Source organism: Micromonospora sp. NPDC005979, assembly GCF_040614415.1.
In the GTDB taxonomy this organism is placed as follows: Bacteria; Actinomycetota; Actinomycetes; order Mycobacteriales; family Micromonosporaceae; genus Micromonospora.
On record NZ_JBEXUR010000028.1, the window covers coordinates 1 to 54450 of the forward strand.

A 54450-nucleotide genomic window follows, 5' to 3' on the forward strand; every position below is an offset into this window, starting at 1 on the left:
CCGCTGCCTCAAGCGCTACATCGCCCGACAGCTCTACCGCATCATCACCACCCACCACCGCACCGCCACTTGACAACCCCACTCACAGATCGGCGGGACGGGGCGAGGGCGGGGTGGGGCGAGGGCGGGTGGGTTACGGGTGGGTTTGGGGGTGGGTGGGGCGGGGCCAGTGGGGGCGGTCGGCGTCGCGGAGGGCCGCCGTGCGTAGGGCGGCGAGTTGGCGTTCCACCTCGACGAACTGCTCCGCCGGTAGCGGGCCGCGGTGCAGTGCCGCCGCGTTCTCCTCGACCTGGGCGACCGTACGGCAACCCGGGATCGGGATGGCCCGCCCGCTGCGGGCCCAGATCCAGCCCAGCGCGCCCTGGGCGAGGGTACGACCGTCGGCGGTCAGCGCGGCACGGACCGCGCCGACCCGGCGCAGCCACTCCGGCGCCGGCCGGCCACCGCGGAACCACTCCAGCCAGCCCGGCGTCAACCCGCGTACGTCGTCGCGGGGCAGCGTGGACGCGGCCGTGTACTTGCCGGTGAGCAGTCCCATCCCGAGGGGTCCCTGGTCGATGCTGGCCAGGTCGTACTTGTCGCAGACGGCAAGCACCTCGGGGGCGTCGCGCAGCACCGACAGGGCGTGCTGCACGGCGGCGGCGCCCGGGGCGGCCGGCCCGAGCGCGGCGGCCCGGTCGGCGCGGTCGGTGCTCCACCCGTACGCCCGGATCAGGCCCTCGGCGACGAGGTCCTCGCAGACGGCGAACAGGGCCTCCGCCCGGTGCACGGGCAGGTCGGCCAGGTGGAGCTGGTAGAGGTCGATCCGGTCGGTGCCCAACCGGCGCAGCGAGGCGGTGACGGCCCGCCGCAGGTACGCCGGTGACGCGTCCTCGCCGGTGGCCTGCCGGGTCGCCTCGTCGAATGTGTAGCCCCACTTGGTGGCGATCACGGCGTCGTCCCGGTGGCCGGCGAGCGCCCGGCCCAACACCCGCTCGCCGTGCCCCGCGCCGTACGTGTCGGCGGTGTCGAAGAGAGTCACGCCCAGCTCGAGCGCGCGGCGTACGGCCCGCACCGACTCGTCGTCGTCGACCGCGCCCCAACCCAGCGGCTGACTGCCCTCCGCCCAGGGGCCGGCGATCGCCCAGCACCCCATGCCGAGGGCGCTGACCTCGATGCCGCTGCGCCCCAACATCCGTGTCGTGACTGCCATCGGCCGATCGTGCCACCTCCACCGGGCCGGGGCGTAGCAACCACCGACCTGGAAACGCGGTACCCGCGTGGCGAGGGCGTACGGCATGATCGTCGCCATGCGACGGCTGGGCGTGGACATCGGCGGGGTGCTCATCGAGCCGGCCGACGACGACGCCGACACCTCCTTCTTCGGCGCGCACTACCTGCGTACGCCCGTGGTCGACGGCGCGTTCGACGCGCTCGCGGCGCTCGGGCCGGCGTTCGACGAGGTGCACCTGGTCTCCAAGTGCGGCGAGTCCACCGAGCGGCGGACCCTCCAGTGGTTGGCGCACCACGACTTCACGGCCCACACCGGGATCCCGGTCGAGCGGATGCACTTCTGCCGGACCCGTCCGGACAAGGCGCCGATCGCCCGGCGGCTCGGCCTGACCCACTTCGTGGACGACAAGCTGGAGGTGCTGGGCTACCTCGACTCGGTGCCGCACCGGTTCCTGTTCCGACCCCGCCCGGCGCAGGTCGCCGCGTACGCCGCGCTGCTGCCGCTCGTACACCGGGTCCAGAGCTGGCCGGAGCTGGTGCCGCTGCTGCGCGCCGACTAGCCGGACCGGCGCGGGCGGCGCGGTCAGGACGGCCAGGCGCGGGCGAACAGGTCGCGGGTGTCGTGCAGCAGCTGCGGCAGCACCTTGGTGCGGCCGATCACCGGCATGAAGTTCGCGTCGCCGCCCCAGCGCGGCACCACGTGCTGGTGCAGGTGGGCGGCGATGCCGGCGCCGGCGACGCCGCCCTGGTTCATGCCCAGGTTGAAGCCGTGCGCGTTGCTCACCTTGCGGATCACCCGCATGGCGGTCTGCGTGTGGGACGCCAGCTCGACGGTCTCCGCCTCGTCGAGGTCGGTGTAGTCGGCGACGTGCCGGTACGGGCAGACCAGCAGGTGCCCCGGGTTGTACGGGTAGAGGTTGAGCACGACGAAGACGCGCTCGCCGCGGGCCACCACGAGGCTCTCCTCGGCGGGCAGCCCGGGGGCGAGACAGAACGGGCAGCCGGTCGGCTTCTCGTAGCCTTCGGCGGGGCGGTCCTCACCCGAGATGTAGGTCATCCGGTGCGGCGTCCAGAGCCGTTCCAGGCCGTCCGCCATGCCGCCGCTGTCCGTGTGTCGTTCCGCCCCTGTCACGAGCCGATCCTACGGAGCCGGGCCGGCGGGCCGCGACACCCGTGACCGGAAACTCGCTGCTGCAACTTCTTGACGGAGTCGAGACTCAGCCGTGAAACTTCCATTCATTTATTTCATTAGATCGATGGATGGAGAGCTTCATGATCCGTCAGCTCGGCAGGATCCTCGCGGCACTCGCGCTGGCCGCCGTCACCACGGTGACCGGGGTCACCCTCACCTCCAGCGCCGCGCACGCCGACGGCTGCTACACCTGGGGTCGCACACTGTCCCAGGGGATGTCCGGCGAGGACGTCCGGCAACTGCAGATCCGCGTCGCCGGATACCCCGGTTACGCCGCCGTGCTCACCATCGACGGCGCGTTCGGCCCGGCCACCCGGTCGGCGGTGATCCGCTTCCAGCAGGCGTACGGGCTGGGCGCGGACGGGATCGCCGGCCCGCAGACCTTCAACCGGCTCTACGCGCTCCAGGACGACGACTGCACACCCGCCAACTTCAGCTATGCCGAGCTGAACAACTGCAACAGCACCTGGTCCGGCGGCGCGGTCTCGGCGAGCACCGCCCGCGCCAACGCGCTCGTCTCCATGTGGAAGCTCCAGGCGCTGCGGCACGCCCTCGGCGACGTACCCATCGCGATCAGCAGCAGCTTCCGCAGCTACGCCTGCAACAGCGCGGTCGGCGGGGCGTCGAACAGCCGGCACCTGTACGGCGACGCGGTCGACCTGGTCGGCTCACCATCGTTCTGCCGGCTTGCCCAGCAGGCCCGCTACCACGGCTTCGGCCAGATCCTCGGCCCCGGCTACCCGGACCACAACGACCACACCCACGTGGCGGCGGTCGGCGGTTGGTCAGCGCCGAACTGCGGCATCTGACCCGATCGTTCGGGCCGCCGCCCGGGGCGATGATCGCGCTCGAACATGGATGTAGTGGCCTCCTGGCGCGGGAGGCCACTACATCCTGGATCGAGCACGATCATGACGCGCAGCGCGCGACGAGCGGGCGCTACTGCGCAGCGGCGGACGGGCCGATGTTGGTACGGGAGGTGACCACGTCCAGGATGTGGTTCACCGCCTCGGCGGTCGGCACGCCGTTGCGCTGCGAGCCGTCGCGGTAGCGGAAGGAGACCGTGCCGGCGGCCACGTCGTCGTCACCGGCGATCACCATGAACGGGATCTTCTGCTGCTGCGCCGTGCGGATCTTCTTCTGCATCCGGTCGTCACCCGCGTCCACCTGCGCCCGGATGCCCTCGGCGCGCAGCGCCGCGACGAAGCCGTGCAGGTAGTCGGTGTGGTCCTCGCGGATCGGGATGCCGACCACCTGCACCGGGGCGAGCCAGGCCGGGAACGCGCCCGCATAGTGCTCGGTGAGCACCCCGAAGAACCGCTCGATCGACCCGAACAGCGCCCGGTGGATCATGACGGGACGCTGCCGGGTGCCGTCGGCGGCCTGGTACTCCAGCCCGAAGCGCTCCGGCTGGTTGAAGTCGACCTGGAGGGTGGACAACTGCCAGGTCCGGCCGATCGCGTCGCGCGCCTGCACGGAGATCTTCGGCCCGTAGAACGCCGCGCCACCCGGGTCGGGCACCAGGTCGAGGCCAGAGGTCTCGGCAGCGGTGCGCAGCGCCTCGGTGGCCTCCGCCCAGTCTTCGTCCGCGCCGATGAACTTGGGCGAGTCGTCGCGGGTCGACAGCTCCAGGTAGAAGTCGTCCAGGCCGTAGTCCCGCAGCAGGTCGAGCACGAAGCTGAGCAGCGTGGTCAGCTCGCCGGCCATCTGCTCGCGGGTGCAGTAGATGTGCGAGTCGTCCTGGGTCAGGCCCCGGACCCGGGTCAGGCCGTGCACGACGCCGGACTTCTCGTACCGGTAGACCGTGCCGAACTCGAACATCCGCAGCGGTAGCTCCCGGTACGACCGCCCGCGCGCCCTGAAGATCAGGTTGTGCATCGGGCAGTTCATCGCCTTGAGGTAGTAGTCCGCGCCCTCCAGCTGCATGGGCGGAAACATCGTGTCCGCGTAGTACGGCAGGTGACCGGAGGTGTGGAACAGCTGCGCCTTGGTGATGTGCGGGGTGTTGACGAACTCGTACCCCGCCTCCTCGTGCCGCCGCCGCGAGTACTGCTCCATCTCCCGACGGATGATGCCGCCCTTGGGGTGGAAGACCGCCAGGCCCGAGCCGATCTCGTCGGGGAAGCTGAACAGGTCCAGGTCCGCGCCGAGCTTGCGGTGGTCGCGCCGGGCGGCCTCCTCCAACAGCTTCAGGTACGCCTTCAGCTCGTCCCGGGTCGGCCACGCGGTGCCGTACACCCGCTGGAGCTGGGGGTTCTTCTCCGACCCGCGCCAGTACGCGGCGGCCGAGCGCATCAGCTTGAACGCGCCGATCAGGCGGGTGGTCGGCAGGTGCGGGCCCCGACACAGGTCCGACCAGCAGACCTTGTCCTCCTTGGCGTCGAGGTTGTCGTAGATGGTCAGCTCGCCGCCGCCCACCTCCATCACCTCGTCGGTGTCCAGGCCCTCGCCCTTGACCTCGATCAACTCCAGCTTGAACGGCTCGTCGGCCAGTTCGGCACGCGCCTCGTCGAGGCTGCCGAAGCGGCGGCGACGGAACCGCTGCCCGGACTTGATGATCTCCTGCATACGCTTCTCGAGCTTGCTGAGGTCATCGGGCTGGAACGGCTTGTCGACGTCGAAGTCGTAGTAGAAGCCGTTCTCGATCGGCGGCCCGATGCCCAGCTTGGCCTCGGGGAAGACGTCCTGCACGGCCTGGGCGAGCACGTGCGCGGTGGAGTGCCGCAGCACGTTGAGCCCGTCCGGCGAGTCCAGGCTGACCGGCTCGACAGTCGTGTCCTCGGCCGGCGCCCAGTCCAGGTCGCGGAGCTGGCCCTGCGGATCGCGGACCACGACGATCGCCTTGGGGCCGTTCGCGGGCAGTCCGGCCGCGGCCACCGCGTCGGCCGCCGTCGTCCCGGCGGCGACGACGACGGGGTCGGCCACGGCGGGGGTACGGGGTGCGGACACGGTGACTCCTCCAAGCAGTACGAAACGGTGCCGGCAGTCGGCTCCTGCCGATGCTATCGGGTAAGGAAGGGCACCTTATTCACGCCTCCGGTAGAGCAAGGTGCCCTTCCTAACGTTTGGCGTTGAACCTTTCGCACCTCGAATCCGAACTACCTGGTGTGGCCGGAAACCGGTGCCGGTCGCGCCGAGACGGATGGGGGCACGAGATGGCGAGCACGCACGGCGGTGGCCGCCCGGGGCGGATCGCGGCGGTGACCGCGCTGACCGCGGCCGGGCTGCTGCTCTGGCCCGCTGCGGCGGCGCAGGCCGCGGACGTGACGACCACCCCGACGGAGGCACGGCAGGGCGACGCCGTACGGCTGGAGTTCAGCGTGCCCGAGGAGCGCGCCGGCACGACGACCAAGCAGATCGAGATCCGGTTGCCGGCCGACGCGCCGGTGGCCGAGGTCTACCCGATGTCGGTCGACGGCTGGGCGCCCCGGATCGACTCCAAGACCCTGGACAAGCCGGTGGCGGGCATCCACTCCGCCGGGGTGAACACCGTGACCACGGCGGTGACGTGGGTCCGCGTCGGCCAGGGCGCGACCGGCCCGGCCAAGCTGGCCCTGTCCATGGGCCCGTTGCCGCAGGCCGAGCGGCTCACGTTCGAGGTCGTCCAGACGTACGCCGACGGCACCGTGGTCAAGTGGGCCGACGCCGCCGGGGCGCACCGCGCACCGGTGCTGACGCTGCTGCCGGCGGTCCCGGGCGCCGCAGGTGCCGCCGGACCGGCCGCGCACGGCGGCCACGGCGCTCCGGCTGCCGGCGCGCCGGGTGCCGACGGCGCCTCCGGCGGGTACGCGGCGGACACCTCCGGCGGCGGTGACGCGGCGGACGCCTCCGGCGAGGAGCCGGGCAGCGCCGACGCGATGCTCGCCGCCGGTCTGCTGGCCGGCCTGGGCGGCGGTGCGGCCATCGGTTGGCTGGTCAGCCGGTGGCGGCGACGCGACCCGGCGGAGCGGACAGCGCTGGCAGAGGTGACCGGCGCGACGGAGACCGAGATGGTGACGCCAACGTCGCAGCCGGACGGGACCGACGCGCCCACGGAGACGGCGCCCGTCGCGGTGCTCGCCTCGGCAACCACTTCCGCCCGCGCCGAATGAGGCGGCACGGCCGGTACCTGCTGAGGCGGCACGGCCGGTACCGGCTGGCGGGGTGGTCCATCGCCGGGCCGGCGATGGGCTGACACTCCACGCGTCCTTTGCTCTGCTTCAACCCGCGCAACACTCATGCCCCCGAACTGTTGCGCGGGTTGAAGCAGAGCAAAGGGGCCGTGGCACACCCTTCGGCCTTCGGCGGGCTCCGCGTGCCGCCGGTGAGGCAGGACAGGCAAACGGTCAAGGCAGCCAAGCGATCACGGCAGCCAGGGCGATCACGGCAGCCAGGGCGATCACGGCAGCCAGGGCGATCACGGCAGCCAGGGCGATCACGGCAGCCAGGCGGGTAGCGGCTCGCGGGCGGCGAGCCACGCGTCGGGGACGCCGCCCGGGGTGCCGACCCCGGTGTACGCCGCCACCACCGCCCCCGCGATGGCGGCCGTGGTGTCCACGTCGCCGCCGGCGCGTACGCAGGTCCGGATGGCCGCCGGGTAGTCGTCGAGGTGGGTGGCGGCCACCCAGAGCGTGAACGCGACGGTGTCCTGGGCGGTCACCCGGGCGCCATTGCCGAGCGCGGCCACCACGCGGGACAGCGGGCGACCGAGCAGTCCGACGGCGGCGTGTACGCCACGGTGCACCTCGGTCCCCGCGTCGACCATGGCGGCGACCCCGGCGAGGAGCCGGGCCGGGGTCGGTCGGTGGCCGTCGAGGCGGGCCCGGGCGGCGAGGGCGGCGGCCACCGCCACGGCGACCGCGCCGGCGATCCCCTCGGGGTGCGCGTGGGTCACCTCGGCCGAGGCGCGGGCCTGCGCGGCCGCGCGGGCCGTGGAGTCGGCGAAGTACGCGCCCAGCGGACCCACCCGCATGGCTGCCCCGTTTCCGCAGGAGCCCTGCCCGTCGAAGGCGGACGCGGCGGCCACCGGCCACGGGGTGCCGCTGCGGATCAACCGCAGGATCAGCATCGCGCCCGCGCCGTAGCCGCGTCGCGCGTCGCAGCGCTCGGCGAACGCCAACGCCAGCCGGTCCCGGTCGATGGTGCCCGCCGCGGCCAGTTCGGCGACGACCGAGCAGGCCATCTCGGTGTCGTCGGTCCAGGACCACGGTGCCGGTGGCAGGCTGCCCGCGCCGGGAGCGGCCAGGCCCGACGGGCCGGCCCAAGCGCCGGGCACGTCGTCGCCGGGAACGACGGCCGTGGCCGGCGGGGCGTACCGCTCGCCGAGCGCGTCACCGGTGGACAGGCCGGCGAGACTGTCCCGGGCGAGCGCCAGTCGAGCGTCGGCGAACAGGGTGAAGGACATCGTCGTACCAGCTTGCCCGCTTCCCGGGTACGTCGCAACGCGATCAACTTGCCAGGCCAAGTACCGTCTTGTCGTGGCCTCCGTGCTCCTGGTCGAAGACGATCACGTCGTACGCGGCGCGATGCTGCGGTCCCTCGCTGACCGTGGGCACGCCGTGCACGCCGTGGGCACCGCCCTGGACGCGCTGCGACGGGTCGCCGCGGAGACGCCCGACCTGGTGGTGTTGGACCTGGGCCTGCCCGATCTGGACGGCTCGGACGCGCTGCGGATGCTGCGCGGCATCACCGACATCCCGATCATCATCGCCACCGCCCGCGACGACGAGCAGTCGGTGGTCAAGCTGCTGCGCGCCGGGGCCGACGACTACATGGTCAAGCCGTTCACGGGCGCGCACCTGGACGCCCGCATCACCACGGTCCTGCGGCGCGCCGGACGGGCCAGCCGGACGGTGCAGCCGGCGGTGCACACCGTCGGCGGGCTGCGGGTGGACGTCGGTGAGCGCAGCGCCCATCTCGACGGGGAGCCACTGGCGCTGACCCGTAAGGAATTCGACCTGCTGGCGTATCTCGCCGCGCGACCCGGGCGGGTAGTGTCCCGCCGGGAACTCTTGGAGGAGGTATGGCGGCAGCCATCGGTCGGCGAGGATCAGACCATCGACGTACACCTGTACTGGCTTCGCCGAAAGATGGGCGAGTCCGCGGCGAAGCCGCGCTACCTGCGCACCGTGCGGGGGGTCGGGTTCCGGCTGGTGGCACCGGACTGAGGACCGCGCTGGCCCTGCTCACGGCCGGCATGTGCAGCCTCGTCGCGCTCGCGTTCCTGATCCCGCTCGGGTTGAGCCTGCGGGGGCAGACGCGGGACGAGGCGATCGCCGACGCGGCCCGACGCAGCGCGCTGGTCACCGGCGCGTTGGCGGTGAGCACGGACCGCGCGGTGGTCGAACGGGCCGTCGTGGCCAGCGGCGACGACAGTGCGGTGCGGCCGGTGGTGTACGGGTTGGGGCTGGACGAGTCCGCGGGCCGCGCCGGTGGCGCCGACCTGGACCGGGCCCGCGCCGACCGCCGTTCGCTGGTCACCGACGTCGACGGCGGGGTGGTCCGGCTCGACCCGGTGGTTCTCGGCGACCGGACGGCCGTGGTCGAGGTGTTCGTACCGGACTCGACGTTGGGCGAGGGCGCCGGTGGCACCTGGTTGCTGCTGTTTGCGGTGGGCGCGGCGATGGTCGGCGCGGCGGTGTTGGTGGTCGACCGGGTGGCCGCCCGGGCGGTGGATGCCACCCAGGGACTGGTCAAGGCCACGCTGGCCGTCGGTGACGGCGACCTGAGCGTCCGCGTGGATCCGACCGGCCCCCGCGAGCTGGCGGAGGCCGGGTACGCCTTCAACCGGATGGCCGAGCGGCTGGACGCGGCCCGCACGGACGAGCGCGAGTTGGTGGCCGACCTGTCGCACCGGCTGCGGACGCCGTTGACCGTGCTCCGGCTCGACGCGGAGGCGCTGGAGTCCGACGACACGAGCGTGGGGTCGTTCAGCCCGGCGGAGCTGGACCGGCTGCGGGGCATCCGGCGCATCCGGCAGGCGATCGTCACCCTGGAGGGCGAGATCGACGTGCTGATCAAGACCACCCGCAAGGCGGTGGCGCACGAGGCCGGCCCGGCCATGTGCGACGTCAGCGAGGTGGTCCGGGACCGGATGGTGTTCTGGGCGGCGCTGGCCGGTGACCAGAACCGGCCGCACCGGGTCACCGGCGCCCAACTGCGCATCCCCGCGCCCGTGCCGCGGGCCGAGCTGGCCGCCGCGTTGGACGCGGTGATCGGCAACGTCTTCCGCTACACGCCGCAGGGTACGGCGTTCGAGGTGGCCGTGTCCCGCCGCGACGGGTACGTGGCGATCCGGATCGACGACGCCGGCCCGGGGATCGCCAACCCGGACCGGGCGCTGCGGCGGGGCGCGAGCGACCAGGGCTCGACCGGGCTCGGCCTGGACATCGCCAAGCGGGTGGCGTTGCAGGCGAACGGCTCGGTCAGCATCGACCGGGCCCGGCTGGGCGGCGCCAGCGTGGTGATGCTGCTCGCCGACCCGGACGCCACGCCTCGGCAGGTCAACCGGTTCGGCCTGGTGGGCCGGATGGCCCGCGACGCCCGGGATCAGAAGAGCAGCGGTCGTCGCTGGCCCCGCCAGCGCCCCACCGACGACTGAGCGTCCACCGGCGGGCGGAGACCGCCCGACCGACGACTGAGCACTGTCGACCGACGGCCGAGGCCCGCCCGGCCGATCGGTTGACGGGCGCGTTCCGATCGGCCGGGCGGGCCCGGGCTGTGCGGTGGCGCAAGTCTTCCTTAGATCACGGTTAACGAGCGCGGTCAGACGCTTGCGGGCTGACAGGATCAGTGCACGAACCCACCAGTTCCACCGGCCAGCGCACCGCGCACCCACCGGCCGGTGGAGCCGTGCGCGCGGCGGGAGTTTCAGGTCCCCCCACACCCACGCTCCCGCCGCGCGCCCCGCTCACCCCGCCCACCCCGTACCTCAGGCGGCGTCGGCCACGTACGCGTCGATCTCCTCGATGATCCGCTGCTTGCCGGCCGGGTCGAGGAAGGACGCGGTCACCGCGTTGCGGGCCAGCGCGGCCAGCTCCCCCGGGCCCGCACCGAGCAGTCGGGCCGCCACCGCGTACTCGTCGTTGAGGGTGGTGCCGAACATCGGCGGGTCGTCCGAGTTGATGGTGACCAGCAGGCCGGCCTCGACCAGCCGGGGCAGCGGGTGCTCGTCGAGGTTGGCCACGGCCCGGGTCCGCACGTTCGAGGTCGGGCAGATCTCCATCCCGATCTGCCGTTCGGCGAGGTAGGTGAGCAGTTCCGGGTCCTGTGCGGCGGAAATGCCGTGCCCGATCCGCTCCGCGCCCAGCTCGTGCAGGGCGTCCCAGATGGTCTGCGGGCCGGTGGTCTCGCCGGCGTGCGGCACCGAGCGCAGGCCGGCGGCGCGGGCCTGGTCGAAGTAGGGCCGGAACTGCGGCCGGGGTACGCCGATCTCCGGGCCGCCCAGACCGAAGCTGATCAGCGAGTCCGGCCGCTCGTCGAGGGCGATCCGCAGCGTCTCCTCGGCGGCCGGCAGGCCGGCCTCGCCGGGGATGTCGAAGCACCAGCGCAGGTCGAGGCCGAAGTCGGCGGCGGCGCGCTTGCGGGCGTCCTCGATCGCCTCGCAGAACGCGGGCGCGGGAATGCCCCGCCGCACGTGCGAGTACGGGGTGATGGTCAGCTCGGCGTACCGGACCTGCTGGCGGGCCAGCTCCCGGGCCACCTCGTGGGTGAGGAGCCAGACGTCCTCCGGGTCCCGGATGAGGTCGACGACGCTCAGGTAGACCTCGATGAAGTGCGCGAAGTCGCGGAACTCGAAGTAGCTGGCGAGCGCGTCCGGGTCGGCCGGGACGGGGGTGTTGCCCTCGTGGCGGGCGGCCAGCTCGGCGACGATCCGGGGCGAGGCGGAGCCGACGTGGTGCACGTGCAGCTCCGCCTTGGGCAGACCGGCGATGAAGGTGGTCAGATCGGTCACGGATTCTCCTGTGCGGGGGCGCCGGTACGGGCGACGACGAAGACACGGCGGAACGGGAAGGACACCTGACCGTGCCGGACCGGGTAGGCGGCGCTGAGGCGTACCCCCAGCTCGGCCCGGAAGGCCGACCAGCCGGCGGCGTCCAGCGCGGCCCGGACGGGTCGCAGCGCGGTGCCCTCCATCCAGCCCAGTACCGGGTGGTCGGCGGCGGGATCGGCCGGCAGCAGGTGCACGTAGGTAGTCTCCCAGGCGTCCACCGCGCAGCCGGCGGTGGTCAGCAGGTCCGCGTAGTCGGCCGGGTCGTCGACGGGGTCGGCCCGCTGGAGCGGGGCCAGCTCGGCCCGCCAGGCCGGGAGACCGGCGACCTCGCGCAGCGCCCGGTGTGACGGGGCGTCGAAGTTGCCGGGGACCTGCATGGCGAGCCAGGCGCCGGCGGGCAGTTCGACGGCCCAGCGGCGCAGCAGCTCCTGGTGGCCGGGCACCCACTGCAGCGCGGCGCTGGTCGTCACCACGTCCTCGTCACCGGTTGGACGCCAGTCGCGCAGGTCGGCGACGGCGAACTCGACCGGGGTCGGCATGGCCCGCGCACGGTCGATCATCTCGGGGGCCGAGTCGAGGCCGACGACGCGGGCGTCCGGCCAGCGTTCGGCCAGGATGGCGGTGAGGTGGCCGGGACCGCAGCCGAGGTCGACCACCGCCCGCGGCCGGGCGGCGGGGATCCGGTTGAGCAGGTCGTGAAAGGGGCGGGAGCGCTCGTCGGAGTAGCGCAGGTACGTCGTCGGATCCCACATCGCGACCTCCAAACCGTACGTCCGTCTTGTTGACGGTACGACTCGCGTGGCAGCCCGGCAACCCGATCACTAGGCTCGGGGCATGGAACAGCGCAGCTTCAACCGGCTCGGCCGGACCGTCGGAGTGGTCGGCCTGGGCGCCTGGCAGCTCGGCGCCGACTGGGGAACGGTCAGCGAGGCCGACGCCATGGCCGTGCTCACCGCCGCCGTGGACGCCGGAGTCACCTTCCTGGACACCGCCGACGTGTACGGCGACGGCCGCAGCGAGCAGCTGATCGGCCGCTTCCTGCGCTCCCGGCCGGACGCCGGGCTGACCGTCGCCACCAAGATGGGCCGGCGCGTCGAGCAGCGGCCCGAGGCGTACACCATGGCCAACTTCCGGCAGTGGACCGACCGGTCCCGGGCCAACCTCGGGATGGACACCCTGGACCTGGTCCAACTGCACTGCCCGCCGACCGCCGTCTTCGCCGACGACGCGGTCTTCGACGCCCTGGACACCCTCGTCGCGGAGAAGGCCATCGCGGGGTACGGCGTCAGCGTGGAGACCTGCGACCAGGCGCTGACCGCCATCGCCCGGCCGGGCGTGGCCAGCGTCCAGATCATCCTCAACGCCGTCCGGCACAAGCCGCTGGAGCAGGTGCTGCCGGCGGCCGCCGAGGCCGGCGTCGGGATCATCGCCCGGGTGCCGCTGGCCAGCGGCCTGCTCTCCGGCCGGTACGACGAGCACACCGAGTTCCCCGCCGACGACCACCGCAACTACAACCGGCACGGTGCGGCGTTCGACGTGGGCGAGACGTTCTCCGGCGTGGACTACGCGCAGGGGCTCGCCGCCGTACGCCGGCTCGCGCCGCTTGTCGACGCCGATCGCACCATGGCGCAGTTCGCGCTGCGGTGGGTGCTGGACCAGGCCGGCGTCACCGTCGTCATCCCGGGCGCGCGCGACGCCGAGCAGGCGCGGCGCAACGCCGCCGCGGCGGACCTGCCGCCACTCACGGCCGCCCAACTGGCCGGCGTACGCGAGGTCTACGACGAGCTGATCCGCCCGCAGGTGCACGACCGGTGGTGAGCCGCCGACCCCGGGTGCTCGCGTCGCGCCTCCGAGACGACGATGCTGGAGGCCCGGGGCGGCGTACCGCCCGATCCGGCGAGGAGGGTGCGCGATGAGGGGTTGGCTGACACTCACCCTCGGCCTGCTGGCCGTGGTGATCGGTGCGATGTGGACGGTGCAGGGCCTCGGCTACGTCAGCGGCAGCCCGATGACCGACGAGACGCTCTGGGTGGTGGTGGGCCCGATCGTGGCCGCCGCCGGGCTGGTGGCGCTCTGGCTGGGACTGCGTTCGCGACGCCGCCTCTGAGCTTGGTCGCTCACGCGAGCGGCTGAGCGGTGGACGTGGAAAGCCCCGCATCCCGGCACGGGATACGGGGCTTCACTTCAACGAGCCCTGACCGGCGGGGGCCGGCCAGGAGTGTCAGAGGGGACGGACCTGCTCGGCCTGCGGGCCCTTCTGACCCTGGGCGATCTCGAACTCCACCCGCTGGTTCTCCTCCAGCGTGCGGTAGCCGCTGGTCTGGATGGCCGAGAAGTGGACGAACACGTCAGCACCCCCGCCGTCGACGGTGATGAAGCCGAAGCCCTTGTCAGCGTTGAACCACTTCACGGTTCCCTGCGCCATGTGTATCTCCTTCTAAAACTGGCGGCCGTGCACGCCGTGCGGCCGATTGGCCGTTTTCGAGCAGCGGCGTCTGAGGCGGCCCCCGCGAAGGAGACTTCTCTCAACCCACGCCATCTCGCAACAGCGTGGAACAGCAAATCACGTACGCAAAAAGTCTGCACGACCTGTCCGACGAATTTCTCCGACATGTGACCTGACGGATGACTCAGGTCGCTGGGCGGCGTTGCGACTCGTGCGAAAGGCCCCCTTCCCGTCGATGGAGGAAGGGGGCCTGACATCTATGCGTCGGTCAGTCCGGCCAGTGGCCGGTCATCCGGCGGACGCCGACCGCCCCGCCCCGATCCACGGCGGCACGGACCACCGCGAAGATGGCCCCCTGCAACGCCGCGGCGGCCAGGATCTCGCCCCAACCACGGTCCTCGTCGGTGGCGTTCGGCGCCTCGCCGTCGCCCGCCGTGACCTTCCAGACCTGCCGGAAGATCGCGCCGGCCACCGTACCCGCGGCGATACCCAACAACACGCCGACCGGCCGGTACGCGACCTTGCCGATTTTCCCGCTCACCTACGCCTCCCCCGCACGATCATCAGCACCACCACGGTGGCCACCGCGCCGGCGGCGATCGCCGCCCACGGCACCGGGTTACGTCGAACCAGCTCACTCTTCTCGCGGACCAGGCCGCCCTTGTCGTACGCCTGGGCGCGGGCCATCCCGGCGCCGCGCGCGGCCTGCCCGCGGACCCGGGCCACGGTCTGCGCCGCCTGCTCGCGCATCCGCTCCTTCGCCTGATCGGCGGACTCCTTCAGGCGGGCCTTGACGTCCGCCTTGGCGGCCAACGCCTCCATGGTCTCGCCCAGCTCCACCCGGGTACGGCGGATCTCCTCGCGCAGGGCCTCGGTGTCGCCGGTTCCGTTGCCCGTCATGCCCGTCCCCTGTCCTTCACGGCGGCGGCCACGGTGTCCACGTCGGCACGGAGGCTGCGGACCGTCGCCGCCGGCACCGGCGGAACCGCACGACTGACCTGCTTCTTGCCCACCAGCGCGAGGATGCCGGCCACCAGGAAGAGCGCCACCGCCACGATCAGCGCGGCGGCCCAGGCGGGCAGCACCAGATCCAGCAGCAGGATGGCGGTGACGACGAGCGCGCCCAGGCCGTAGAACGCCAGCGCGCCGCCGCCGCCGAACAGGCCGATCCCGATGCCGGCGTGCTTGCCCTTCTGGGTCAACTCCGCCCGGGCCAGCGCCAGTTCGTCCCGTACCAGACGGGATACCTGTTCGGTGGCCCGCTGCACCAGCTCGGCGGTGGAGGGCTCGCTCCCATTGCGGGATGTGCGGGCATTCGCCACGTCAGCCATGCTGTCCTCCTTTCCTCATCACCGCGCTGTATGCCCGGAGTCGCCGCCCGCCAATCCTAAATCCCGAGGTGCGGCGCACCGACGTCGTTGTCCGGATGCCGCGCCGACAAGCTGAGTGGGTCACCCCGATCACGGCCGAGACGTCCGGCAGCACATCCCCCGCGCAACCCCAACCAAACCTCCACAGACCCCACCCCTCCCATTCGTGGCGATCATGAAGTTATTGCCGGAACATGCCGAAGCGAGAGGCAATAACTTTCATGGACAACGGGGTGAGCGCGGGGGTCAGGGGCGGGTTTCCTCGGGGCCCACGAAGGCTTCGCTGCGGGCGTCGCCGTCGTCGCTGCCGCCGAAGACACGGGCGTCGTCGGGTGCCTCGGTGTCGGACGGGCGGCGGACCGGCCGCCTCGGCTGCACCCACTGCCAGGACAGGTTGCTGTTGGCGTCGCCCAGCTCGGTGCGGACGCGGGGCATCGCCGTGGGCCGGTTGTCCCGGATCCAGCCGACCAGGTGCTCGCGGACGAGGGCGCGCAGGTCCCACAGGCTGCCCGCGTCGGCGGCGCTGACCAGCGCGCGCAGCCGCACCATCCCGCCGGTGGCGTCGGTGACCTGGAGGACGCAGACCCGGCCGTCCCACAGCTCGGTGCCCTCGACGAGCCGGCGCAGCTCTTCCCGCATGGTCTGCACCGGCACGGCCCAGTCGACGTCGAACTCGGCGGTGCCGAGCACCGCCGCCTCGGTGCGGGTCCAGTTCTGGAACGGCTTGCTGGTGAAGTACGAGGTGGGCAGGATCAGCCGCCGGTCGTCCCAGATCTGGACCACGACGTAGCTGAGGGTCAGCTCCTCGACCCGGCCCCACTCCCCCTCGACGACCACCACGTCGTCGAGGCGGACCGCGTCGCTGAAGGCGAGTTGCAGCCCGGCGAAGACGTTGCCGAGCAGGCTCTGGGCGGCCAGCGCGGCCACCACACCGACGACGCCGGCGGAGGTCAGCACGCCGGCGCCGATGCCCCGCACGCTCGGGAACGTCATCAGCATCACGCCGATGGTCAGGATGACGATCACCGCGATGGTCAGCCGGCGCAGCATCACCACCTGGGTGCGCACCCGCCGGGCGTGCCGGTTGTTGGGCACGTCGACCCGGAACCGGGCGAGCGCGGTGTCCTCGACGACGATCAGCAGCGCCGCCACCAGCCAGGCGGCGCTGGCGATCACACAGAGCACCAGCAGGTGCAGCAGCAGCCGCCGCCAGCTCTCGCCGACGGCGTACCCGGTGGTGAAGCGGGCGGCGAACTGCACCGCGAGGACCGTGGCGGCGACCTGGAACGGACGGTGCGCGTGGTCGGTCAACTCGGTCAACAACAGGGACCGGCGGCCGAACCGCCGGGTGATCCGGTGGACGACCTCGACCAGGAAGAGGGCGACCGCCGCCGCGGCGAGCGCGGCGACGGTCGTTTCGAGATAGCTCTGCACGAGTGGGGCGCTTCCCTTCGACCGAGCGGCGGGACTTCGGGCAAAAGCCCAATAGTGCCCGACGTCCTCGGTATCGACCAGTTCAGACCTTGCGGTACCGGGACTGGAGGAAGCAGTAGACGCCGAAGGCGGCGATGCCGAGGGCGACCAGGGTCAGCAGGAACGAGCCGTACGACTGCTCGCGCAGCGTGTGCAGGGCGGCGTCCAGACCACGGGCCTTCTCCGGGTCGTACTTCACCGCCGCGACGATGACCAGCAGGCCGGCGATGCCGTACGCGACACCCTTGGCCACGTAGCCGGCGATGCCGAGGCGGCGGGCCAACTGGCGGGTCTTCGGGCTCATCTCGCCGGTCTTGAGGTGCTTCTCGAAGGTCTTGCGGATGCCGTAGATGACCAGGCCGATGCCGATCGCCGCGACCACCAGCCCGGCCAGGCCGACCAGCCAGCGGCCACCGGTCGAGGTCATCAGCTTGCCGCTCAGCGCCTCCTGGTTGTCGGCGCTGTTCGACCCGGCCTCGGAGAACACCTTGAAGGCGGTCCAGGCGAAGTAGAGGTAGACGACGGTCCGGCCGGCCGAGGCCAGCCGCTCCATGACCCGCTCCTTGCCCCGCTCGGCGCGGTGCCCGCCCGCCGCCTCGAGGCCCTGCCAGATCGCCATGGCGAGCAGGCCGACCGCGACGGCGATGACGAGGAACTTGCCGAGGGGCTGTTCCGAGAGGGTACGCAGCGCGCCGGACTGGTCGCCGTCGTCGGACGACGTGCCGAACGCGATCTGCAACGCCAACCAGGCGAAGAGCAGGTGGACGATGCCGTAGCCGATGAAGCCGGCCCGGGCGAGAAGTTCCAGCCACCGGCTGTCCGCCGTGCGGGAGGCGGTGGCTTCGGCGCTACGGGTGAGTGACATGGCGTCACAATCTCCGATTCCGACGGTTTCCAAACGTCGGCCACCGCCGCCCGCGCGGGTCAGTTACCCGGGTTGCGGGAAACGCGGATCTTGACCTGCTGGTCGGTGACGCTGTCGACGGTGACCGCGAAGCCGCCGGCCTCGGTGGCCTGCTGGCCGGTGGTGAGGGTGAGCTGCTCGCCGGCGACCTCGACGGTCACCTGGTCGCCCTCGGCCCCGACCAGCTTGGCCTCGACGCCGAGGATGGTGGCGCTCGCGTCGACACCCCGCTCGAAGGTGACCGTGCAGGCGTCCAGCCCGCAGTCGGTGGAGGCGCCCTGGGAGCTGCAGCCGGCGAGCAGGGCGAGGCCGAGCGCCACGGCGGCGACCAGACCGGCGGCACGGCGGACGGGGGGCAGGGGGATGGTGCCGGGTCGGTTCGTCACCCCGCCAAGGGTACGAGACGTCCGCGACGACCGGGCGGGAGCGAGCGCGGCAGGCGTCCCGGCTAGGGTCCGGGCATGGCCTTCGACATCGCCCGTACCCGGGCCGCCTATCCCGCCCTGACCGAGGGCTACGTCCACTTCGACGGCGCCGGGGGCACGCAGACCGCGGCCGGCGTGATCGACGCGGTCACCGACGCCATGCGCGCCGCCGTCGGCAATCGCAGCGCCGCCTTCACGCCGGGTCGTCGGTCGCTGGAGATGGTGGCGCAGGCCCGCTCGGCGGTCGCCGACCTGCTCGGGGCCGAGCCGGACGGGGTGGTGTTCGGACCGAGCGCGACCGCGCTGACGTACACCCTGGCCCGTACCCTCGGGGCGACCTGGCGGCCCGGCGACCAGGTGGTGGTGTCCCGGCTCGACCACGACGCCAACGTGCGCCCGTGGGTGCAGGCCGCCGAGGCGGCCGGCGCGACGGTGCGCTGGGCCGAGTTCGACCGGCACACCGGTGAGCTGCCCAGCGGCCAGTACGCCGACCTGGTGGGCGAGCGGACCCGGCTGGTGGCGGTGACCGCCGGCAGCAACGCCATCGGCACCGTGCCGGACGTGCCGGCGATCGCCAAGATCGCACACTCGGTCGGGGCGCTGGTCTGCGTGGACGGCGTGCACTCCGTGCCGCACGGTCCGACCGACCTGACGTCGCTGGGCGCGGACGTGCTGGTCACCAGCGCGTACAAGTGGTCCGGGCCGCACCTGGCCGCGATGGTGGCCGACCCGAGCCGGTGGGCGGCGTTGCGCCCGGCGAAGCTGGTGCCGTCCTCCGACGCCGTGCCGGACCGTTTCGAGTACGGCACACCGAGCTTCCCGCTGCTGGCTGGCGTGACCGCCGCTGTGGATCACCTCGCCGCCCTGGACCCGGACGCGACCGGTGACCGCCGGGCGCGGCTGCGGGCCGGGTTGGCCGCCGCCCAGGCCCACGAGGAGGCGCTGCTGGATCGGCTGCTCGCCGGTCTGGCCGAGCGGCCCGCCGTCACGGTCTACGGCTCGCCGGCCCGGCGCTGCCCGACCGTCTCCTTCCGGGTCGCCGGGCTGTCGCCGCAGCAGACCCAGCAGGCGCTGGGCGATGCCGGGTTCTGCCTGTCGGCCGGCGACTACTACGCCTACGAGTACTTCCGGACGATGGGTCTGCGCGACAGCGGTGGCGCGGTGCGGGCCAGCGTCTACCACTACAACACGGTGGACGAGGTGGACCGGTTGCTCGCCGAACTCGACGTGCTGGCCGCCGGAGCGGGGACAATGGCCCGGTGAGCACCCTCGTCGAGGACAATCCCGCCAAGAACCGATTCGAGATCCTGGTCGACGACGCGTTGGCCGGCTTCACGGCCTACGTGCCGCGTGGCGAGGACGTGCTGGTCTTCACGCACACCGAGGTGGACCCGGGCTTCCAGGGCAAGGGCGTCGGCGGCGCGCTGATCCGCGCCACCCTCGACCAGGTGCGGGCCCGGGGTGGGCGCGTGGTGCCGCAGTGCCCGTTCGTGGCGGCGTTCATCGACAAGCACCCCGAGTACGCCGACCTGGTGGCCGATCTGCCGTAGCGTCAGCCGGTCCGGCCGGTCAGCACCTCGGCGGCGGCCCGACCGCTGGCCCGGGTGGCGCCGTGGGTGGCCAGGTGTACCGCCCCGACGACCAGCTCGGGCACGCCCAGTTCGACCACGACCGCGTCCGGCCGGTTGGCGAGCGCCCGCCGTACCGCCGCGCGCATCCAGTCGTGCCGGTGCAGGTCACGGACGACCAGCACCAGCGGACGGTCCCCGGCGTCGGCTCCCGGATCGGCGGGCACGGCGTTCTCGGCGTGGCGGACCGTCGTCGTGCCGGGCAGCAGTTCGCCCAACGGCTCGCCGATGCCCCACGGGGTCTCCGCGCCGATGGCGATGTTGCGCGGCGGCTCGAACTCGACCACGTGGGCGGCGCGGGTCAGGGGCACCGCGATGGGCGCGTCCGGGCCGGTGGTGACCCGTACGGCCCGTCGGGCGGCGACCAGCCCGATGTCGGTGGCCCGGTGGGCGGCGCTCGGGCTGGCGGCGCGGGCGGCCACCGTCCAGGCGGCGAGCTGACCGACCCGCTTGGCGGCCTCGGCGAGGCGCTCCTCGGGCAGCTCGCCGGAGACGACGGCGGCCACGATGGCGTCGCGCAGTTCCCGGGCGGCCTCCTCGTCGCTGCGCTCGCCACCGATGCAGATCGCGTCGGCCCCGGCGGCGAGCGCCCGAACGGCCGCGCCCGCGAAGCCGTACCGATCGGCGACCGCGCGCATCTCCACGGCGTCGGTCACGACCACGCCGGAGAAGCCCAACTCGTCGCGGAGCAGGCCACCCAGGATGCGCTGGCTCAGCGTGGCCGGCAGCTCCGCGTCGAGCGCGGGAACGAGCAGGTGGCCGGTCATCACCGCCTGCGCGCCGGCCGCCACCGCGGCCCGGAACGGGGCCAGCTCACAGGCGTCCAGGCGGGCCCGGTCGGCGGTGATGCGCGGCAGGTCGTGGTGGGAGTCGACGCGGGTGTCCCCGTGCCCGGGGAAGTGCTTGGCGCAGGCGGCCACGCCGCCGCCCTGGAGGCCGCGGATCCACGCGGCGGTGTGCCGCGCGACGAGCGCCGGGTCGGCCCCGAACGAGCGGACACCGATCACCGGGTTGGCCGGGTTGGAGTTGACGTCGGCGTCCGGGGCGTAGTCCAGGGTCACCCCGGCCGCCGCCAGCTCGATGCCGAGGTCCAGGGCGACGGCCTCGGTCAGCGCCGGGTCGTCGACCGCGCCGAGGGCGTAGTTGCCCGGTCGGGAGCTGCCCCGGCCGGACTCGATCCGGGTGACGTCCCCGGCCTCCTCGTCGATCGCCACGATGACGTCCGGCCGCTCGGCGCGCAGCGTCGCGGTGAGCGCCGCCACCTGGGCGGTGTCGACGACGTTGCGGGCGAACAGCACCACCGAGCCGAGCCCCTCGCCGAGCCAACGGCACACCCAGGGCGGCGGCGTGGTGCCGACGAAACCGGGTTGCAGGACGGCGGCTGCCAACGCCGGAAGGTGCCCGGCCGGCGCGGTCACGCCGTCGCCTCGGAACGGTCGACGTTCCCCGCCGGCGCGGTGACGCCGACCCGCTGGTTGCGCTCGCTCATGCGGCCCCGTACCCCATCTCTCGCGCGCCCTCGGCGCACCGTCCTCGGCAGGCGGTGCTGCCATGGTCACACCGAGCGATTCAATAGTCAATAAACCTTACAGTTGCCCGGTGGGACCGTTCCCGGGAAGAGTCAGGGGATGGACACCGCCCCGCTGGCCGACGCCACGAGCCCGGCCGACATCCCCGGCGTACGCCTGCTCGGCCTGGTGGTCGGCGCCCTGCTGCTGCTCGCCGCGATCCGGGCCATGTTCGGCCGACGCTGAGGCGATCGGTCCCCGACCCGCCGGTGTGGCCCGCCGCGACCGGGGTACGGCTCTCCCGACAGCAGGACCGCGTGCCGAAGGGGAAGCGATGAAGATCGGATATTTTCTGTCCAGTGAGGAGTACACGCCGGCCGAGCTGCTGGCGCAGGCCCGCGGCGCCGAGGCGGCCGGCTTCGAGGCACTGTGGATCTCCGACCACTACCACCCCTGGGTCGACGCGCAGGGGCAGAGCCCCTTCGTCTGGTCGATGATCGGCGCGCTCAGCCAGGTCTGCGCGCTGCCGGTGACCACGGCGGTGACCTGCCCGACCGTACGGATCCACCCGGCCGTGATCGCGCAGGCGGCGGCCACCAGCGCGGTGCTGCACGGCGGTCGGTTCGTGCTCGGCGTCGGCACCGGCGAGGCGCTGAACGAGCACATCTTCGGCGACGCCTGGCCGTCCGCCGACGTGCGGCTGGAGATGCTCGAAGAGTCCGTCGAGGTCATGCGCGAGCTGTGGCGGGGCGACTTCGTCAACCACCGGGGCACGCACTACACGGTGGAGAACGCCCGGGTCTACACGCTGCCGGACACCCCGCCGTCGATCTACGTCTCCGGGTTCGGGCCGAAGGCCGTCGACCTGGCCGCCCGCATCGGCGACGGCTACGTGAGCACCATGCCCGACGGCGAGCTGGTCCGGCGCTTCCGGGAGAACGGCGGCGGCGACAAGCCGTGCCAGGCCGGGTTCAAGGCGGCGTTCGCGGCCAGCGAGGAAGAGGGGGCGCGGATCGCGTACGAGCGGTGGCCCAACGCGGGCGTGCCGGGCGAGCTGTCGCAGGTGCTGCCCTCGCCGCGCCACTTCGAGCAGGCCTCGGAGCTGGTCACCCAGGACATGGTGCGGGAGTCGTTCGTCTGCGGCAACAGCGCCGACGCGCACCTGGAGATGATCGACCAGTACGCCAAGGCCGGCTTCGACGAGCTGTACGTGGCCAACACCGGCCCACACTTCCAGGGCCTGTTCGACCTCTACCAGCGCGAGGTACTGCCCCGCCTACGGTAAGACGGGACGCACCCCGAGCCCATGATCGCCCGAAGGTTGTTTCGGTGGTCGTGGGCTCGGGTACCTCCGGCCCTCGATGAAACTGTCCACGCACTCGATGACGTTGCGCCGCGCCGCGAAGAGCCTCTTCGGCTGGAAAGCGCTCCGGCCCAACCAGCTCGCCGCCATGCGCGCGGTGATGAAGCGACACGACGCCCTGGTGGTGTTGCCCACCGGCGCCGGCAAGTCGGCGATCTACCAGATCCCGGCCAGCCTGATCCCCGGCCCGACCGTGGTGATCTCTCCGCTGCTGGCCCTCCAGCAGGACCAGATCGCGGCGCTCAACGAGCGGCAACGTCCCGAGCTGCGGGCGGTACGGATCAGCTCGAACGAGTCGGCCGCCCAGCAGGCCGAGGCGATCGCCGAGATTCAGGCCGGGCGGGCCGAGTTCCTGTTCATCACCCCGGAGCAGTTGAGCAACCCGGCCCGGATGGCCGAGGTCGCCGCGCTGAAGCCGGCGCTGGTGGCGATCGACGAGGCGCACTGCATCTCCGCCTGGGGGCACGACTTCCGTCCCGACTACCTGGCGCTGGGCCACCTCATCGAGGGCATCGGTCGGCCTCCGGTGGTCGCGCTGACCGCCACCGCGTCCCCGCCCGTACGCGACGACATCATCGCCCGGCTGCGGCTGCGCGACCCCGAGGTGGTGGTCTCCGGGCTGGACCGGCCCAACCTCTTCCTCGAGGTGGCGCACTGCCCCACCGAGGACTACCGGTGGCGGCGGCTGATCGCCCTGCTGCGCGACGACGAACGGCCCGGGATCATCTACGTGCCGACCCGGCGCTCGGCCGAGGAGTTGGCCGAGAAGTTGACCAAGGCGGGCTTCCCGGCGCAGTTCTACCACGGTGGGATGCCGACCGGCGCGCGCAACGACCTGCACGAGGCGTTCCTCGCCGACCAGGTGCCCATCATGGTCGCCACCTCGGCGTTCGGCATGGGCATCGACAAGCCGAACATCGCCTGGGTGGTGCACACGGCGCTGCCCGACTCGCCGGACAGCTACTTCCAGGAGATCGGCCGGGCCGGACGGGACGGGCAACCGGCCCGGGTGCTGCTGCTCTGGCGGGCCGAGGACGTGGGCCTGCAACGGTTCTTCAGCGGCGGCCTGCCGGACGAGAACGAGCTGCGGGACCTGGCCGCGCTGCTGCGCCGCAAGCCGGCCACCAAGACCGAACTGCGGGAGGCCACCGGCCTGGGGCCGCGCAAGCTGGGCCAGTACCTGGCGCTGCTGGAGCAGGTGGGGGCCGCCGAGCCCCGCGCCCGCCAGCGCATCGGAGCCCCGCGCTACTCCCCCGCGCCGGTCGACGCGGCGGCGGCGGCCCTGGCCGAGGCGGAACGTCAGCAGACGGTGACGCGATCGCGTACCGACATGATGCGGGCGTTCGCCGAGACCACCGCCTGCCGGGGGCAGACCCTGCTGGCCTACTTCGGCGAGCAGATGACCGAGGTCTGCGCGCACTGCGACAACTGCCACCGGGGCACCAGCACCGCCGACGAGGGCGCGGTCGGCCCGTTCCCGGTGCACAGCCAGGTGCGGCACGGCGAGTGGGGGCGTGGCCTGGTGCTCAGCTACGAGGACGACAAGATGACGGTCCTCTTCGACGAGGTCGGCTACAAGACCCTGTCGGTGCGCGTGGTGTCCGAGCAGGGCCTGCTGACCCTGGACTAGCCTGACCCGGGCACCGGCACGGGGCCCGGTGGATCGACCAAGCACAGCATCGATTGACCACACAGAGCAGGGCGGAAGGGGCGTTGCCGTGATCGAGCAGCCGGCGTACACCGGTTTCGGTTTCTCCGACGAGGAGTGGGGGCTGCTGGTCGGCCTGCCGCAGTCGGTGCTGACCGCGGCGAGCGCCGCCGAGTCCGACGGCACCCGCCGGACCATGGCGGAGAACGCAGCCGGCCTGGAGTCCATCGGGGCGGGCCGGGAGTCGGCCAACCCCCTGGTCGCCGCCGTGGCCGGCGAGATCGTGACCCGGGTCGGCGACCCCGAGGCCGGCGAGGAGCTGCCGGTCATCGCGCCCGCCGACCCGCAGGCGTACATCGACGACGTGCTGGTGCGGGCCCGTGAGGCGGCCGTGCTGCTGGCCGCCCGGGTCGACGAGGGCGAGGCCGGCGCGTACAAGCACTGGCTGGTGACCATCGCCGACCAGGTCGTGGGCGCCGCGTCCAGCGGCGGCCTGCTGGGCCTGGGCGGCGAGTCGGTCAGCGACTCCGAACGGCGGTTCCGCGACCGACTCGCCCAGGTGCTCAACGACTGACCGGGGCGGCGTCCGACAGCGACGGTCCGGTCGGCTCGGCGGCCAGCTCCGCGGGGTCGGCCGGCCGGACGCCGCGCAGTGTCAGCAGCGCGGTCACCGCGCCGAGGGCCATCGCCACCATGGCGGCGAGAGCGGCGAGGTGCAGCCCGTCGGTGAAGGCGAACCGGGCCGCGTGCAGCACCGCGTCGCCGACCTCCCCCGGCAGTCCCCGGGTCACGGCGAGCGCGCCGCCCAGGGTCTCGCCGGCCGCGTCGCGGACGCCCGTCGGCAGCCCGGCCGGTAGCTCGTCGAGAACCTCGCGGCGGTAGATCGCGGCGCCCACACTGCCCAGGATGGCCATTCCCAGCGCGCCACCCAGCTCGCTGCTGGACTCGGTCAGCGCGGAAGCGACACCGGCCTGCTCCGGAGGCGCCGCGCCGAGCACCAGCTCGGTGACGAGCGACATCACCATCACCAGGCCGCCCGCGTACACGCTCGCGCCGACGAGCAGCAGCCAGAGCGGCGTCTCGGGGGTGACCCGGGTCAACACCGCGAAGCCCACGACGGCGATCACGAAGCCGGCCCCGATCAGGTACGCCCGCTCGACCCGCTGGGCGAGCGCGGCGGCGGCCGGGGCGACGCCGCCGACCGCGAGCGACGGTACGAGGCTCCACAGTGCCGCCCGCAGTGGACTCAGCCCGAGCACCAGCTGCAGGTGCTGGGTGGTGAAGATGGCGAACCCGACCAGGGCGAACATCGCCAGCAGGTTGACCGCGAGCGACCCGGCGAAGCCGTGCCGGCGGAACAACGCCAGGTCGATCATGGGGTACGCCCGGGTCCGCTGCCGGTGCAGGAAGAGCGCTCCGACCAGCAGGCCGGCGACGACGGCCAGCACCCGCGCCGCGCTGACGCCGTCGCGGGCCATCTCCTTGATGCCGTAGATCACCGGCAGCAGCGTGCCGAGCGACAGCGCCGCGCTGACCAGGTCGAACCGGCCGCGCGCCGGGTTGCGGAACTCGGGCACCAGGACCGGGGCGAGCAGGAGCAGAAGCAGCATCGCCGGGATGTTGATCAGGAAGATCGAGCCCCACCAGAAGTGCTCCAGCAGGACGCCGCTGAGCACCGGGCCGATGGCGATGCCGCCGGTGAGCGTGGCGGTCCAGATGCCGATCGCGGTGCCCCGCTGCTTGGCGTCGTGGAACATGTTGCGCACCAGGGCGAGCGTGGACGGCATCAGGGTGGCCCCGCCGACACCGAGCACGGCGCGCGCGGCGATCAGGGTCGCGGCGCTGTCGGCGTACGCGGCCAGCAGGGACGCCGCCCCGAAGGCGGTCGCGCCCAGCAGCAGCAGCCGACGCCGGCCGATCCGGTCGCCCAGGGCGCCCATGGTGATCAGCAGCCCGGCCAGCACGAAGCCGTAGATGTCGAAGATCCAGAGTTGCTGGGTGGCGCTGGGCCGCAGCTCCTCGCTGATGAACGGGACGGCGAAGTAGAGCACCGACACGTCCATCGAGACGAGGAGCAGCGGCAGCATCAGCACCGCGAATCCGATCCATTCCCGCCGGCCCGCGCGGGGTGCCGGTGCGGTCGTCGCTGTCATGGAGACTCCTTCTGCGTATGTCGTACGCTTTAATGCGTAGACCATACGCAGAACTAGGATGGCGGGGCAAGGAGGAAATGTGGCGGAGACGAAAGACGACAGCGGCCCGGCGCTCCCGCCGGCCATCGAGAGCGCCTGGGGGCTGCGCGAGCGGGCACCGAAGGGCCCCCGGCCGGGCCTCACCGTGTCCGGCATCGTCGACGCGGCCGTCCGGGTCGCCGACGCCGACGGGCTGGCGGCCGTGTCGATGAGCCGCGTGGCCAAGGAGTTGGGTGCCGCCACCATGGCCCTCTACCGGCACGTCGGCTCGAAGGACGACCTGCTGACGCTCATGGTGGACGTCGGCTACGGCCCCTCGCCCGGCCCGGCCGCGCCGGACGACGACTGGCGTACCGGCCTGACCCGCTGGGCCTGGGCCGAACGCGACGTCCTGCGACAGCGCCCCTGGCTGCTGCACATTCCGATCTCCGGACCGCCGATCACGCCCCAGCAGCTCGGCTGGATGGAGGACGGGCTGGGCTGTCTCGACGGCACCCCGCTGCCCGAGGGCGAGAAGATGTCGATCCTCCTGCTGGTCACCGGATACGTGCGCAACGACGCGATGCTCGCCAACCAGATCGCCGAGGGCAGCCGGGCCGCCGGTGTCGAGCCGGGCGACATGATGCCGGCGTACGGCGCGATGCTGGCGCGACTGATCGACCCGGCCCGCTTCCCAGCGCTGACGCGGGTGCTCGACGCCGGCGTCCTCGATCAGGACGATGGACCGGACGACGAGTTCACGTTCGGCCTGGACCGGATCCTCGACGGCATCGAGGCCCTGATCGCCCACCGGACGGCGTGAGGGGGCGCGGATGCTGGCCAGGAACACCGTCGACACGACCGTCCTGCCGCCCGCCGAGCGGTTCGGGATGTGGCTGGAGCTGCTGGCGCGCACCTCCGTGCCGGTGCGGGTCGAGTCCGCGGCCGCCGCCGACTTCGCCGCCCGCGCCGAGTTCACCGACCTCGGCGGGTTCGAGGTGGTCGGCTACGAGTACCCCTCGCTCGACGTGTCCCGCACCCGCAAGCTGATCAGACGATCCGATCCGGAGCTGTACATCCTCGCCCTCACCACCAGCGGGCTCGGCATGTCCAGCCAGGACGGTCGGCGCAGCGAGATCCTGGCCGGTGAGTTCACCTTCTACGACGCCTCGCGCCCGCACGACGTCTGCCACTACGCGAGCGAGCCGGGGCGGACCCGGGCCACCTCGATCACCGCGCTGATTCCGCACGCCGCGCTGCCGCTGCCGCCGAAGCGGATGGCCGCGCTCTACGGCGGGCGAATGACCGGCAGCGAAGGCCTCGGGGCGCTGCTGGCGCAGTTCCTGGTCCAGGTGACCGGGCACCCCGAGCAGTACCACGCCGCAGACGCCGGCCGGCTCGGCGCGGTGGGGCTCGACCTGGCCACCACCATGCTCGGCCGGCACCTGGTCGCCGAGGACGCGGTGCCGACCGAGGTCCGCCGCCGGGCGCTGGTTACCCAGGTGCAGGCGTACGTCCACCGCCACCTGGGCGACGCCACGCTGGGCCCGCAGACCATCGCGGACACCCACCACATCTCGCTGCGGACGCTGCACCGCCTGTTCGAGGGCGAGAACACCACCGTGGCGGCGTACATCCGCGACCTTCGGCTGGCCCGGTGCCGGCGCGACCTCACCGACCCGGCGCTGCGGGCCCAGTCCGTGCAGGTCATCGCGGCACGCTGGGGGTTCGGCGACAAGGCACACTTCAGCCGGGCATTCCGGGCGGCGTACGGAATGAGCCCGCAGGCGTGCCGCGACGGCGACCCGGTTACGGCACGGGACGTCAACGACCTGGCGTCCAGAGTCAACTCGACCCAGGCAGACTGACAACCGACGCGGCAGAGGCGGCGCCCGCGTACCCCGGGGCCCGCGTCGGCCGCGAACGGGGGCCGTGGCGAGGCGCCCGCCGTGGCGCGCGGCGGGCGGCCGCCCGGTGTCGCCCCCGGCCGAGGCTCCGGCCCCGTCGCTTCCCCCCCAGGATCGTCGGCGGGGCCGGTCAGGCCTTCTCCAGCAGCTCCAACACGACCCGCTCGATCTCCTCGCGGGGGGCGCTCGGGTCGACCGGCACCACCACCCCGTCGTGGTAGAGGTCGACGACCCGCGGATCCACGTAGGACGTGCGCGCCACGGTGGGGGTATTGCCCAGCAGCTCCGCCACCGCGCGCATCACCGCGGCCACCGCCCTGCGCCGGGCGGTGACCGAGCGGGCCGGGTCGGCGGCGGCCAACTCCGCCGCCGCGCGCACGGTGGCGTGCCAGGTGCGGAAGTCCTTGGCGGTCATCTCGCCGCCGCTGGCGTCGCGCAGGTAGCCGTTGACCTCGTCGCTGCGCACGTCCCGCCACTCCCGGCCGTCCCAGTAGCCGAACAGCCGGTCCGCCCGGCGGCGACGGCGACGTAGGTTGACCAGCACCTCGCACAGCTGTGGGTCGTCGATCCGGCGCACCTGCTCGATGCCGCCCTTGGCGGGGAACTCGAAGACCACGCAGTCGCCCCGGCGTCGCGCGTGCTCGGGACGCAGGGTCGACACCCCGAACGTCGGATCGTCGCCGGCCGCGTACTGGTCGCTGCCGACCCGGAACATCCCCATGTCGAGCAGGCGGGCCACGGTGGCCAGCACCCGATCGCGGTTCAGACCCCGCCCGACGAGGTCCTGCCCCACCCGCTCGCGCAAAGTCGGCAGCCGTCGGGCCACCTCCAGCATGCGGTCGAACTTCGCCGCGTCCTGCTTCTCCCGCCAGACCGGGTGGTAGAGGTACTGCTTGCGCCCGGCCGCGTCGACGCCGGTGGCCAGGATGTGTCCGTTCGCGTGCGGCGCGATCCACACGTCCTGCCACGCCGGCGGGATCACGAGGTCGTTCAGCCGCGCCCGGATGGCCGGGTCGCGCACGACAGCGCCGCTCGGATCGACGAAGGTCCAGCCCTTGCCGCGCCGTCGTCGCCCGTAGCCGGGCCGAGCCGGGTCGCTACGCCGTAACCGCACCGGAGACCCGCACCACCCTCTCCACCTCGTCCACGGCGGCCAGCACCTCGTCCAGCGGCAGGGCCGTCAGTGTCGGGTGGCTCCCTACCCCGTCCCACCTGGGCCAATCCCCCTTGCCGACCCAGAGCGCCCGGTGTCGGGGCCGGTCCGGCGGCGGCCCCCACGCCGCCGGGGGCACCGGCCCGAAGAGCACCACCGAGGCGGTCCCGTACGCGGTGGCCAGATGCGCCACACCGGTGTCCCCGCTGACCACCAGCCGCGCGTCGGCGACCAGCGCGGCCAGCGCGCCGAGGTCGGTCCGGCCCGCCAGCACGGCGGCCGGCGGCAGATCGGCCGCCTCGGCGACCCGCTCGGCCAACCCGCGTTCGTCGGCCGAGCCGGTGACCAGCACGCGGTGCCCCCGCTCCCGCAGCGCCCGGGCCAACGCCGCGAACCGCTCGGCCGGCCACCGCTTGGCGGGCACGTTGCTGCCCGGATGCAGCAGGGTCGCGCCGACCGGCAGGCCGGCCGGTTCGGGCCGGCGCAGGCTCAGGTCACGGCGGTCGGTCGGGATGTCGTACCAGGAGAGCAGCCGGCACCAACGGTCCACCTCGTGCTCGTCGTCGCGCCAGCGCGGACCGTCGCCGAACCCGGCGTCGGCGTTGGCGAAGGCGACGAGCCGCCCGGGACGGGCGGCGGCCAGCAGTCGGTGCGACTGCGGCCCCCGCCCGTGCAGGTTCACCGCGACCTCCGGCGCACGGCCCGGCCGCAGCGGCCCGTCCAGCCCGGTGGTGTCCACCAGCTCGTCGACGCCGCCGACCAGGTCGACCAGCGGGGCCAGGCCGCCGGGCGCGGCGAGCGCCAGCTCGTGATCCGGGTACGCGGCCCGCAGCGCCCGCAGCGCGGGCACCGCGGTGACCAGGTCGCCGACGCCGAGGGCGCGCAGCACGAGGATCACGGGTACGACGTCTCCTGCTCGGCGCACACCACCATCTCCCGCACCGCGCAGCCGGGCGGCTGTTGGAGCGCGAACATGATCGCCGCGGCCGTGTCGGCGGGGTCGTTGAGGATGGCGTCCGGACCCGGCCTGTACTGCGGATCGCGTTCGTCGAAGAACGCGGTGCGCATGCCGCCGGGGATGAGCAGGGTGACCCCGACCTGACCGGCCAGCTCGGCGGCGAGCGCACGGGTGAACCCGACGACGCCGAACTTCGCCGCGCAGTACGCGGTGGCGTCACTGACCGCCTTCACGCCCAGGGTCGAGGCGACCGTGACGATGCGCCCGGCGGAGGTCTGCAGGAACGGCAGCGCGGCCCGGATCACCGCGGCCGTGGCCAGCAGGTCCACCATGACGATCCGGTCCCACGTCTCCCCCGGCACGTCGGCGAGCTTGCCCGGCACGTCCATACCGGCGGCCGTCACCACGGCGTCCAGGCCACCGGCCTGCTCGGCGAGGTGCCGGGTGGCCACCTCGGCGGCGCGGGTGTCGGCGAGGTCGCACTCGGTCCAGTCCACGCCGTCGACCGGCGGCTGCCGGTCCAGCACGAGCGGACGGCCACCGGAAGCGGCCACCGCCGCGACCACCGCCGCGCCGAGCCCGCTGGAACCGCCGGTGACCAGGACGGCGGGTCCGGCGTCGGGTCGTGTGGCGGTCATCGGGTCCGCTCCCCTGTGGTCGTGACCGGGACGGCGATGCCGACCGGCTCTGGCGGCCCGCTGTCCGTGCCGGGGGCCGGCCCGGCGGCGGCGCGCGCGATGAGGTCGCTGGTGGAGCGGCCGTCCAGGTACGGCACCACCACCGTGTTCCCGCCCCACCGACGCAGCACCTCCGCCTCGGGCAGCGTGGCCTCGTCGCCGACACCGCTCGCGTAGTCGCCGCCCTTGACCCAGACGTCCGGGCGCACCCAGGACAGCACCGCCTCGGGCGTCGGCTCGTCGAAGACGAGGACGGCGTCGACGCAGCTCAGAGCGGCCAGCAGCCGGGCGCGGTCGCCCTCGGGCAGCACGGGTCGCTGCGGCCCCTTCAGTCCGGCGACGCTGGCGTCGGAGTTCACGCAGACGATCAGGCAGTCGCCGAGCTGCCGGGCGGCCTGCAGGGTGGCCAGGTGCCCGGCGTGCAACAGGTCGAAGCAGCCACCGGTGGCCACCACCGTGCCGCCCGCGCCCCGTACCTCGGAAAGGAGCGCGGCGACCGCCGCGACACCCACCCGCTCGGCGCCGACACCGGGCCGGCGGGGGCGGCGCACGCTCACCACGTCGGCCGGTGGTGGCAGGGCCGTGGCCACTCCCCCACCCGCCACGTACGTGGAAGCCTCGGCGACGGCCGCCTGCACCGCCTCGGAGACGAGCGCGCCCTGGGCCAGCGCGAGGCTCGCGGCGGCGGCGAACCGGTCGCCCGCCCCGCAGGTGTCGCCCTCGGCGCTGCCCGACGTGGGCACCACCAGCGGCGTCGACCCGGCGTGGCAGAGCAACGCGCCGTCCCCGCCCAACGTCACCGCGACCGCGCCCGCCCGCCACCGTCGACGCAGCCCCTGCGCACCCTGGGAGGCGGTGGCGATCCGGGATGCGCCGGGCAGCGTCGGGACCAGCTCGCGCACCTCCGACTCGTTCGGCGTGGCCAGGTGCACGCCGGGTACGGCCGCCGGCCCGCGCGGGTGCGGGTCCCAGACGACCGGCGCGCGGGTGGCGGCCAGCGCGGCGCGCAGCGCGGGCTGCCGGGCGACCCCCCGGCCGTAGTCGCTGACCAGCACCGCCGACGCGGCGGCGAGCACCCGCAGCACCTCGTCGGAGGGCTGGCCCGGCTCACCGGACGGCCCACCCCGGTCGTGGCGCAGCAGCACCCGACCCCGGGCCCGCAGCCGGATCTTCTCCGGCGTCGCGCCGGCGAGGGCCAGCGGGTACACCCGCACGCCGGCGGCGGCCAGCAGCGCGCTGAGCCGCGCGCCCCCGGCGTCGTCGGCGAGCGCGGTGACCAGCACCACGTCGGCGCCCTGCGCGGCGGCGAAGACGGCCGCGAGGCCCGCGCCGCCGGGCCGGTCGACGGCCGAGGTCTCGTCGAGCACCGGCACCGGGGAGTCCGGGCAGAGGCGGTTCACCACCCCTTCCACGTCCCGGTCGAGCAGGGTGTCCCCGACGACCACCACGGGTCCCCTCACGCCTACCTCCTCATGCTCACGCGTCGATCTGCTGTGCGGTCGGGCCGTCGAGCACCACCTCGACCCCGGTGCGTACCGGCTCGGACGCGAGCCGACCGGCCGTCGCGAGCTCCACGGCGGCCAGCGCCGCCGGCAGTTCCTTCTCGAGGTACTCGCAGATCAGGTGACTGGTGACGAGATGCAGCTCCTGGACGACCTGGGTGTCGGCCGACGAGACGGCGAGCACCTCGTCGCAGGCGTCCGCGAGGGGGTTGGGGGCGGGTCCGGTGAGCGCCCAGGAGGTGAGCCCGGCGTCGCGCGCCGCGTGGGCCGCGCTGAGCAGGTTGCCGCTGACGCCGCTGGTGCTCAGCAGCAGCAGCACGTCGCCGGGTCGGCCGTGGGCGCGGACCTGACGGGCGTAGACGTCGGCGTAGCCGTAGTCGTTGGCGATGGCGGTCACCGCGCTGGTCTCGGCGTGCAGGGCGATCGCCGACAGCGGCTGGCGGTCGTCGTGCAGCTTGCCCACCAGCTCGGCGGTGAGATGCTGGGCCTCGGCGGCGCTGCCGCCGTTGCCGGCGACGAGCAGTCGTCCGCCGCCGGCCAACCGGTGTGCCAGGTGCGCGCCCCAGCGCGCCAACTGCGGTTCACACCGGCGGTACGGCTCCAGTGCCGCGGCGAGGTTGGTCAGGTGCTCATCGAGCGGGCTGACCGCCGGCATCAGGCCACCACCCGGGTCGGCCGGCGTACGGCGGCGACCTCGTTGTAGACCTCGGCGAGGCGTTCGGCGGTGGCCTCCCACGAGTAGCGCGACCGGGCCCGCTCCCGGGCCGCCGTGGCGTACCGGAAGCGGCGGATCCGGTCGTCGAGCAGGCCCCGGATCGCGGCGGCGAGGGCGTTGGGGTCGCGGGCCGGCACGAGGTCACCGGTCGTACCGTCGACGACGGTGTCACGGATGCCGCCCACGGCGGTGCCGACGACCGGCACGCCGCACGCCATCGCCTCCAGCGGCGTCAGGCCGAACGGCTCGTACCAGGGTGCGGCGACCAGCAGGTCCGCCGAGCGGTACCAGCGGCCCATCTCCTCGCGGGGCACCGCGCCGACCAGGTGCACCCGGTCGGCGACCCCGCACGACTCGGCGAGGGCCCGCAACCGCCGGGCGTACGGGTCGGTCTCCAGCAGCCCCTCTGGCGGCCCGCCGACCACGACGCACTCCGCGTCGGGCACCAGCGCCATCGCGCGGACGACCGTCTGGAAGCCCTTGCGCTCGACCAGCCGGCCCACGGTGAGGATGCGGGCGCGGCCCGGCTCCCGGTCGGCGGCCGGCCCGAGCGGGGCGAACGAGGCGAGGTTGACGCCGGACGGCACGACCGTCATGCGGTTCCGGGGCACCCCCATCCGGACCAGCTCGCCGACCTCGTCGCGGCACTGGGCGACCACCCGGTCCACCGAGCGGCCCAGCTCCCGCTCGTAGGCGATGCGCCGGGCCGGGCTGGTGTCCTGCACGCCCTGGTGGCGGCGCTTGACCGTGCCCAGCGCGTGGTACGTCTGCACCACCGGCACGCCGGCCTGCCGGCCGGCGGTCAGCGCGGCGAGGCCGCTCATCCAGAAGTGCGCGTGGATCACCTCGGGCGTCCAGTCCCCGCCCCGCCACCGCTCGACGAGCCACCGGCTGAACTCGCGCATGTGCGGCAGCAAGGCGTCCTTCGCGAGCGGCTCGGCCGGGCCGGCGGGCACGTGCACCACGTCGTACCCGTCCGGGGCGCGAACGGTCACCGGCAGGTCGAGGGCGTCGCGGCGGGTGTAGACCCGGACGTCGTGCCCGGCGGCGACGAGCGCGGCGGACAACTCGGCCACGTGCGTGTTCTGGCCGCCGGCGTCCTCCCCTCCGAGGATGGCGAGCGGGCTGGCGTGCTCCGAGATCATCGCGATCCGCATACTTCCTCCTCCAGCAGCCGGTCCCAGTCAGCGAGGAAACGGTCGAGGCCGTACCTGTCGCGCGCGGCGGCCTGGGCCGCCACGCCGGCCTGACGTGCGGCCGCCGGCTCGGCGATGAACCGGCGGGCGGCGTCGAGCAGGACATCCATCCGGGTGGCGAGGGCCCCCGCCTCCGGGGGCACGGCCGTCACCGCCTCGGTGGTGGCGAGCGCGACGACCGGCATGCCGATCGCCATCGCCTCGATGAGGCTGAGCCCCAGGCTGGTCCAGCGGCACAGGTGCAGGTACGCCCGGCGGCGGGCCAGTTCGGCGTGCATCCGGTCCTGCGGCACGTCGTCGTGGCTGGTGAGCCGGTCGGCGGGCAGTCCGAGGTGGTCGGCGAGGCCCGCGACGCCCATGCCGAACACGTCCAGGGGCGCGATCTCGGCGAACTGGGGCAGCAGGTCGGTGCCGGTGACCCGTCCCCGCCGCACCGGCTCGTTGATCACGACGGCGAGCCGGTCCAGTTCACCCGTGTACGACACGGCCGGCGCGACGATGCCGTGGTCGACGACGCCGGTGCGGGTCGCGCCGGTGTCCCAGAAGATCTGGTTGAACCCGGTGACGTGGGCGACGAGCAGGTCGTCGCGGTCGGCCATCGGGTGTCGGGTGTGCGGGACGTCGCCCTTGGGCGTGTTGTGCTCCACGTAGATGGCGGGCAGGTCGCGACCCGGACGCCGGCCCAGCCACTGCTCGGCGAGGTCGATCTCCTCGGGGCGTTGCAGGACGACCACGTCGACGTCGGCGTCCGGCAGGTCGTCCGGGGCCACCTCGACGGCGCTGTCCGGCCACGGGTACGTCCGCGCCCGGCCGAGGCCGTACGGACCCCGGTCGGGCGTGGTGGGGATCAGGTAGCGGTGACCGCCGTGCACGAAGGACGTCGTCCAGGAGCCGTGCACGTGCCAGAGCAGGATGTTCATCGGACGCCACCACCGCTGACGGTCAGTGTCCGTACCGCCTCGACCACCTCGGCCGGGTCGACGCCGCTCAGGCACGGGTGGCCGGGGACCGGGCAGCTCGCCGCCCGGGTGTCGCGGCAGGGCGCGCTCGCGTCGCCGAGCCGGACGGTGGGCACCCGGTAGGGACCCCACTGCCCGAAGGGGACGGTCGGCGCGAACAGGCTCACCACCGGTACGCCGGCGGCGGCGGCCAGGTGCGCGGGCCCGGTGTTGCCGACCACCACGGCGGCGGCGTCGGCGACGAGCGCGGCCAGTCCGGCCAGGTCGGTCGTACCGCCCAGGTCGGTGCCGCCCGCCGCCGCGACCCGGGCGGTCACCGTCCGCTCGTCGGGCCCGCCGGTGACCAGCACGCGATGCCCGGCCGCGCTGAGCGCCCCGGCGATGCGGGCGGCCAGCTCGGTCGGGCAGGCCCGGCTCGACGCGGCCGAGCCCGGGTGCAGCACCACGTAGCCGGGGTCGCCGACGGCGGCCGGGCGGGACGCCACGGCGTCGTCGCGGAGCCGCAGCACGGGTTCGTCGCCCGCCGGCAGCCGGTGACCGGCCGCGGCGGCGAGGGAGAGCGCCCGCTCGGGTTCGGGGACACCCGCCGGCACCCGGTGGCGGATGTCCACCAGCGCGCCCGGGTAGTCGTCGCTGATCGCGGCGATCCGGGTGATCCCGGCCATCCGCAGCAGCAACGCCAGCGGCAGGGCGGACTGGTGGAACGAGGTGAACACCACCGCCTCGTCCGCGCCGACGGCGGCGAGCCGGGCGGTCAGGCGTCGCATGTCGTCCGGGTCGACGGGCGTCGGCACGGGATCGATCCACGGCAGCGGGTGCTCGATGATCTCGTCGACGCCGGGCAGCAGCTCGGCGGCGGCCCGCCCACGTGGTCCGCAGAGCAGCACCACCCGGCGCGCGCCGGCCGCGACGGCCCGGATCGCCGGCCCGGTGACGAGCACGTCCCCGGCCGAGTCCGAGCGCACCACCAGCGCGGTGCCCACGTCGTCGGCGGTTCGCGCGGGCTGCACGGCCCGCTGGCGGCGCAGGATCTCGTCGACCGCGGACGGCAGGTCCGGCGCCACCCAGCCGGCGGCGGCGATCTCCTCCGGGCGCGTCACCGGCGTCGGCACCAGCACCCCGGCCGCACCGGCGGCCAGCGCCGCGCCCACGTCCCGGCCGATGTCGCCCACCAGTACGCAGCGCGGCGCGCTCGTGCCCAACTGCCGGGCGGCGGCGTGCACCAGGCCGGGCGACGGCTTGCGGCAGTCGCAGCCGTCGGCGTCGTCGTGCGGGCAGACCAGCCAGGCGTCGAAGCCGCCCAGCAGCTCCTCGACGCGGGCGTGTACCGCCCGCATCTGCGCCTCGTCGAAGTAGCCCCGGGCCAGGCCGGACTGGTTGGTCACCACCGCGAGGCGCAGACCGGCGGCCCGCAGCCGGTCCAGCGCCGCGCGGACGCCCGGCAGCGGGCGTACCTTCTCCGGGTCGCCGTTGTACGGCACGTCCTCGATCAGGGTGCCGTCGCGGTCGAGCAGCACCGCGTCGTACAGGACGCCACCGTGGGGTGCGGCAGGTCCGCGACCAACCCGGCCAGCACCGGCGTACACCCGGGCTGACCTGCGCTGATACGGATCCTCCTGGTCCTGTCGCACAGCCGGCGGGTTCCCGGCGCCCGAAGGAGTAAACGTCGTCGTCAGCGCCGTGGGCCAACGCCGCCGGCGGTGCCCCGGTCGGCCTTACCCGCCGCCTGGAAGAAGCTAACCCGCCGGCTCGTTAGCCTCCGTCACCCCAGGGGTATGGGAGTCCAGTGGCGATAGTGGAGAAAGTGATCGACGCTCCCCCGCAGCAGGTGTTCGACGTGCTGGCCGACGGGTGGACGTACAGCGACTGGGTGGTCGGTACGGCGCACGTGCGCGACGTGGACGACGCCTGGCCCCGGGTGGGCAGCCAACTGCACCACCGGGCCGGCCCCTGGCCGTTCTCGTTGCAGGACGCCTCGACCGTGCTGGTCTGCGAGCCGCCGCACCGGCTGGTGCTGCGCGCCGGTCTGTGGCCGGCCGGCGAGGCGATCGTGGCGTTCACCCTGGAGCCCGTCGACGAGGACGCCACCCGCGTCCGTATCGGTGAGGACTTCGCGGCCGGCCCGCTGCGCTGGGTCCGGAACAAGGCCAACGACCTCGTGCTGCACCTGCGGAACCGGGAGACGCTGGACCGCCTCTCCGACATCGCCACGCGGCAGAAGGGCCCGCAGTGACGCGGACGGTGGTGCGCCGCCGCCCACGCTGAGCGCACCGCCACCTGCGGGCGGCCGGACCCACGGGGAGCCTTTTCAATCCGGGTCGGGCAACTGGCTACCCTCTGGGGTAGCCGTGTCCGCAAACCGAGGATGTCCGACATGATCGAGCCCGTCCAGCTGCCGTCGCCGTGGCGAGACGTACACCTGACAGTCGTCGTGCCCACCTACAACGAGGCGGGCAACCTGCCGGCGCTGGTCGAGCGGCTGCTCGCGCTGCCGCTGCCGGGGCTGCGCATCCTCGTCGCCGACGACAACTCCCCCGACGGCACCGGGGAGGTGGCCGACAAGCTGGCCATCGAGTACCCGGAGCGGATCGAGGTGATGCACCGGGCCGGCAAGGAGGGCCTGGGTCGGGCGTACGTCGACGGGATGACCCGGGCGCTCGAGGGCGGGGCCGAGTTCGTGGCGCAGATGGACGCCGACCTGTCGCACCCGCCGGAGGCGCTGCCCGGGATGCTGGGCGCGCTGCTCTCCACCCAGGCGGGCGTGGTGATCGGTTCCCGGTACGTGCCGGGCGGCGAGCTGGACGAGAACTGGCCGCTGTACCGCCGGGCGCTCAGCGGCTGGGCGAACCTCTACGTGCACACGCTGCTGCGGGTGCGCATCCGCGACCTGACCGCCGGCTTCAAGATCTGGCGGGCCGACGCGCTCAAGGACATCGGCCTGCACCGGGTGCAGTCCAACGGCTACAGCTTCCAGGTGGAGATGCACTACCTGGCCACCAAGCTGGGGCACACCATCCTGGAGGTCCCGATCCGCTTCGAGGAGCGGCGGGACGGCGTCTCCAAGATGACCACCGCGACCAAGGTCGAGAGCGCGCTGATGCCGTTCCGCCTGCGCAGCAAGCACCGCAACATCACCCCCTGACCCCCCGCGTCGATCAAGAGGTTTGCGTCAGAATCCGGCTCGCCGGTGACGCAAACCTCTTGATCAACGTGTCAGGTCGGGGGGTGGGTAGATGGTTCGGTGGGCCGCGGTTACGGCCGCCTTGTAGGCGGTGCCGGTCAGGGCGCGGTCGCGGGCCAGGGCCGCGCGGGCCGCGTTCGCGCCCGGCGCGCCGTGCACGCCACCGCCCGGGTGCGCCGACGAACTGGCCAGAAAGAGCCGGTCCACCGGGGTGTCCGCACGGCCCAGGCCGGGGATCGGGCGCAGGAACAATTGTTGGTACGCGGCGGCGGTGCCCCCGCCCAGCGCGCCACCGACCAGGCTCGGGTCGCCCTTCTCCAGGTCGGCCGGCCCGGCCACGTGCCGGCCCACGACGAGCTGCCGGAAACCCGGGGCCGCCGCTTCGAGCACGTCCTCCATGCGCTGCACGTGTTCGGCGATGTCCTCGGTCCGCCAGTTCCGCCGGAACGGCAGGTGGGTGTACGACCAGAGCGACTCGGTGCCCGGCGGCGAGTGGCTGGGGTCGGCCACGGACATCTGCCCGACCAGCAGGAACGGGTCCCGGGGCAGCTCACCCCGGGCCAGCTCGCCGGCGTAGCGGGTCAGCCCGTCGAGGTCCGCGCCGAGGTGCACCGTGCCGGCCCCGGCGATCGCCCGGTTGGTCCACGGGACGGGCGCGGAGAGCGCCCAGTCCACCTTCAGCGTCGAGCCGTCCCACCGGAAGTGCGCCAGGTCCTCGACGAGCCGCGGCGGCAGCACCGCCGCACCGACGAGGTCGAGGTAGAGCGCCGGCGCCGGCACGTCGGCGAGGACCGCCCGCCGGGCCCGCCACAGCGTGCCGCCCTCGGTGCGTACGCCCATCGCCCGGCCGCGAGCGGTGAGCACCCGGTCGACGCGCGCGCCGTACAGGATGCGGCCGCCGCGTTCGGCGAGGCGGTCGACCAGCGCGTCGGTGATCCGCCGCGCGCCGCCGTCGGGCACCGGCCAGCCGACCTGCTGGCCGAGCATGGCCAGCAGCCAGCCGTACACGCCGGAGCCGGCCTCCTCGGGGGACAGGTCGGTGTGCAGGGCGCATCCGGCGAGCAGCGCCGGGCCCCCCTCGCCGTCGAACAGCTCGTCGCCGAGTTTGCGGACCGGCACCACGAGTCGGCGGGCCAGCCGCAGCGCTCCGGCGACCCGCAGCCGGCGCAGCAGACCCAGTCCGCCGCGTACCGGCGGGAACGGCGTGGTGATCGCGGTCAACATCGGCTCGGAAACCTCGAGCCAGTCCGTGTACGCGTTCAGCCAGCGCTTCCCGTCGCCGGGGGCGAACTGTTCCAGCGAGGCGGCCGTCGCGTCCGGGTCCCGGTTGATCACCGCGGCCCGCCCGTCGGGCAGCAGGTGCGCCAGCACGTCCGGGGCGTGCCGCCAGGACAACCCGTGGCGGCCCAGGTCGAGGCCGTTGAGCACGGGCGAGGCGTACCCGAGGGGGTAGAACGAGCTGTAGAGGTCGCTCAGATAGCCCGGCGCGGTGACCTCGGCCGACTGGACGGCGCCGCCGGGTACGGCGGTCGCTTCCAGCACGACCACGTCCCACCCGGCGTCGGCCAGCAGGTTCGCCGCGACCAGGCCGTTGTGCCCGGCGCCGACGACGACGGCGTCCGCGCTTCCCGCGCCGGTGGTAGTCACCCGATCCGCCTACCCGGCCCGCAACCGGGCGAAACGCGTTTGTCTCGCCGGGGCTCGGGCATCCAGCGCCGCATGTACACGGTTGCGCAGCTGGTGGGCGGGGTGTGGGGTGCGGGCGGGTCCGGCGGCGAGCTGGTCGTGTGTGATCCGGCGGACGGCGAACCGGTCACCTCGGCGCCGGTCGCCACGGCCGACGAGGTCGGCAAGGCGGCCCAGGCGGCACGCGAGGCGGCCGACGAATGGGCGGCGACCGCGCCGGCCGAACGGGCGGCGACCCTGCACCGGGCCGCGGACGCGGTCGCGGCGCTCACCGACGAGCTGGCGGCGGCGGTCACCGCGGAGATGGGCAAACCACTCGCGGACGCCCGCGGCGGCGTCGAGGCGGGCATCGGCACCCTGCGACAGTACGCGGAACTCGCGCCGCTGCGCGGCGGACGGACGTTGCACGGCGCGACCGACGCGGTGGACTTCATGACTCCGCAACCGCGCGGTGTGGTCGCCGCGATCACCCCCTGGAACGACCCGGTGGCGGTGTCCTGTGGGCTGCTCGGCGCGGCCCTGGTCACCGGCAACGTGGTGCTCTACAAGCCGAGCGAGCGGACGCCCGCGACGGGTTGGCTGCTGGCCCGGGCCCTGGACGGGGCGTTGCCGGCCGGCGTGCTGTCCCTGCTCACCGGCGGCCCGGAGGTCGGCGCGGCGTTGGCCGCGCAGGACGTGGACGTGATCGCGCACGTCGGGTCGACCGCCACCGGACGCAAGATCGCCGCCGCGGCTGCGGGCACCGGCGCGAAGGTGCTGCTGGAGAACGGGGGCAGCGACCCGCTCGTCGTCGACGCGGGTGTCGACCCCGAGTGGGCGGCGCAACAGGCCGCGCTCGGCGCGTTCGCCAACGCCGGGCAGATCTGTGTGGCGGTGGAGCGGATCTACGTGCACCGCGACCTGGCCGACGACTTCGTGGCGGCGCTGGTGCGGCGGGCCGACGAGTTGCGGGTCGGGCCGGGGCGCGACCCGGGCACCGACCTGGGCCCGCTCGTCGACCGGCGGCACCGCGACCACGTGCACGGACAGGTCACGGCGGCGGTGGCGGCCGGCGCGCGGGTACGCACCGGCGGGGAACTGCCGGACGGACCGGGCGCGTACTACCCGGCCACCGTGGTCGCCGACTGCCGGCACGACATGGCGTTGGTGCGCGAGGAGACGTTCGGGCCGGTCGCCCCGGTGGTGGTGGTCGACTCGTTCGACGAGGCGCTGACCTGTGCGGCGGATTCCCCGTACGGGCTGGCGGCCACGGTGCTGACCGCGTCGATGAGCCACGCGCAGCGGGCCTGGCGGGAGCTGCCGGTGGGCACCGTGAAGGTCAACGCGGTGTTCGGCGGGGCGCCGGGCGGAGCCGCGCATCCGCGCCGGGCCAGCGGGCAGGGCTTCGGGTACGGCCCGGAACTGCTGGACGAGTTCACCGCCACGAAGGCGGTGCACATCGAGGCGCCCGGCGGCGGGCGGTGGTGAACCACAGGTGAGCGGACCCGGTGGTGAGCGGCACGGGGCGGACGCAGGGGTGGCGCGTCCGGCCCGTGCCACGTCGCGCGTGGGTCAGTCGCCGCGAGCCTTGCGGGTCGCCCGGTCGTTGGCCTTCTCGATGGCCGTGACCAGCTCCGACTTGGTCATGCTGGACCGGCCCGGTACGTCCAGCTTGCGGGCCACCGACATCAGGTGGTCCTTGCTGGCGTTGGCGTCCACCCCACCGGCGGTGGGGGCACGCCGCTCGGGGCCTCCACCGGCGGCCTGGCGGTCGCTCGGGCCCTTACGACCCTTGGGCTCCCAGTGGTCGCCCACCTTCTCGAACTGGTGCTTCACCGCGGCGAAGGCGGTACGGTGCGACCGCTCACCCTCACCGTAGGTCTCCACCGCCGAGTCGTGCGTCTTCGCCCAGGTGCGCTGCGCCTTGTCCGAGGAGCGTCGCAGCGTGCTGGGCATGTCGTCGCGCGCGGGCATCTCGTCCTCCTGAAGCATCGACAGAGTCACTGTGTCCGTTCCCTGCGAGCGCGGGGGCAAACCCGAGCGGCGTCGGCGGGCCGCCGAGCGGGTTTGTCGATTTCCCGCCCTGGGTACCGGCCGGTCCAGGCCAGACCGGACCACCGGTCATCCGGTGGCCGGGGGCACAGGGAGCGGGCATGACGACCACGGAGCCCGGTACGACACTCACCCGTTCGGGGGTTCCCCGGCGGATCCGGCAACTGAGCTGGCGGACGTGGCGTGGGGTGCTGGTCCGCAGTGTGCAGAACTTCGTGAACGACAACTGCTCGGACTGGGCCGCCGCGCTCACCTACTACGGGGTGCTGGCGCTCTTTCCGTCCGCCATCGTCGTGGTGGCCCTGGTCGGCCTGGTCTCGTCGGGCGAGCGGACCCTCGACACGGTTGTCGACCTGGCCAAGCAGGTGGGCGCCGGTTCGGTGGTGGCCGACGACGACGGCGGCGTGGTCGGGGTGATCCGCTCGGTGGTCGTCCAGCAGAGCAACGCCAAGGTGCTGCTGAGCTTCGGCCTGCTCGGTGCGCTGTGGTCCGCGTCGGGCTTCATCGGCGCGTTCACCCGCGCCTCCAACGCCATCTACGGGGTCACCGAGGGCAGGCCGGTCTGGCGGCTGCGGCCGTTGCAGATCGGCCTGGCCGCCGTGACGCTGGTGCTGCTCGCGGTGGTCGCCCTCGCCCTGATCGTCAGCGGCCCGGTCACCGACGCGGTCGGCGACCTGATCAACGCCGGTGGGCTGGCGCGAACGGTGTGGAGCGTCGCGAAGTGGCCGGTGCTCGCCCTGGTGATGATGGTGCTGCTGTCCCTATTGTTCTGGATCGCCCCGAACGTGCGCCAACCCCGCTTCCGCTGGCTCACCCCCGGCGGCTTTGTGGCCCTGTTCTCCTGGACGGTGGTGTCCTTCGGTTTCGGCTTCTACGTCGCGAACTTCGCCACCTACAAGACGACCTACGGCAGCCTGGGCGCGGCCATCGCGTTCCTGGTCTGGCTCTACCTGTCCAACAGCGCTCTGATGCTCGGCGTGCAGATCAACGCCGAGGTGCAGCGCGGCCGGCAGTTGCAGGCGGGCGAGAAGGGCGCGGGCGATCCGGTGCTGCCGCCGCGTAAGCCGGCCGAGGACTGAAAGGGACGCAGATGTCCGGCCCGGGGGCCGGTTCGCGACCCGGTGCCGGTTTACCGGACGGGGTGCCGGGTAGCGCAGAAGACATGGAGCGTGGCAACAGCAAGCACGGACCGAGGATCGACGAGCAGATGAGCCAGGAGGTCAGCGGCCTCGTGCAGGGGCCGGGCACCGGCGGCTCACGGGTCGACGAGGCTCGGGTGCCCGAGCCGGCCGGCGAGGACCAGCCGGAGGCCACCACGGCCCCGGCGGGCGACCTGCGCACCGGCACTCCGCAGGGCATGAGTTCCACCGACGTGGAGCAGCGCAGCCGGCTCGGCCGGTTCATCTCGATGAGCGCGCTGCCCGGCGACCGGCTGGTGCTCATCGCCAGCGCGCGGGAGAACGAGGCGCCCGACGACATCGTGGCGGCGCTGGAACGGCTGCCCGAGGGCACCGAGTACCAGACGGTCTCCGAGGTCTGGGCCGCGCTCGGCAACAAGAACGAGACAACCCGCTGGTAGTGATCGCCCCCCGATCCGACAGACAGCGGCCGAAGGAGGATTGACGATGAGTGGCGTTACCGAACACGTCGAGGTTTCCGTACCCGTGCGGACCGCGTACGACCAGTGGACGCAGTTCGAGGAGTTCCCCCAGTTCATGGAGGGCGTGCAGGAGGTCCGGCAGCTCTCCGAGACGATGACCCACTGGACGGTGGATATCGCCGGTGTCAAGCGCGAGTTCGACGCCGAGATCACCGAGCAGCTTCCCGACGAGCGGGTCGCGTGGCGCTCGACCGGCGGCACCCAGCAGGCCGGTGTGGTGACCTTCCACCGCCTGGACGAGGGCAAGACCCGGGTCACCCTCCAGCTCGAGTTCGAGCCGCACGGTGTGGTCGAGCAGGCTGGCGACAAGCTCGGCATCGTCGACCGCCGCGCCAAGGGCGACCTGGAGCGGTTCAAGACGTTCATCGAGCGGCGCGGTCAGGAGACCGGCGCCTGGCGTGGCACGGTGGACCGCCCGCAGCCGTGATCGGCGTACGCGATCGACGATGGCCGCCGGACTTCCGGCGGCCATCGTCGTGTTCCGGGCCGTGGAGCACCTGTTTGCGATCATCGCGCCCGGGTACCGCTGATGGCATGACGGACGACAGGGTGTGGCGTGACGAGGAGCGGCTGCCGCTGGAGGAGTTGGAGCGCGCCGTGGCGGGTTCCAGCATCGACGGGCAGGCCGACGACGTGACCGGCAACGACGCCGGCGAGGAGGCCGCCTTCGGGCACGGCCCGGCGGCGGCCGACCGGGGCGGCGAGGCGCCGGGGCGGGAGCCGACCGACCCGGAGCGCGCCTACCGTCCGTCCACGACCGGCCGTACCGGGCCGGACAACGGATAGTCCTCGCCGGGCGGCCCGGTCGATCCGGCGTCGCCGGACGGCCGGCGGGCGCCCAGCTCGTAGAGCACGATCAGCGCCAGGGCGAGCACCACCAGAGCCGAGCCGAGCGCCTGTACCGACACGTTGCTGATCAGCACGCCGAGGCCCGCCGGAACGAGCGCCGCGCCCAGACCGGCGGCGCCGATCTGCAACCCGATGGCGCGGTCGGCGTGCGCCGTGCCGACCCGCTCGGCGGTGGTGAGGGTGAGCAGCGGGAACACCGGCGCGGCGGCGAAACCGAGCACGACCAGGCCGAGTACGGCCAGCACGGCCGGGCCGGGGACGGCGATCAGCGCCGCGCCGACGGCCATGCCGGCCAGGCTCACCCGCAGCACCAACCGGGGCCCGAGCCGTTCGGCCACCACCCCCTGCACCACCCGGCCGACGAAGAGACTCCCCCAGTACGCGGAGACGCAGCCGCCCGCCACCGCATCGCTGAGGCCGCGCCCCTGGGTGAGCAGCAGGAACGCCCACAGCCCGGCGGACACCTCGATGGCGACGTACAGCGCGAAGGCCAGCGTCCCCGACCAGACGACCGGCAGCCGCAGCGTGGCCAGGACCGGCACCCGGACCGGCGCAGCGGTGTCGGACGTCTCCGCGCTGGCCCCGGGAGCGGGATCGCGGCGTCGCCACGCGCGTACGGTCAGCGCGAACGCCGTGGCGAGGGCGAGCTGGGCGGCGGCCACGATGCCGTACCCCCACCGCCAGGCCAGTCCGACGCTCAGCGCCGCTGTCATGATCAGTGGACCGATCGCCACGCCCAGCCCGAAGAAGGCGTGCAGCCAGTTCATGTGGCGCGGACCGAACGCGCCGGCGGCGTACGCGTTCAGGCCGGAGTCGACGGCGCCGGAGCCCAACCCGAGCAGCAGCGCGCAGCCCACGATCACCGCCAGCCCGGGGCTCAGGGCGTATCCGGTCAGCGCCAAGCTGGCGAGCAGGGTGCTTCCGGCGAGCAGCGCGCCCACGCCGATGCGGGCCAGCGTGAACCCGGCCAGCACGCTGGAGGTGAGGTAGCCGACGGTGCCCGCGGTGAGCAGCAACCCGACGGCCTCGGTCGGGACGCCGAAGTCCGCCCGGATGGACGGCCAGCCGACGCCGAGCAGCCCGTCCGGCAGGCCGAGGCTGACGAACGCGAGGTAGGCCAGCAGGAGCAGCGCGGCGCGGGGTGGCGGGGGCGAGGTGGACATGGGACAGCATCCTGCCGCAGCGCACCCTACCGGCGGCGAATGCGGCCCGCCCGCTGCGACAAGAAGTGGTGTCCGGACGGTCGAGAAAGCGGACAGCTCAGTCAGAATCGGCCGATCGGGGGACGGCAAACGCGCGCGTTCGCGTAAGAATTTCGGGATGCATCAAGGCTCCGGAATCCTCTCCACGCGTCAGCGCCGGCTCGCCTGGCTCGGCTTCCTGCTCGCCGCGCTCCAGGCGCCCGTGTCGGCCCGGCTCGTCTCCGACGACTCGTGGCTGTTCAGCGTCTGCGTCGCGCTGATGGTTGCCACCGTGATCATCGCCGACGACGCCGCCCGTCGCCGGCCCGCCAACGCCCCCAGCGAGTAGAGCGGCCAACCGCACTTCCGGCCAGGGGCGCTTCGCAGGTGCCCCGGACCGCCCGTTCCCTGGTCACCGGCCGGAGCCGCCCTCCGGCAGTTCCGGCCGGTGACGAATCAGACGGGCTCGATCTCAAGGCCGATGACCTGGTCGTCCTTGATGTCGAACACGAGGGCGAAGGACAGGGGCCCGCCCGGGAAGTCACCGTCCCCGGAGGCCACCAGCCGGTCGTGGGCGAACGAGGTCGGCGTGAGCACGACCCTGGGGTTGATCAGGTGGCCCTGGATCCACTCGCGGATCTCGGCCTCGCCGGCCCAGGTCTGCCCGTCATCGCGCACGGTGGCCCCGTCGCCGAAGACCGCGGCCAGCTCGTTCGCGTCGTGGGCGTTGGTTGCCGTGATGAAGTGATCGACGGCCTTGGGCAGAGTGATGTCGTTCATTTCTTCTCTCCAGTCTTCTCGGGTGCCAGGACGCGGGCGCGTCCTGGTGTCTGACAGGCTCAGAAGTCCGCTCCACGGGAGAGCTTCTCGTTCGCTCGCAGCTCCGCGAGTGCGTTCTCGTGCATCGCGACAACGGCGTCGTAGCCGGAGTTGCCGAGCACGATCCGCTTCGGCGGGACGGGTGCGTTCAAGGCGCTGATCACGGCCTGCACCCCACGAACGGGGTCTCCCGCCTGCTTTCCGTCGTGGTCCACGAACGCCGCCCGGACGCCCTCGACCATCGGTACGTAGGCGTCGACGGTCTCGTTGACGTCCTCGTTCTGGAAGTAGGCGAAGGCCTTGGTGCGGAACGCTCCCGGCTCCACGACGAGCACGCGCACGCCGAACGGCTCAACTTCCTGGCGCAGTGTCTCCGACAGTCCTTCGACCGCGAACTTCGCCGCCGCGTAGTAGCCGAACCCCAGCGCGCCGACGAGGCCTGCCACCGACGACATGTTCACGATCCAGCCGTCACCGCGTGCCCGCATACCGGGCAGGACGGCGCGTACCACCTCGACCACGCCGAACAGGTTGAGGTCGAACGTGCGGCGGATCGTCTCGTCGGGGGCACCCTCGATCGAGCCGTACCAGCCACGGCCCGCGCTGTTGACGAGTACGTCGATCCCGCCGAACCGCTCCTCGGCCGTCTTGACCGCCGCACGGACCTGGTCGGCATCGGTGACGTCGAGCTGGAGAACCAGCACCCGGTCGCCGTACGACTCAGCCCATTCCCGCAGTTCAGCGGGCCGACGCGCGGTCACCACCACCTGATCGCCCTGCTCCAGGGCAGCCTCGGCGTAGACGTGGCCGAACCCGCCGGGCGTCCCACCCGTGATGAACCAAGTCCTCATGGACTTCTCCTTTCGCTATAGAGCGCAATGTAGCGCTACATGAGCTAATGTAGCAACCATGCAGAACGCACGAGATCGACTCCTGCTCGCCGCAGCGGAACTGCTGGAGAGCGGCGGCACGGTGTCCACGAGGGCGGTGTGCGATCGCGCCGGGGTGCAGGCCCCGACGCTGTACCACCACTTCGGCAGCAAGCAGGGCCTGGTCGACGCCGTGGCGAGCCACGGCTTCACCCAGTACACGGCGGTCGAGAACTCAGGCGACCCGCTGAACGACCTACGCGAGGGCTGGGACAGACACGTGCGGTTCGGGCTGGAGCACCCGTCGTTCTACGGGCTGCTCTACGGCCGCGCGGAGCCGGGAAAGCCGTGCGCCGTCACCGCTCCGGCGCACGCCGCGCTGCGCGACCGGCTGACCGCCGCCCGGAGCCGCCTCAAGGTGCCGGCGGCCGATGCCGCCGAACAGGTGTTGGCCGCCAACGTCGGCATCACGCTCACCCTGATCAGCCAGCCGGAGCCGGATCTCGGGCTCTCCGGACGCGTGCGCGAGGCCGCGCTGGCCGGAGTCCTGCGCATGGCCCCCACCGACGCTCCCGCGACTCGCGCGAGCGCCGCGCTGACGCTGCGTGCGCTGGTCGGCGACGACCCGGGCGACCTCACCCCTGGCGAACACGCGCTGCTCGGCGAACTGCTGGACCGCCTGGCCCGCTAGGCGATCATCCACTTGCCGGCGGTCCGCTGTCAGTCCGGGCGGGCCTCGTGCCCCGGCTGGCCCCGCGTGCGGCGACGCTCCTTCATCTCCGCCTCGTAGAGGTGTCGCCGCCCGCCCACCAGTTCGTCGCGGGCCTGCCGGCCCAGCTCCCGGAACAGCGCGTGGTAGCCGTCGTCGAAGTCCTCGACGATCTGGAACGTCCACCGGCCGGCGATCACGTTGCGGCCCAGCAGCTCGGTGTCGATCCGCTCGGCGATCCGGTGGTGCCCGGCGGCACGGAACCTCTCGATCGCGTCGTCGAGCATCAGATCGGCGTGCCCGATGAGCTGGTGCAGCGAGTACAGGTGCCCGCGGGCCCGCTCGACGCACTCCAACGCCTCGCTGAGCTTGCCGAGCGCGGCGACCGTCTCGTCGCTCACCCCGGCCGGCCGCCGGTGCTGATCGTCCGGCCCGTCCGCCCGCTGCCCCATCGCCGCTCCCACCCTCTGTGCCGTCCTGCGCCGTCGGGTGCCTGGTGCCCCGTCTGTGCCGGATCAACCCTCGCGGCCAGCCAAGACTCGGCCGGTGGCACAACCCACAAGCGCCGAGCGGCCGAGGCCGGTCGATCACCGGTGGGTTAGCCTCGGTCACCATGCGTGTGCCGTTCAACCGGGTCGCCTCCCCGACCGCCGTCGAGTCGGCGCGGTCGACCCTGGCCGCCCTCACCGTCGCCGTGGGCACCGCCGGGCTCACGGCCGCCGCCGCGCGTCCCGGGCTGCTGGCGCTTGTCGACCAGCACGCCGCCGCCGTCCGGGACAGCCTGGACGGTGACCGGCGGCCGTTGACCGCCGCGGCGCTCGCCGGCTACGCCGAGGGGGTACGCGCCGCCGCCCTGGAGCACGGATGGGCCCCGCCGCGCGGGTCGGTGGACTGGAGCGCGCCGGAGTGGCCGCTCGCCCGGCTGGTCGCCGTCTGCGCGCTGGCCCGCTCGCTCGACCGTTCCTGAGCACGCGAAGGGCGCCCACGCGAGCCGCGTGGACGCCCTCCCTTGCACGATCACGCCCCGCTACGGGCGGTACTGCTGGGTTTCGTCGGCCGCACCGGACTGGTACGTGCCACGTCCGCCGGCCATCGTCGACTGTTCGTCGACCCGGGGCATGGCCTGGGTCCGGTCGCCGCCACGGTCGGCCATCTGCCGCTCCATGTCGCCGCGACCCGCCGAGGTGGCCCGCCGGTGCTCCTGCACCGCCTGGGCTTCCCGGGCGGCCCGGTCCAGCCAGCCGTCCCAGCGGTTCTGCATTGGTTTGACCAGACCACCGCCGACGCCGACGATCAGGATTCCGGCGACCGTGGCGAGGACCGCGATCAGCACCGGAGTGGTGACCGTGGTGGCGATACCCACCTGGTTCAGGGCGGCGATCACGCCGAGCGCGATGATGAAGATCGCCGTCAGGTCCGCCAGGACCTTGCCGTACGAGAGTCCGCCCAGCGCCCCGGTGACCAGATCCCGGACGGCGTTGGCGATAGCGGCCGCGACCACCACGATGACGATCGCGATGAACGCGCGCGGCAGCCAGGCCACCACGCCGCGGATCAGGTCACTGATCGCGTTGGGCCCCCAGACTCCGAAGGCGAACTGCAGGGTGAACAGCAGGACGGCGTAGTACGCCAACCTGGCCAGGATGTCGCTGGCGTCGTACTTCGTTCTCTCAAGTGCCCGTTTGATGCCTCCGCGTTCGACTGCTTCGTCGAAGCGCACCCGTTCCAGCACCGCATCCACGATCTTGAGGACCGCTCTGGCAATGAGCCAGCCGACCACGAGGATGACGATGAAGGCCACTGCCTTCGGGATGAAGAGCAGCACCGACCTCCAGGTGTCGGCGATGGCATCGCCGATGTCGGCCTGCCGCACCGCGAGGGTTTTCAGCATGATGTCCCTCCTGTCGCGTGGACTGCGCCGGGCGCATACCCGGCCACCGGTGCGGCAGTCCGGGCGGCTCACTGCCATTTTTCCGACAAGTCGACTAACAGGGGCCTTGACCTGCCCGAACAGCAACCACGCGGGGGGTGTCGGCGACCCGCGCACATGATCGGATGCGGCTGAGCGACGGCCGGCTAGGCTGCGAACATGCCAGGAACGGTCGGGCGAGTCCCCACGCCAGCAATTCCGGCCCCCGGCGCATCCACCGGGCCCGGCGCGGCAGCCGTGCTCGCCCACGACTGGTCCGCCACCGCGCTCGGCCCGCGTGCGGGGTGGGACGCGGCGGTCCGGGCCGTGGTGGGGCTGATCCTCGCCTCGCCGATGCCGATGGCGCTGGCGTACGGCGACGACCTGGTTCTGCTCTACAACGACGGCTACGCCGAGTTGCTGGGGGACAAGCATCCGGCCGCCCTCGGTCGACCGGCCGCCGAGGTCCACGCCGAGGTCTGGCAGCTGCCCGGCTTCGGTGACGCGATCGAGCGCGCCTACCGCGACGGTGTGCCGTTCCTGGAGAAGGAGTCCACGCTCCCCCTGATCGGAGAGAGTGGCGGTGTCGAACAGGTGGTCTTCACCCGCAGTCACTCGGCGGTACGCGACAGCGCGGGGCAGATCGTCGGAATCCTGACGGTGGCCGCCGAAACCACTCACGTCACCGAGCAGTTGCGGAGTCTCAGCGACGTGGCTGCCGCGCTCGCCGGCACCCTCACCCTCGACGACGTGGCCCGGGTCGCGCTGCGCCACACCATCGGAATGTTCGACGCCGACCGGGTGGCGTTCGTGGTCGACGAGGGTGGCGGCGGCTGGCGGATGGTGCGTCGGGTGCGCGGCGAGTTGATGGACGAGGCCGACGAGCGGCTGCCTCCGCTGTGGCGGCGGGCGCCGGCCGACTGGGAGGGTCCCGTCGCGCTGGCGGTCCGGTCGGGCGAGGCCCTGTTCACCCGCGACGGCCAGCCGCTGCGCGAGACCGCCGTGGACCGGCATGACCAGAAGATCCGCTCAATGGCCGCGCTCCCGCTGGGCACGTCGGTGGTCCGGGGCGGGCTGACGGTCGGCTACCAGGTCGCGCACTCCTGGTCGGCCGCCGAGCGGGCGCTGCTGGCCGCGTCGGCGGAGCTGATCGGTCAGGCCGCGGAGCGGGCGCGGCGGTTCGAGACCCAGCACGGCACCGCCCAGTTGCTGCAACGCAGCATGCTGCCCGAGCACCTGCCCGACCTGCCCCGGCTGCGGATCGCGGCCCGCTACGACCCCGGGGTGGACGGTAACGCTGCCGGCGGCGACTTCTACGACGCGTTCCTGCTGCCCACCGGCGCGCTCGGCGTGGTGTTGGGCGACGTCGCTGGGCACGACGTGCAGGCCGCGGCACGGATGGGGCAGGTGCGGGCGGCCCTGCGCGCGCTGGCCCTGGCCGATCCGGCGCCGGACGCGGTGCTGACCGGTCTGGACCGCTTGGTGACCAGCCTCGGCGCGGAGGCCGGCAGCCACGAGCTGTTCGTCACCGTGGCGTTCGGGGTCATCGACGCCGAGCGGCGGGAACTGACCCTGGCCAGCGCCGGTCATCCCGCTCCCCTGATCCGCCGGTGTGCGCCCGACGGCCGCACGCACGCCGAGTACGTCCAGGTGCCGCCCGCTCCCCCGCTGGGGCTGGGCGGACGACCGACCACCGTCACCGTCGCGTTCCCGCCCGGCGACACCCTGCTGCTGTTCAGCGACGGCGTGGTGGAGCGGCGCAGGCAGAGCCTGAGCGCCGGGATGGACGCCCTCGGCGACGCGGTGGCCAAGGCCGGCACCAGCGACCCCCGTGCCCTCTGCGCGGTGGCGACCGCGGCGGTGTCCGGCGGCACCGAGGACGACGTGGCGGTGCTGGCGGTCGAGCACGCGCTCAAGCCGAGCCGGTCGGCGGCGATGGAGGTGCCGGCGGAGCCCACCGCGCCGAGCCGGGTGCGGCACTGGATGACCGGTCAGCTCACCGAGTGGCGGGTGCCCGAGTCGGTGATCGGCGCGGCGGTGCTGTGCACCAGCGAGCTGACGACCAACGCGTTGCTGCACGCCGGCACGGCCGCCCGGGTGGAGATCGACCTCAGCCCCGAGCGCCTGCTGGTCTCGGTCGCCGATTCCGGCACCCGGGGCACCGTGACCAGGGCGCGTACCGACACGTTGAGCAGTCGCGGGCGTGGACTGGGTCTCATCGAGGAGCTGAGTGACGCCTGGGGCACCGACCCGTCGGTGCGCGGCTCGACGGTCTGGTTCGAGATCCTCGTCCCTGCGGCCGAACCACACTGAGTCGTACCCACGGACCCGTGCGGGGCGAGTCAGCCGATCGCGCGAGGGGTAGGAGTGCGGCCATGGCCAACGAACAACCCCAAGGGGTGCTCTTCGACGTCGACGGCACCCTCGTCGACACCACCTACCTGCACACGGTGAGCTGGTGGGAGGCGCTGCGCCAGGCCGACCGGCCGGTGCCGATGGCGACCGTGCACCGCTCGATCGGCATGGGCTCGGACAAGCTGCTGGATCACCTGCTCGGCCCGGAGCGGGACCGCGACGAGGATCCGAAGCTGCGCGAGGCGCACGACACCCTCTACACCGAGTACTGGGAACGGCTGACGCCGCTGCCCCGGGCGGCGGACCTGCTGCGCGCGTGCGCCGAGCGCGGGTTGCGGGTGGTGCTCGCCACCTCGGCCGCCGAGCACGAGGTCGGCGCGCTGCGCCGGGCGCTGAACGCGGACGACGTGGTGGACACCGTCACGTCGTCGGCCGACGCCAAGGAGAGCAAGCCCGCGCCGGACATTCTCGAAGCGGCGCTCGATCAGTCGGGGCTGGCCGCCGAGCGGGTCGTCTTCGTCGGCGACTCGGTGTGGGACGTCGCGGCGGCCGGCAAGCTCGACATCCCGTGCGTCGGGTTGACCTGCGGCGGCACGAGCCGCGGCGAACTCGCCGGCGCCGGCGCGGTGGCGGTGTACGACGACCCGGCGGCGCTGCTGGCCGAGCTGGCGGACTCCCCCCTCACCCGACCGAGGTGAGGCCCACTCCGGTTCGTCCGGGTCGACACGCATAGCCACCAGTCTCGCGGGGCATGGTCTGTGGCCACCTGCCCGCATCGTGCGGGTGCGGCGAGAGGGTGGTGTCCGTGGAGCCGGTAGATGTGGCGTTCGCGTTGGTGGGCGTGGGCGCCCTGCTCGCGGGCATCCTGCCCCGGGTGTTGGAGCGCCGACCGCTGTCCATGCCGATCGCGTTCCTCGCCCTCGGCATGCTGGTCTTCCTCCTCCCGATCGGACTGCCCACGCCGGACCCGCTGGCCCATCCCGAGCTGGCCACCCACCTGACCGAGATCGGGGTGATCGTCGCCCTGATGGGCGCCGGGTTGAAGATCGACCGACCGTTGAGCTGGGCCCGGTGGTCCTCCACCTGGCGGCTGCTGGCCATCGCGATGCCGGTGTGCATCGCGGCGGTGGCGCTGCTCGGCTGGTGGTGGGCCGGTCTGGTGCCGGCGGCGGCGCTGCTGCTGGCCGCCGCGCTGGCCCCGACCGACCCGGTGCTCGCCGCCGACGTGCAGGTCGGCGAGCCGACCGATGTGGAGGACTCCGAGGACGAGGTCCGCTTCGCCCTGACCTCGGAGGCCGGCCTCAACGACGGGCTAGCGTTCCCATTCGTCTACGCGGCCATCGCCATCGCGTCGACCAGCCTCGCCCCCCGCGCGTGGATGGCCGAGTGGCTCACGGTGGACGTGCTCTGGAAGGTCGGCGTGGGGGTGGGCGGCGGCCTGCTCATCGGCTGGCTGCTCGGCAAGCTGTTCTTCCGGGCGCCTAGTGAGCTGCGGCTGGCCCGGCACGCCGAGGGTTTCCTGGCGCTGGCCGCCACGTTCCTCGCGTACGGGCTGGTGGAGGTGGCCGGCGGGTACGGCTTCCTGGCGGTGTTCGTGGCCGCGCGGGCCATCCGGGCCGCCGAGCGGACCCACGAGTTCCACTCGGTGCTGCACGACTTCGCCGAGCAGGTAGAGCGGCTGCTCACCCTGGTGCTGTTGCTGCTGCTCGGCGGCGCGATCGTGGGCGGTCTGCTCGCGCCGCTGACCTGGCCGGCGGCGGCCGTCGGGTTGGCGCTGGTCTTCCTGATCCGGCCGGCCGTCGGCTGGTTGTCGCTGCGCGGCG

The 54450-nt window shown here is 73.2% G+C and carries 58 protein-coding genes (1 of these 58 only partly in view); 28 read left to right on the forward strand and 30 right to left on the reverse strand.

The features are described from left to right. Nucleotides 1–133: 133 nt before the first annotated feature. A complete protein-coding gene (locus ABZ272_RS30455; RefSeq protein ID WP_355053381.1) occupies nt 134–1192 on the reverse strand; it encodes an aldo/keto reductase in 1059 nt (352 codons plus the stop codon). A gap of 67 nt (nt 1193–1259) precedes the next feature. Between ABZ272_RS30455 and ABZ272_RS30460 the strand changes: the two genes are divergently transcribed. Next, the gene (locus ABZ272_RS30460) at nt 1260–1772 is read left to right on the forward strand and encodes a hypothetical protein (RefSeq protein WP_355053382.1); all 513 of its coding nucleotides are present in this window, start codon (nt 1260–1262) and stop codon (nt 1770–1772) included. A 23-nt stretch (nt 1773–1795) separates the two neighbouring features. On the opposite strand, the gene ABZ272_RS30465 is transcribed toward ABZ272_RS30460, so the two are convergent. Continuing rightward, entirely contained in the window at nt 1796–2308 is a 513-nt protein-coding gene (locus ABZ272_RS30465; protein ID WP_355053448.1) for an HIT domain-containing protein, read from the reverse strand. Nucleotides 2309–2484: 176 nt separating this feature from the next. Between ABZ272_RS30465 and ABZ272_RS30470 the strand changes: the two genes are divergently transcribed. After that, the gene (locus ABZ272_RS30470; protein WP_355053383.1) at nt 2485–3213 is read left to right on the forward strand and encodes a D-Ala-D-Ala carboxypeptidase family metallohydrolase; all 729 of its coding nucleotides are present in this window, start codon (nt 2485–2487) and stop codon (nt 3211–3213) included. Nucleotides 3214–3343: 130 nt separating this feature from the next. On the opposite strand, the gene thrS is transcribed toward ABZ272_RS30470, so the two are convergent. Continuing rightward, nucleotides 3344–5353: a threonine--tRNA ligase gene (thrS, locus tag ABZ272_RS30475; protein ID WP_355053384.1), complete on the reverse strand. Its 2010-nt coding sequence runs from the start codon at nt 5351–5353 to the stop codon at nt 3344–3346. A 206-nt stretch (nt 5354–5559) separates the two neighbouring features. Between thrS and ABZ272_RS30480 the strand changes: the two genes are divergently transcribed. Next, nucleotides 5560–6495: a DUF1775 domain-containing protein gene (locus tag ABZ272_RS30480; RefSeq protein WP_355053385.1), complete on the forward strand. Its 936-nt coding sequence runs from the start codon at nt 5560–5562 to the stop codon at nt 6493–6495. A gap of 323 nt (nt 6496–6818) precedes the next feature. Here ABZ272_RS30480 and ABZ272_RS30485 read toward each other — a convergent pair whose 3' ends face one another. Continuing rightward, a complete protein-coding gene (locus ABZ272_RS30485) occupies nt 6819–7787 on the reverse strand; it encodes an ADP-ribosylglycohydrolase family protein (RefSeq protein WP_355053386.1) in 969 nt (322 codons plus the stop codon). Nucleotides 7788–7860: 73 nt separating this feature from the next. On the opposite strand from ABZ272_RS30485, the gene ABZ272_RS30490 reads away from it, so the two are divergent. Continuing rightward, nucleotides 7861–8550: a response regulator transcription factor gene (locus ABZ272_RS30490; RefSeq protein ID WP_074318485.1), complete on the forward strand. Its 690-nt coding sequence runs from the start codon at nt 7861–7863 to the stop codon at nt 8548–8550. A gap of 29 nt (nt 8551–8579) precedes the next feature. After that, entirely contained in the window at nt 8580–9983 is a 1404-nt protein-coding gene (locus ABZ272_RS30495; protein WP_355053387.1) for a HAMP domain-containing sensor histidine kinase, read from the forward strand. 330 nt (nt 9984–10313) lie between these two features. On the opposite strand, the gene ABZ272_RS30500 is transcribed toward ABZ272_RS30495, so the two are convergent. Then, nucleotides 10314–11336, reverse strand: a complete 1023-nt coding sequence (locus tag ABZ272_RS30500) for an adenosine deaminase (RefSeq protein ID WP_355053388.1) — start codon at nt 11334–11336, stop codon at nt 10314–10316. Then, entirely contained in the window at nt 11333–12127 is a 795-nt protein-coding gene (locus ABZ272_RS30505) for a trans-aconitate 2-methyltransferase (RefSeq protein ID WP_355053389.1), read from the reverse strand. The genes ABZ272_RS30500 and ABZ272_RS30505 overlap by 4 nt, the downstream gene beginning before the upstream one ends. Nucleotides 12128–12209: 82 nt before the next feature. Here ABZ272_RS30505 and ABZ272_RS30510 point away from each other — a divergent pair, with 82 nt between their 5' ends. Both ABZ272_RS30510 and ABZ272_RS30515 read left to right on the forward strand, forming a co-directional pair. After that, nucleotides 12210–13193, forward strand: coding sequence for an aldo/keto reductase (locus ABZ272_RS30510; RefSeq protein ID WP_355053390.1), 984 nt, complete (start codon nt 12210–12212; stop codon nt 13191–13193). A gap of 94 nt (nt 13194–13287) precedes the next feature. Then, the gene (locus tag ABZ272_RS30515; RefSeq protein ID WP_355053391.1) at nt 13288–13482 is read left to right on the forward strand and encodes a hypothetical protein; all 195 of its coding nucleotides are present in this window, start codon (nt 13288–13290) and stop codon (nt 13480–13482) included. A 114-nt stretch (nt 13483–13596) separates the two neighbouring features. On the opposite strand, the gene ABZ272_RS30520 is transcribed toward ABZ272_RS30515, so the two are convergent. The 7 genes from ABZ272_RS30520 to ABZ272_RS30550 all read right to left on the reverse strand — a co-directional run bounded on the left by ABZ272_RS30520 (nt 13597) and on the right by ABZ272_RS30550 (nt 17954). Continuing rightward, a complete protein-coding gene (locus ABZ272_RS30520) occupies nt 13597–13800 on the reverse strand; it encodes a cold-shock protein (protein ID WP_011905669.1) in 204 nt (67 codons plus the stop codon). Nucleotides 13801–14089: 289 nt separating this feature from the next. Beyond that, nucleotides 14090–14362 carry a DUF4235 domain-containing protein gene (locus ABZ272_RS30525; RefSeq protein WP_355053392.1) on the reverse strand — a complete coding sequence of 91 codons (273 nt, stop codon included), beginning with the start codon at nt 14360–14362 and terminating at the stop codon, nt 14090–14092. Further along, entirely contained in the window at nt 14359–14721 is a 363-nt protein-coding gene (locus ABZ272_RS30530; RefSeq protein ID WP_355053393.1) for a DUF3618 domain-containing protein, read from the reverse strand. Before ABZ272_RS30530 ends, ABZ272_RS30525 begins: the two co-directional genes overlap by 4 nt. After that, the gene (locus tag ABZ272_RS30535) at nt 14718–15152 is read right to left on the reverse strand and encodes a phage holin family protein (RefSeq protein ID WP_355053394.1); all 435 of its coding nucleotides are present in this window, start codon (nt 15150–15152) and stop codon (nt 14718–14720) included. The genes ABZ272_RS30530 and ABZ272_RS30535 overlap by 4 nt, the downstream gene beginning before the upstream one ends. 285 nt (nt 15153–15437) lie before the next feature. Next, a complete protein-coding gene (locus ABZ272_RS30540; RefSeq protein ID WP_355053395.1) occupies nt 15438–16625 on the reverse strand; it encodes a mechanosensitive ion channel domain-containing protein in 1188 nt (395 codons plus the stop codon). A gap of 82 nt (nt 16626–16707) precedes the next feature. Beyond that, nucleotides 16708–17529, reverse strand: coding sequence for a DUF1206 domain-containing protein (locus tag ABZ272_RS30545; RefSeq protein WP_355053396.1), 822 nt, complete (start codon nt 17527–17529; stop codon nt 16708–16710). A gap of 59 nt (nt 17530–17588) precedes the next feature. After that, nucleotides 17589–17954 (reverse strand): hypothetical protein, encoded by a 366-nt coding sequence (locus tag ABZ272_RS30550; protein ID WP_355053397.1) that lies wholly within the window; start codon nt 17952–17954, stop codon nt 17589–17591. 75 nt (nt 17955–18029) lie between these two features. Between ABZ272_RS30550 and ABZ272_RS30555 the strand changes: the two genes are divergently transcribed. Then, nucleotides 18030–19256 carry a cysteine desulfurase-like protein gene (locus tag ABZ272_RS30555; RefSeq protein ID WP_355053398.1) on the forward strand — a complete coding sequence of 409 codons (1227 nt, stop codon included), beginning with the start codon at nt 18030–18032 and terminating at the stop codon, nt 19254–19256. Further along, nucleotides 19253–19543, forward strand: a complete 291-nt coding sequence (locus ABZ272_RS30560) for a GNAT family N-acetyltransferase (RefSeq protein WP_355053399.1) — start codon at nt 19253–19255, stop codon at nt 19541–19543. The genes ABZ272_RS30555 and ABZ272_RS30560 overlap by 4 nt, the downstream gene beginning before the upstream one ends. Nucleotides 19544–19545: 2 nt before the next feature. Here ABZ272_RS30560 and ABZ272_RS30565 read toward each other — a convergent pair whose 3' ends face one another. After that, complete coding sequence (locus ABZ272_RS30565; protein WP_355053400.1) at nt 19546–21039, reverse strand: glycoside hydrolase family 3 N-terminal domain-containing protein; 1494 nt, start codon at nt 21037–21039, stop codon at nt 19546–19548. A gap of 210 nt (nt 21040–21249) precedes the next feature. On the opposite strand from ABZ272_RS30565, the gene ABZ272_RS30570 reads away from it, so the two are divergent. The 4 genes from ABZ272_RS30570 (at nt 21250) to ABZ272_RS30585 (ending at nt 24714) form a co-directional block, all read left to right on the forward strand. Further along, the gene (locus ABZ272_RS30570) at nt 21250–21375 is read left to right on the forward strand and encodes a hypothetical protein (RefSeq protein WP_355053401.1); all 126 of its coding nucleotides are present in this window, start codon (nt 21250–21252) and stop codon (nt 21373–21375) included. A gap of 88 nt (nt 21376–21463) precedes the next feature. Further along, complete coding sequence (locus ABZ272_RS30575) at nt 21464–22414, forward strand: TIGR03557 family F420-dependent LLM class oxidoreductase (RefSeq protein WP_355053402.1); 951 nt, start codon at nt 21464–21466, stop codon at nt 22412–22414. A 76-nt stretch (nt 22415–22490) separates the two neighbouring features. Further along, nucleotides 22491–24122, forward strand: coding sequence for a RecQ family ATP-dependent DNA helicase (locus ABZ272_RS30580; protein ID WP_355053403.1), 1632 nt, complete (start codon nt 22491–22493; stop codon nt 24120–24122). A gap of 88 nt (nt 24123–24210) precedes the next feature. After that, entirely contained in the window at nt 24211–24714 is a 504-nt protein-coding gene (locus ABZ272_RS30585; RefSeq protein WP_355053404.1) for a hypothetical protein, read from the forward strand. On the opposite strand, the gene ABZ272_RS30590 is transcribed toward ABZ272_RS30585, so the two are convergent. Continuing rightward, nucleotides 24704–26293 (reverse strand): MFS transporter, encoded by a 1590-nt coding sequence (locus ABZ272_RS30590; RefSeq protein WP_355053405.1) that lies wholly within the window; start codon nt 26291–26293, stop codon nt 24704–24706. The genes ABZ272_RS30585 and ABZ272_RS30590 overlap by 11 nt on opposite strands. Before the next feature lie 79 nt (nt 26294–26372). On the opposite strand from ABZ272_RS30590, the gene ABZ272_RS30595 reads away from it, so the two are divergent. After that, on the forward strand, nt 26373–27134 hold the full coding sequence (locus tag ABZ272_RS30595; RefSeq protein ID WP_355053406.1) for a TetR/AcrR family transcriptional regulator: 762 nt from the start codon (nt 26373–26375) through the stop codon (nt 27132–27134). 10 nt (nt 27135–27144) lie between these two features. After that, nucleotides 27145–28179, forward strand: a complete 1035-nt coding sequence (locus tag ABZ272_RS30600) for a helix-turn-helix domain-containing protein (RefSeq protein WP_355053407.1) — start codon at nt 27145–27147, stop codon at nt 28177–28179. 169 nt (nt 28180–28348) lie between these two features. Here the strand turns inward: ABZ272_RS30600 and ABZ272_RS30605 are convergent, their stop codons facing one another. From ABZ272_RS30605 to ABZ272_RS30640, 8 genes are read right to left on the reverse strand one after another with little or no spacing between them, the layout of a single operon-like run. Beyond that, nucleotides 28349–29332 carry a DNA topoisomerase IB gene (locus ABZ272_RS30605; RefSeq protein WP_355053408.1) on the reverse strand — a complete coding sequence of 328 codons (984 nt, stop codon included), beginning with the start codon at nt 29330–29332 and terminating at the stop codon, nt 28349–28351. Next, a complete protein-coding gene (locus tag ABZ272_RS30610) occupies nt 29316–30269 on the reverse strand; it encodes a glycosyltransferase family 9 protein (RefSeq protein WP_355053449.1) in 954 nt (317 codons plus the stop codon). The genes ABZ272_RS30605 and ABZ272_RS30610 overlap by 17 nt, the downstream gene beginning before the upstream one ends. Then, nucleotides 30266–30967 carry an SDR family oxidoreductase gene (locus ABZ272_RS30615; RefSeq protein WP_355053409.1) on the reverse strand — a complete coding sequence of 234 codons (702 nt, stop codon included), beginning with the start codon at nt 30965–30967 and terminating at the stop codon, nt 30266–30268. The genes ABZ272_RS30610 and ABZ272_RS30615 overlap by 4 nt, the downstream gene beginning before the upstream one ends. Continuing rightward, nucleotides 30964–32466: a PfkB family carbohydrate kinase gene (locus ABZ272_RS30620; RefSeq protein ID WP_355053410.1), complete on the reverse strand. Its 1503-nt coding sequence runs from the start codon at nt 32464–32466 to the stop codon at nt 30964–30966. The genes ABZ272_RS30615 and ABZ272_RS30620 overlap by 4 nt, the downstream gene beginning before the upstream one ends. 16 nt (nt 32467–32482) lie before the next feature. Further along, nucleotides 32483–33166 (reverse strand): SIS domain-containing protein, encoded by a 684-nt coding sequence (locus ABZ272_RS30625; RefSeq protein WP_355053450.1) that lies wholly within the window; start codon nt 33164–33166, stop codon nt 32483–32485. Beyond that, nucleotides 33163–34380 (reverse strand): glycosyltransferase, encoded by a 1218-nt coding sequence (locus ABZ272_RS30630; RefSeq protein WP_355053411.1) that lies wholly within the window; start codon nt 34378–34380, stop codon nt 33163–33165. Before ABZ272_RS30630 ends, ABZ272_RS30625 begins: the two co-directional genes overlap by 4 nt. Further along, entirely contained in the window at nt 34365–35339 is a 975-nt protein-coding gene (locus ABZ272_RS30635; protein ID WP_355053412.1) for a glycosyltransferase, read from the reverse strand. Before ABZ272_RS30635 ends, ABZ272_RS30630 begins: the two co-directional genes overlap by 16 nt. Continuing rightward, a complete protein-coding gene (locus ABZ272_RS30640) occupies nt 35336–36964 on the reverse strand; it encodes an HAD-IIIA family hydrolase (RefSeq protein WP_355053413.1) in 1629 nt (542 codons plus the stop codon). The genes ABZ272_RS30635 and ABZ272_RS30640 overlap by 4 nt, the downstream gene beginning before the upstream one ends. Nucleotides 36965–37164: 200 nt before the next feature. On the opposite strand from ABZ272_RS30640, the gene ABZ272_RS30645 reads away from it, so the two are divergent. Continuing rightward, on the forward strand, nt 37165–37611 hold the full coding sequence (locus tag ABZ272_RS30645) for an SRPBCC family protein (protein WP_355053414.1): 447 nt from the start codon (nt 37165–37167) through the stop codon (nt 37609–37611). A 141-nt stretch (nt 37612–37752) separates the two neighbouring features. Next, nucleotides 37753–38520, forward strand: a complete 768-nt coding sequence (locus ABZ272_RS30650) for a polyprenol monophosphomannose synthase (RefSeq protein ID WP_355053415.1) — start codon at nt 37753–37755, stop codon at nt 38518–38520. 63 nt (nt 38521–38583) lie between these two features. Here the strand turns inward: ABZ272_RS30650 and ABZ272_RS30655 are convergent, their stop codons facing one another. Continuing rightward, a complete protein-coding gene (locus ABZ272_RS30655; RefSeq protein WP_355053416.1) occupies nt 38584–40206 on the reverse strand; it encodes an NAD(P)/FAD-dependent oxidoreductase in 1623 nt (540 codons plus the stop codon). 72 nt (nt 40207–40278) lie between these two features. On the opposite strand from ABZ272_RS30655, the gene ABZ272_RS30660 reads away from it, so the two are divergent. Next, the gene (locus tag ABZ272_RS30660) at nt 40279–41712 is read left to right on the forward strand and encodes an aldehyde dehydrogenase family protein (protein ID WP_355053417.1); all 1434 of its coding nucleotides are present in this window, start codon (nt 40279–40281) and stop codon (nt 41710–41712) included. Nucleotides 41713–41796: 84 nt separating this feature from the next. Here the strand turns inward: ABZ272_RS30660 and ABZ272_RS30665 are convergent, their stop codons facing one another. Beyond that, nucleotides 41797–42198 carry a ChaB family protein gene (locus ABZ272_RS30665; RefSeq protein WP_355053451.1) on the reverse strand — a complete coding sequence of 134 codons (402 nt, stop codon included), beginning with the start codon at nt 42196–42198 and terminating at the stop codon, nt 41797–41799. Nucleotides 42199–42377: 179 nt separating this feature from the next. Between ABZ272_RS30665 and ABZ272_RS30670 the strand changes: the two genes are divergently transcribed. The 4 genes from ABZ272_RS30670 to ABZ272_RS30685 all read left to right on the forward strand — a co-directional run bounded on the left by ABZ272_RS30670 (nt 42378) and on the right by ABZ272_RS30685 (nt 44722). Beyond that, complete coding sequence (locus tag ABZ272_RS30670; RefSeq protein ID WP_355053418.1) at nt 42378–43355, forward strand: YihY/virulence factor BrkB family protein; 978 nt, start codon at nt 42378–42380, stop codon at nt 43353–43355. An 83-nt stretch (nt 43356–43438) separates the two neighbouring features. After that, nucleotides 43439–43855, forward strand: coding sequence for a DUF2795 domain-containing protein (locus tag ABZ272_RS30675; RefSeq protein ID WP_355053419.1), 417 nt, complete (start codon nt 43439–43441; stop codon nt 43853–43855). Nucleotides 43856–43901: 46 nt separating this feature from the next. Beyond that, complete coding sequence (locus ABZ272_RS30680) at nt 43902–44363, forward strand: SRPBCC family protein (protein WP_355053420.1); 462 nt, start codon at nt 43902–43904, stop codon at nt 44361–44363. 107 nt (nt 44364–44470) lie between these two features. Then, nucleotides 44471–44722 (forward strand): hypothetical protein, encoded by a 252-nt coding sequence (locus tag ABZ272_RS30685; RefSeq protein WP_355053421.1) that lies wholly within the window; start codon nt 44471–44473, stop codon nt 44720–44722. Here ABZ272_RS30685 and ABZ272_RS30690 read toward each other — a convergent pair. Then, the gene (locus tag ABZ272_RS30690; RefSeq protein ID WP_355053422.1) at nt 44677–45948 is read right to left on the reverse strand and encodes an MFS transporter; all 1272 of its coding nucleotides are present in this window, start codon (nt 45946–45948) and stop codon (nt 44677–44679) included. The two genes, ABZ272_RS30685 and ABZ272_RS30690, sit on opposite strands and share 46 nt — an antisense overlap. Nucleotides 45949–46105: 157 nt before the next feature. On the opposite strand from ABZ272_RS30690, the gene ABZ272_RS30695 reads away from it, so the two are divergent. After that, entirely contained in the window at nt 46106–46315 is a 210-nt protein-coding gene (locus ABZ272_RS30695) for a hypothetical protein (protein ID WP_355053423.1), read from the forward strand. A 107-nt stretch (nt 46316–46422) separates the two neighbouring features. Here the strand turns inward: ABZ272_RS30695 and ABZ272_RS30700 are convergent, their stop codons facing one another. Both ABZ272_RS30700 and ABZ272_RS30705 read right to left on the reverse strand, forming a co-directional pair. Further along, on the reverse strand, nt 46423–46746 hold the full coding sequence (locus ABZ272_RS30700) for a nuclear transport factor 2 family protein (RefSeq protein ID WP_355053424.1): 324 nt from the start codon (nt 46744–46746) through the stop codon (nt 46423–46425). 59 nt (nt 46747–46805) lie between these two features. Further along, nucleotides 46806–47636 carry an SDR family NAD(P)-dependent oxidoreductase gene (locus ABZ272_RS30705; RefSeq protein ID WP_355053425.1) on the reverse strand — a complete coding sequence of 277 codons (831 nt, stop codon included), beginning with the start codon at nt 47634–47636 and terminating at the stop codon, nt 46806–46808. 58 nt (nt 47637–47694) lie between these two features. On the opposite strand from ABZ272_RS30705, the gene ABZ272_RS30710 reads away from it, so the two are divergent. After that, nucleotides 47695–48345, forward strand: a complete 651-nt coding sequence (locus ABZ272_RS30710; protein WP_355053426.1) for a TetR/AcrR family transcriptional regulator — start codon at nt 47695–47697, stop codon at nt 48343–48345. Between the two features lie 29 nt (nt 48346–48374). Here the strand turns inward: ABZ272_RS30710 and ABZ272_RS30715 are convergent, their stop codons facing one another. After that, complete coding sequence (locus ABZ272_RS30715; RefSeq protein WP_355053427.1) at nt 48375–48815, reverse strand: hypothetical protein; 441 nt, start codon at nt 48813–48815, stop codon at nt 48375–48377. Nucleotides 48816–48976: 161 nt separating this feature from the next. Here ABZ272_RS30715 and ABZ272_RS30720 point away from each other — a divergent pair, with 161 nt between their 5' ends. Further along, a complete protein-coding gene (locus ABZ272_RS30720) occupies nt 48977–49330 on the forward strand; it encodes a DUF6401 family natural product biosynthesis protein (protein ID WP_355053428.1) in 354 nt (117 codons plus the stop codon). Nucleotides 49331–49390: 60 nt separating this feature from the next. Here ABZ272_RS30720 and ABZ272_RS30725 read toward each other — a convergent pair whose 3' ends face one another. Continuing rightward, nucleotides 49391–50254: a hypothetical protein gene (locus ABZ272_RS30725; RefSeq protein ID WP_355053429.1), complete on the reverse strand. Its 864-nt coding sequence runs from the start codon at nt 50252–50254 to the stop codon at nt 49391–49393. A 198-nt stretch (nt 50255–50452) separates the two neighbouring features. Here ABZ272_RS30725 and ABZ272_RS30730 point away from each other — a divergent pair, with 198 nt between their 5' ends. The 3 genes from ABZ272_RS30730 to ABZ272_RS30740 form a co-directional block, all read left to right on the forward strand. Continuing rightward, entirely contained in the window at nt 50453–52585 is a 2133-nt protein-coding gene (locus tag ABZ272_RS30730; RefSeq protein WP_355053430.1) for a SpoIIE family protein phosphatase, read from the forward strand. Nucleotides 52586–52647: 62 nt separating this feature from the next. Next, a complete protein-coding gene (locus ABZ272_RS30735) occupies nt 52648–53325 on the forward strand; it encodes an HAD family hydrolase (RefSeq protein ID WP_355053431.1) in 678 nt (225 codons plus the stop codon). A 107-nt stretch (nt 53326–53432) separates the two neighbouring features. Next, nucleotides 53433–54450, forward strand: partial view of a cation:proton antiporter gene (locus tag ABZ272_RS30740; protein ID WP_355053432.1) — the 5' portion only. It continues 272 nt past the right edge of the window; the window shows 1018 of its 1290 coding nt (coding positions 1–1018); it begins with the start codon at nt 53433–53435; the stop codon falls past the right edge of the window.

What these genes read in the sequence shown, in the direction of transcription:
- ABZ272_RS30455 (WP_355053381.1), bottom strand. Translation starts at nt 1,192, where the DNA reads ATGGCAGTCACGACACGGATGTTGGGGCGCAGCGGCATCGAGGTCAGC.
- ABZ272_RS30465 (WP_355053448.1), bottom strand. Translation starts at nt 2,308, where the DNA reads ATGGCGGACGGCCTGGAACGGCTCTGGACGCCGCACCGGATGACCTAC.
- ABZ272_RS30470 (WP_355053383.1), top strand. Translation starts at nt 2,485, where the DNA reads ATGATCCGTCAGCTCGGCAGGATCCTCGCGGCACTCGCGCTGGCCGCC.
- ABZ272_RS30480 (WP_355053385.1), top strand. Translation starts at nt 5,560, where the DNA reads ATGGCGAGCACGCACGGCGGTGGCCGCCCGGGGCGGATCGCGGCGGTG.
- ABZ272_RS30485 (WP_355053386.1), bottom strand. Translation starts at nt 7,787, where the DNA reads ATGTCCTTCACCCTGTTCGCCGACGCTCGACTGGCGCTCGCCCGGGAC.
- ABZ272_RS30495 (WP_355053387.1), top strand. Translation starts at nt 8,580, where the DNA reads ATGTGCAGCCTCGTCGCGCTCGCGTTCCTGATCCCGCTCGGGTTGAGC.
- ABZ272_RS30505 (WP_355053389.1), bottom strand. Translation starts at nt 12,127, where the DNA reads ATGTGGGATCCGACGACGTACCTGCGCTACTCCGACGAGCGCTCCCGC.
- ABZ272_RS30510 (WP_355053390.1), top strand. Translation starts at nt 12,210, where the DNA reads ATGGAACAGCGCAGCTTCAACCGGCTCGGCCGGACCGTCGGAGTGGTC.
- ABZ272_RS30515 (WP_355053391.1), top strand. Translation starts at nt 13,288, where the DNA reads ATGAGGGGTTGGCTGACACTCACCCTCGGCCTGCTGGCCGTGGTGATC.
- ABZ272_RS30520 (WP_011905669.1), bottom strand. Translation starts at nt 13,800, where the DNA reads ATGGCGCAGGGAACCGTGAAGTGGTTCAACGCTGACAAGGGCTTCGGC.
- ABZ272_RS30530 (WP_355053393.1), bottom strand. Translation starts at nt 14,721, where the DNA reads ATGACGGGCAACGGAACCGGCGACACCGAGGCCCTGCGCGAGGAGATC.
- ABZ272_RS30535 (WP_355053394.1), bottom strand. Translation starts at nt 15,152, where the DNA reads ATGGCTGACGTGGCGAATGCCCGCACATCCCGCAATGGGAGCGAGCCC.
- ABZ272_RS30545 (WP_355053396.1), bottom strand. Translation starts at nt 17,529, where the DNA reads ATGTCACTCACCCGTAGCGCCGAAGCCACCGCCTCCCGCACGGCGGAC.
- ABZ272_RS30555 (WP_355053398.1), top strand. Translation starts at nt 18,030, where the DNA reads ATGGCCTTCGACATCGCCCGTACCCGGGCCGCCTATCCCGCCCTGACC.
- ABZ272_RS30570 (WP_355053401.1), top strand. Translation starts at nt 21,250, where the DNA reads ATGGACACCGCCCCGCTGGCCGACGCCACGAGCCCGGCCGACATCCCC.
- ABZ272_RS30575 (WP_355053402.1), top strand. Translation starts at nt 21,464, where the DNA reads ATGAAGATCGGATATTTTCTGTCCAGTGAGGAGTACACGCCGGCCGAG.
- ABZ272_RS30580 (WP_355053403.1), top strand. Translation starts at nt 22,491, where the DNA reads ATGAAACTGTCCACGCACTCGATGACGTTGCGCCGCGCCGCGAAGAGC.
- ABZ272_RS30590 (WP_355053405.1), bottom strand. Translation starts at nt 26,293, where the DNA reads ATGACAGCGACGACCGCACCGGCACCCCGCGCGGGCCGGCGGGAATGG.
- ABZ272_RS30600 (WP_355053407.1), top strand. Translation starts at nt 27,145, where the DNA reads ATGCTGGCCAGGAACACCGTCGACACGACCGTCCTGCCGCCCGCCGAG.
- ABZ272_RS30615 (WP_355053409.1), bottom strand. Translation starts at nt 30,967, where the DNA reads ATGACCGCCACACGACCCGACGCCGGACCCGCCGTCCTGGTCACCGGC.
- ABZ272_RS30630 (WP_355053411.1), bottom strand. Translation starts at nt 34,380, where the DNA reads ATGCGGATCGCGATGATCTCGGAGCACGCCAGCCCGCTCGCCATCCTC.
- ABZ272_RS30635 (WP_355053412.1), bottom strand. Translation starts at nt 35,339, where the DNA reads ATGAACATCCTGCTCTGGCACGTGCACGGCTCCTGGACGACGTCCTTC.
- ABZ272_RS30650 (WP_355053415.1), top strand. Translation starts at nt 37,753, where the DNA reads ATGATCGAGCCCGTCCAGCTGCCGTCGCCGTGGCGAGACGTACACCTG.
- ABZ272_RS30660 (WP_355053417.1), top strand. Translation starts at nt 40,279, where the DNA reads ATGTACACGGTTGCGCAGCTGGTGGGCGGGGTGTGGGGTGCGGGCGGG.
- ABZ272_RS30665 (WP_355053451.1), bottom strand. Translation starts at nt 42,198, where the DNA reads ATGCCCGCGCGCGACGACATGCCCAGCACGCTGCGACGCTCCTCGGAC.
- ABZ272_RS30670 (WP_355053418.1), top strand. Translation starts at nt 42,378, where the DNA reads ATGACGACCACGGAGCCCGGTACGACACTCACCCGTTCGGGGGTTCCC.
- ABZ272_RS30675 (WP_355053419.1), top strand. Translation starts at nt 43,439, where the DNA reads ATGGAGCGTGGCAACAGCAAGCACGGACCGAGGATCGACGAGCAGATG.
- ABZ272_RS30680 (WP_355053420.1), top strand. Translation starts at nt 43,902, where the DNA reads ATGAGTGGCGTTACCGAACACGTCGAGGTTTCCGTACCCGTGCGGACC.
- ABZ272_RS30685 (WP_355053421.1), top strand. Translation starts at nt 44,471, where the DNA reads ATGACGGACGACAGGGTGTGGCGTGACGAGGAGCGGCTGCCGCTGGAG.
- ABZ272_RS30690 (WP_355053422.1), bottom strand. Translation starts at nt 45,948, where the DNA reads ATGTCCACCTCGCCCCCGCCACCCCGCGCCGCGCTGCTCCTGCTGGCC.
- ABZ272_RS30695 (WP_355053423.1), top strand. Translation starts at nt 46,106, where the DNA reads ATGCATCAAGGCTCCGGAATCCTCTCCACGCGTCAGCGCCGGCTCGCC.
- ABZ272_RS30700 (WP_355053424.1), bottom strand. Translation starts at nt 46,746, where the DNA reads ATGAACGACATCACTCTGCCCAAGGCCGTCGATCACTTCATCACGGCA.
- ABZ272_RS30705 (WP_355053425.1), bottom strand. Translation starts at nt 47,636, where the DNA reads ATGAGGACTTGGTTCATCACGGGTGGGACGCCCGGCGGGTTCGGCCAC.
- ABZ272_RS30710 (WP_355053426.1), top strand. Translation starts at nt 47,695, where the DNA reads ATGCAGAACGCACGAGATCGACTCCTGCTCGCCGCAGCGGAACTGCTG.
- ABZ272_RS30715 (WP_355053427.1), bottom strand. Translation starts at nt 48,815, where the DNA reads ATGGGGCAGCGGGCGGACGGGCCGGACGATCAGCACCGGCGGCCGGCC.
- ABZ272_RS30720 (WP_355053428.1), top strand. Translation starts at nt 48,977, where the DNA reads ATGCGTGTGCCGTTCAACCGGGTCGCCTCCCCGACCGCCGTCGAGTCG.
- ABZ272_RS30725 (WP_355053429.1), bottom strand. Translation starts at nt 50,254, where the DNA reads ATGCTGAAAACCCTCGCGGTGCGGCAGGCCGACATCGGCGATGCCATC.
- ABZ272_RS30730 (WP_355053430.1), top strand. Translation starts at nt 50,453, where the DNA reads ATGCCAGGAACGGTCGGGCGAGTCCCCACGCCAGCAATTCCGGCCCCC.
- ABZ272_RS30735 (WP_355053431.1), top strand. Translation starts at nt 52,648, where the DNA reads ATGGCCAACGAACAACCCCAAGGGGTGCTCTTCGACGTCGACGGCACC.